At 72.9% G+C, this 54,785-nt stretch carries 56 protein-coding genes, 3 pseudogenes and 1 riboswitch (1 of these 60 running past the window's edge); of the genes and pseudogenes, 25 read left to right on the forward strand and 34 right to left on the reverse strand.

The window, feature by feature from the left end; genetic code table 11:
- The first annotated feature begins 317 nt into the window (after positions 1-317).
- Together ACFU3E_RS27535 and ACFU3E_RS27540 are read left to right on the forward strand one after the other, a co-directional pair.
- Positions 318-1,385: an AI-2E family transporter gene (locus ACFU3E_RS27535; protein WP_384163693.1), complete on the forward strand. Its 1,068-nt coding sequence runs from the start codon at positions 318-320 to the stop codon at positions 1,383-1,385.
- A 285-nt stretch (positions 1,386-1,670) separates the two neighbouring features.
- Positions 1,671-2,003, forward strand: a complete 333-nt coding sequence (locus ACFU3E_RS27540) for a hypothetical protein (RefSeq protein WP_384163696.1) — start codon at positions 1,671-1,673, stop codon at positions 2,001-2,003.
- A gap of 204 nt (positions 2,004-2,207) precedes the next feature.
- Here the strand turns inward: ACFU3E_RS27540 and ACFU3E_RS27545 are convergent, their stop codons facing one another.
- The gene (locus ACFU3E_RS27545; protein ID WP_384163699.1) at positions 2,208-3,695 is read right to left on the reverse strand and encodes a phosphatase PAP2 family protein; all 1,488 of its coding nucleotides are present in this window, start codon (positions 3,693-3,695) and stop codon (positions 2,208-2,210) included.
- 149 nt (positions 3,696-3,844) lie between these two features.
- On the opposite strand from ACFU3E_RS27545, the gene ACFU3E_RS27550 reads away from it, so the two are divergent.
- Positions 3,845-4,453, forward strand: a complete 609-nt coding sequence (locus ACFU3E_RS27550) for a hypothetical protein (protein WP_384163702.1) — start codon at positions 3,845-3,847, stop codon at positions 4,451-4,453.
- Between the two features lie 191 nt (positions 4,454-4,644).
- Here ACFU3E_RS27550 and ACFU3E_RS27555 read toward each other — a convergent pair whose 3' ends face one another.
- The 8 genes from ACFU3E_RS27555 to ACFU3E_RS27590 form a co-directional block, all read right to left on the reverse strand.
- Complete coding sequence (locus ACFU3E_RS27555; protein WP_384163705.1) at positions 4,645-7,641, reverse strand: AAA family ATPase; 2,997 nt, start codon at positions 7,639-7,641, stop codon at positions 4,645-4,647.
- Complete coding sequence (locus tag ACFU3E_RS27560; RefSeq protein ID WP_384163708.1) at positions 7,638-8,801, reverse strand: exonuclease SbcCD subunit D; 1,164 nt, start codon at positions 8,799-8,801, stop codon at positions 7,638-7,640. The genes ACFU3E_RS27555 and ACFU3E_RS27560 overlap by 4 nt, the downstream gene beginning before the upstream one ends.
- A 303-nt stretch (positions 8,802-9,104) precedes the next feature.
- Positions 9,105-9,731, reverse strand: a complete 627-nt coding sequence (locus ACFU3E_RS27565) for a YigZ family protein (protein ID WP_384163711.1) — start codon at positions 9,729-9,731, stop codon at positions 9,105-9,107.
- A 28-nt stretch (positions 9,732-9,759) separates the two neighbouring features.
- Complete coding sequence (locus ACFU3E_RS27570; protein WP_384163714.1) at positions 9,760-10,302, reverse strand: SixA phosphatase family protein; 543 nt, start codon at positions 10,300-10,302, stop codon at positions 9,760-9,762.
- The gene (locus tag ACFU3E_RS27575; RefSeq protein WP_384163717.1) at positions 10,299-11,015 is read right to left on the reverse strand and encodes a hypothetical protein; all 717 of its coding nucleotides are present in this window, start codon (positions 11,013-11,015) and stop codon (positions 10,299-10,301) included. The genes ACFU3E_RS27570 and ACFU3E_RS27575 overlap by 4 nt, the downstream gene beginning before the upstream one ends.
- A 104-nt stretch (positions 11,016-11,119) precedes the next feature.
- Positions 11,120-11,917 (reverse strand): ABC transporter ATP-binding protein, encoded by a 798-nt coding sequence (locus ACFU3E_RS27580; RefSeq protein ID WP_384163720.1) that lies wholly within the window; start codon positions 11,915-11,917, stop codon positions 11,120-11,122.
- A complete protein-coding gene (locus ACFU3E_RS27585; protein ID WP_384163723.1) occupies positions 11,914-12,966 on the reverse strand; it encodes a FecCD family ABC transporter permease in 1,053 nt (350 codons plus the stop codon). The genes ACFU3E_RS27580 and ACFU3E_RS27585 overlap by 4 nt, the downstream gene beginning before the upstream one ends.
- Positions 12,963-13,979: an ABC transporter substrate-binding protein gene (locus tag ACFU3E_RS27590; RefSeq protein WP_384163726.1), complete on the reverse strand. Its 1,017-nt coding sequence runs from the start codon at positions 13,977-13,979 to the stop codon at positions 12,963-12,965. Before ACFU3E_RS27590 ends, ACFU3E_RS27585 begins: the two co-directional genes overlap by 4 nt.
- A gap of 68 nt (positions 13,980-14,047) precedes the next feature.
- A riboswitch (cobalamin riboswitch) is annotated at positions 14,048-14,236 on the reverse strand.
- Positions 14,237-14,316: 80 nt separating this feature from the next.
- Here ACFU3E_RS27590 and ACFU3E_RS27595 point away from each other — a divergent pair.
- Both ACFU3E_RS27595 and ACFU3E_RS27600 read left to right on the forward strand, forming a co-directional pair.
- The gene (locus tag ACFU3E_RS27595) at positions 14,317-14,745 is read left to right on the forward strand and encodes a CoA-binding protein (RefSeq protein WP_384163729.1); all 429 of its coding nucleotides are present in this window, start codon (positions 14,317-14,319) and stop codon (positions 14,743-14,745) included.
- A gap of 136 nt (positions 14,746-14,881) precedes the next feature.
- On the forward strand, positions 14,882-16,105 hold the full coding sequence (locus tag ACFU3E_RS27600) for a 4-hydroxybenzoate 3-monooxygenase (RefSeq protein WP_384163732.1): 1,224 nt from the start codon (positions 14,882-14,884) through the stop codon (positions 16,103-16,105).
- Between the two features lie 11 nt (positions 16,106-16,116).
- Here the strand turns inward: ACFU3E_RS27600 and ACFU3E_RS27605 are convergent, their stop codons facing one another.
- Positions 16,117-16,476: an ArsR/SmtB family transcription factor gene (locus ACFU3E_RS27605; protein ID WP_384163735.1), complete on the reverse strand. Its 360-nt coding sequence runs from the start codon at positions 16,474-16,476 to the stop codon at positions 16,117-16,119.
- A gap of 9 nt (positions 16,477-16,485) precedes the next feature.
- On the opposite strand from ACFU3E_RS27605, the gene ACFU3E_RS27610 reads away from it, so the two are divergent.
- Positions 16,486-17,592 (forward strand): cation diffusion facilitator family transporter, encoded by a 1,107-nt coding sequence (locus ACFU3E_RS27610; protein ID WP_384163738.1) that lies wholly within the window; start codon positions 16,486-16,488, stop codon positions 17,590-17,592.
- Between the two features lies 1 nt (position 17,593).
- On the opposite strand, the gene ACFU3E_RS27615 is transcribed toward ACFU3E_RS27610, so the two are convergent.
- On the reverse strand, positions 17,594-18,151 hold the full coding sequence (locus ACFU3E_RS27615; RefSeq protein WP_384163741.1) for a YbaK/EbsC family protein: 558 nt from the start codon (positions 18,149-18,151) through the stop codon (positions 17,594-17,596).
- 43 nt (positions 18,152-18,194) lie between these two features.
- The gene (locus tag ACFU3E_RS27620; RefSeq protein WP_384163744.1) at positions 18,195-18,767 is read right to left on the reverse strand and encodes an XRE family transcriptional regulator; all 573 of its coding nucleotides are present in this window, start codon (positions 18,765-18,767) and stop codon (positions 18,195-18,197) included.
- Between the two features lie 97 nt (positions 18,768-18,864).
- Between ACFU3E_RS27620 and ACFU3E_RS27625 the strand changes: the two genes are divergently transcribed.
- Positions 18,865-19,722 carry an EamA family transporter gene (locus ACFU3E_RS27625; RefSeq protein WP_384163747.1) on the forward strand — a complete coding sequence of 286 codons (858 nt, stop codon included), beginning with the start codon at positions 18,865-18,867 and terminating at the stop codon, positions 19,720-19,722.
- Between the two features lie 134 nt (positions 19,723-19,856).
- On the opposite strand, the gene ACFU3E_RS27630 is transcribed toward ACFU3E_RS27625, so the two are convergent.
- A complete protein-coding gene (locus ACFU3E_RS27630) occupies positions 19,857-20,657 on the reverse strand; it encodes an acyltransferase (protein ID WP_384163750.1) in 801 nt (266 codons plus the stop codon).
- A 110-nt stretch (positions 20,658-20,767) separates the two neighbouring features.
- Here ACFU3E_RS27630 and ACFU3E_RS27635 point away from each other — a divergent pair, with 110 nt between their 5' ends.
- Entirely contained in the window at positions 20,768-21,295 is a 528-nt protein-coding gene (locus ACFU3E_RS27635; RefSeq protein ID WP_384163753.1) for a gamma carbonic anhydrase family protein, read from the forward strand.
- Positions 21,296-21,308: 13 nt separating this feature from the next.
- On the opposite strand, the gene ACFU3E_RS27640 is transcribed toward ACFU3E_RS27635, so the two are convergent.
- Both ACFU3E_RS27640 and ACFU3E_RS27645 read right to left on the reverse strand, forming a co-directional pair.
- Complete coding sequence (locus ACFU3E_RS27640; RefSeq protein ID WP_384163756.1) at positions 21,309-21,941, reverse strand: DedA family protein; 633 nt, start codon at positions 21,939-21,941, stop codon at positions 21,309-21,311.
- Positions 21,942-22,458: 517 nt separating this feature from the next.
- On the reverse strand, positions 22,459-24,330 hold the full coding sequence (locus ACFU3E_RS27645) for a ricin-type beta-trefoil lectin domain protein (RefSeq protein WP_384163759.1): 1,872 nt from the start codon (positions 24,328-24,330) through the stop codon (positions 22,459-22,461).
- 351 nt (positions 24,331-24,681) lie between these two features.
- Between ACFU3E_RS27645 and galU the strand changes: the two genes are divergently transcribed.
- A complete protein-coding gene (gene galU, locus ACFU3E_RS27650; protein WP_384163762.1) occupies positions 24,682-25,629 on the forward strand; it encodes a UTP--glucose-1-phosphate uridylyltransferase GalU in 948 nt (315 codons plus the stop codon).
- A 51-nt stretch (positions 25,630-25,680) separates the two neighbouring features.
- Here galU and ACFU3E_RS27655 read toward each other — a convergent pair whose 3' ends face one another.
- On the reverse strand, positions 25,681-26,118 hold the full coding sequence (locus tag ACFU3E_RS27655) for a DUF4442 domain-containing protein (protein ID WP_384163902.1): 438 nt from the start codon (positions 26,116-26,118) through the stop codon (positions 25,681-25,683).
- 174 nt (positions 26,119-26,292) lie between these two features.
- Here ACFU3E_RS27655 and ACFU3E_RS27660 point away from each other — a divergent pair, with 174 nt between their 5' ends.
- Together ACFU3E_RS27660 and ACFU3E_RS27665 are read left to right on the forward strand one after the other, a co-directional pair.
- Entirely contained in the window at positions 26,293-27,300 is a 1,008-nt protein-coding gene (locus ACFU3E_RS27660) for a hypothetical protein (RefSeq protein WP_384163765.1), read from the forward strand.
- Between the two features lie 55 nt (positions 27,301-27,355).
- A pseudogene (locus tag ACFU3E_RS27665) lies at positions 27,356-27,612 on the forward strand (MFS transporter); the annotation flags it as partial.
- Here ACFU3E_RS27665 and ACFU3E_RS27670 read toward each other — a convergent pair.
- The 3 genes from ACFU3E_RS27670 to ACFU3E_RS27680 all read right to left on the reverse strand — a co-directional run bounded on the left by ACFU3E_RS27670 (position 27,574) and on the right by ACFU3E_RS27680 (position 30,007).
- Positions 27,574-28,419, reverse strand: coding sequence for a spermidine synthase (locus tag ACFU3E_RS27670; protein ID WP_384163768.1), 846 nt, complete (start codon positions 28,417-28,419; stop codon positions 27,574-27,576). The pseudogene ACFU3E_RS27665 and the gene ACFU3E_RS27670 overlap by 39 nt on opposite strands.
- 114 nt (positions 28,420-28,533) lie before the next feature.
- The gene (gene tuf, locus ACFU3E_RS27675; RefSeq protein WP_384163771.1) at positions 28,534-29,703 is read right to left on the reverse strand and encodes an elongation factor Tu; all 1,170 of its coding nucleotides are present in this window, start codon (positions 29,701-29,703) and stop codon (positions 28,534-28,536) included.
- A 100-nt stretch (positions 29,704-29,803) separates the two neighbouring features.
- Positions 29,804-30,007: a hypothetical protein gene (locus ACFU3E_RS27680; protein WP_384163774.1), complete on the reverse strand. Its 204-nt coding sequence runs from the start codon at positions 30,005-30,007 to the stop codon at positions 29,804-29,806.
- 37 nt (positions 30,008-30,044) lie between these two features.
- Between ACFU3E_RS27680 and ACFU3E_RS27685 the strand changes: the two genes are divergently transcribed.
- The 4 genes and pseudogenes from ACFU3E_RS27685 (at position 30,045) to ACFU3E_RS27700 (ending at position 32,686) form a co-directional block, all read left to right on the forward strand.
- Complete coding sequence (locus tag ACFU3E_RS27685; RefSeq protein ID WP_384163777.1) at positions 30,045-30,836, forward strand: TVP38/TMEM64 family protein; 792 nt, start codon at positions 30,045-30,047, stop codon at positions 30,834-30,836.
- A gap of 201 nt (positions 30,837-31,037) precedes the next feature.
- Positions 31,038-31,374 (forward strand): annotated as a pseudogene (locus tag ACFU3E_RS27690) (winged helix-turn-helix transcriptional regulator); the annotation flags it as partial.
- Positions 31,375-31,533: 159 nt separating this feature from the next.
- Positions 31,534-32,409 carry an undecaprenyl-diphosphate phosphatase gene (locus ACFU3E_RS27695; protein WP_384163780.1) on the forward strand — a complete coding sequence of 292 codons (876 nt, stop codon included), beginning with the start codon at positions 31,534-31,536 and terminating at the stop codon, positions 32,407-32,409.
- A 97-nt stretch (positions 32,410-32,506) separates the two neighbouring features.
- A complete protein-coding gene (locus tag ACFU3E_RS27700; protein ID WP_384163783.1) occupies positions 32,507-32,686 on the forward strand; it encodes a hypothetical protein in 180 nt (59 codons plus the stop codon).
- Positions 32,687-32,744: 58 nt separating this feature from the next.
- Here ACFU3E_RS27700 and ACFU3E_RS27705 read toward each other — a convergent pair whose 3' ends face one another.
- Positions 32,745-33,347, reverse strand: coding sequence for a DUF4291 domain-containing protein (locus ACFU3E_RS27705; protein ID WP_384163786.1), 603 nt, complete (start codon positions 33,345-33,347; stop codon positions 32,745-32,747).
- A gap of 110 nt (positions 33,348-33,457) precedes the next feature.
- On the opposite strand from ACFU3E_RS27705, the gene ACFU3E_RS27710 reads away from it, so the two are divergent.
- Positions 33,458-33,928 carry a nuclear transport factor 2 family protein gene (locus ACFU3E_RS27710; protein WP_384163789.1) on the forward strand — a complete coding sequence of 157 codons (471 nt, stop codon included), beginning with the start codon at positions 33,458-33,460 and terminating at the stop codon, positions 33,926-33,928.
- A gap of 66 nt (positions 33,929-33,994) precedes the next feature.
- Entirely contained in the window at positions 33,995-35,560 is a 1,566-nt protein-coding gene (gene lnt, locus ACFU3E_RS27715; RefSeq protein ID WP_384163792.1) for an apolipoprotein N-acyltransferase, read from the forward strand.
- Here lnt and ACFU3E_RS27720 read toward each other — a convergent pair.
- Together ACFU3E_RS27720 and ACFU3E_RS27725 are read right to left on the reverse strand one after the other, a co-directional pair.
- Positions 35,484-36,389, reverse strand: coding sequence for a Gfo/Idh/MocA family protein (locus ACFU3E_RS27720; protein ID WP_384163795.1), 906 nt, complete (start codon positions 36,387-36,389; stop codon positions 35,484-35,486). The two genes, lnt and ACFU3E_RS27720, sit on opposite strands and share 77 nt — an antisense overlap.
- A 13-nt stretch (positions 36,390-36,402) precedes the next feature.
- The gene (locus ACFU3E_RS27725; RefSeq protein WP_384163798.1) at positions 36,403-37,587 is read right to left on the reverse strand and encodes an FAD-dependent monooxygenase; all 1,185 of its coding nucleotides are present in this window, start codon (positions 37,585-37,587) and stop codon (positions 36,403-36,405) included.
- A gap of 81 nt (positions 37,588-37,668) precedes the next feature.
- On the opposite strand from ACFU3E_RS27725, the gene ACFU3E_RS27730 reads away from it, so the two are divergent.
- The 3 genes from ACFU3E_RS27730 (at position 37,669) to ACFU3E_RS27740 (ending at position 39,443) form a co-directional block, all read left to right on the forward strand.
- On the forward strand, positions 37,669-38,259 hold the full coding sequence (locus tag ACFU3E_RS27730; RefSeq protein ID WP_384163801.1) for a TetR/AcrR family transcriptional regulator: 591 nt from the start codon (positions 37,669-37,671) through the stop codon (positions 38,257-38,259).
- A 43-nt stretch (positions 38,260-38,302) separates the two neighbouring features.
- The gene (locus ACFU3E_RS27735) at positions 38,303-38,815 is read left to right on the forward strand and encodes a DinB family protein (RefSeq protein ID WP_384163804.1); all 513 of its coding nucleotides are present in this window, start codon (positions 38,303-38,305) and stop codon (positions 38,813-38,815) included.
- 112 nt (positions 38,816-38,927) lie between these two features.
- Entirely contained in the window at positions 38,928-39,443 is a 516-nt protein-coding gene (locus ACFU3E_RS27740) for a hypothetical protein (RefSeq protein ID WP_384163807.1), read from the forward strand.
- Between the two features lie 9 nt (positions 39,444-39,452).
- Here ACFU3E_RS27740 and ACFU3E_RS27745 read toward each other — a convergent pair whose 3' ends face one another.
- The 7 genes from ACFU3E_RS27745 to ACFU3E_RS27775 all read right to left on the reverse strand — a co-directional run bounded on the left by ACFU3E_RS27745 (position 39,453) and on the right by ACFU3E_RS27775 (position 45,992).
- Positions 39,453-39,953 carry a hypothetical protein gene (locus ACFU3E_RS27745; RefSeq protein ID WP_384163810.1) on the reverse strand — a complete coding sequence of 167 codons (501 nt, stop codon included), beginning with the start codon at positions 39,951-39,953 and terminating at the stop codon, positions 39,453-39,455.
- Between the two features lie 122 nt (positions 39,954-40,075).
- Entirely contained in the window at positions 40,076-40,759 is a 684-nt protein-coding gene (locus ACFU3E_RS27750) for a uracil-DNA glycosylase (protein WP_384163813.1), read from the reverse strand.
- Positions 40,760-40,850: 91 nt separating this feature from the next.
- Positions 40,851-42,437 carry an ABC transporter substrate-binding protein gene (locus ACFU3E_RS27755; RefSeq protein WP_384163816.1) on the reverse strand — a complete coding sequence of 529 codons (1,587 nt, stop codon included), beginning with the start codon at positions 42,435-42,437 and terminating at the stop codon, positions 40,851-40,853.
- 198 nt (positions 42,438-42,635) lie between these two features.
- Positions 42,636-43,394: an SDR family oxidoreductase gene (locus tag ACFU3E_RS27760; protein ID WP_384163819.1), complete on the reverse strand. Its 759-nt coding sequence runs from the start codon at positions 43,392-43,394 to the stop codon at positions 42,636-42,638.
- Between the two features lie 12 nt (positions 43,395-43,406).
- The gene (gene fabG, locus ACFU3E_RS27765; RefSeq protein ID WP_248508564.1) at positions 43,407-44,168 is read right to left on the reverse strand and encodes a 3-oxoacyl-ACP reductase FabG; all 762 of its coding nucleotides are present in this window, start codon (positions 44,166-44,168) and stop codon (positions 43,407-43,409) included.
- Positions 44,169-44,826: 658 nt separating this feature from the next.
- On the reverse strand, positions 44,827-45,240 hold the full coding sequence (locus ACFU3E_RS27770) for a DUF3037 domain-containing protein (protein ID WP_384163822.1): 414 nt from the start codon (positions 45,238-45,240) through the stop codon (positions 44,827-44,829).
- Positions 45,237-45,992, reverse strand: a complete 756-nt coding sequence (locus ACFU3E_RS27775) for a HipA family kinase (protein WP_384163825.1) — start codon at positions 45,990-45,992, stop codon at positions 45,237-45,239. Before ACFU3E_RS27775 ends, ACFU3E_RS27770 begins: the two co-directional genes overlap by 4 nt.
- Before the next feature lie 196 nt (positions 45,993-46,188).
- On the opposite strand from ACFU3E_RS27775, the gene ACFU3E_RS27780 reads away from it, so the two are divergent.
- Complete coding sequence (locus tag ACFU3E_RS27780; protein WP_384163828.1) at positions 46,189-46,677, forward strand: Rieske (2Fe-2S) protein; 489 nt, start codon at positions 46,189-46,191, stop codon at positions 46,675-46,677.
- Here the strand turns inward: ACFU3E_RS27780 and ACFU3E_RS27785 are convergent.
- Entirely contained in the window at positions 46,664-47,314 is a 651-nt protein-coding gene (locus tag ACFU3E_RS27785) for an isochorismatase family cysteine hydrolase (RefSeq protein WP_384163831.1), read from the reverse strand. The two genes, ACFU3E_RS27780 and ACFU3E_RS27785, sit on opposite strands and share 14 nt — an antisense overlap.
- A gap of 134 nt (positions 47,315-47,448) precedes the next feature.
- Here ACFU3E_RS27785 and ACFU3E_RS27790 point away from each other — a divergent pair, with 134 nt between their 5' ends.
- Positions 47,449-47,922 carry a pyridoxamine 5'-phosphate oxidase family protein gene (locus tag ACFU3E_RS27790; RefSeq protein WP_384163834.1) on the forward strand — a complete coding sequence of 158 codons (474 nt, stop codon included), beginning with the start codon at positions 47,449-47,451 and terminating at the stop codon, positions 47,920-47,922.
- Between the two features lie 16 nt (positions 47,923-47,938).
- Here ACFU3E_RS27790 and ACFU3E_RS27795 read toward each other — a convergent pair whose 3' ends face one another.
- Positions 47,939-48,841, reverse strand: a complete 903-nt coding sequence (locus ACFU3E_RS27795; protein WP_384163837.1) for a LysR family transcriptional regulator — start codon at positions 48,839-48,841, stop codon at positions 47,939-47,941.
- Between the two features lie 75 nt (positions 48,842-48,916).
- Here ACFU3E_RS27795 and ACFU3E_RS27800 point away from each other — a divergent pair, with 75 nt between their 5' ends.
- Positions 48,917-49,870 (forward strand): DMT family transporter, encoded by a 954-nt coding sequence (locus ACFU3E_RS27800; RefSeq protein ID WP_384163840.1) that lies wholly within the window; start codon positions 48,917-48,919, stop codon positions 49,868-49,870.
- A gap of 224 nt (positions 49,871-50,094) precedes the next feature.
- Here ACFU3E_RS27800 and ACFU3E_RS27805 read toward each other — a convergent pair whose 3' ends face one another.
- Positions 50,095-51,426, reverse strand: a complete 1,332-nt coding sequence (locus ACFU3E_RS27805; protein ID WP_384163843.1) for an aminotransferase class I/II-fold pyridoxal phosphate-dependent enzyme — start codon at positions 51,424-51,426, stop codon at positions 50,095-50,097.
- Positions 51,427-51,461: 35 nt separating this feature from the next.
- Here ACFU3E_RS27805 and ACFU3E_RS27810 point away from each other — a divergent pair, with 35 nt between their 5' ends.
- Both ACFU3E_RS27810 and ACFU3E_RS27815 read left to right on the forward strand, forming a co-directional pair.
- A complete protein-coding gene (locus ACFU3E_RS27810; RefSeq protein WP_384163845.1) occupies positions 51,462-52,148 on the forward strand; it encodes a pyridoxamine 5'-phosphate oxidase family protein in 687 nt (228 codons plus the stop codon).
- Positions 52,148-52,780: pseudogene (locus ACFU3E_RS27815) on the forward strand (FMN-binding negative transcriptional regulator). Before ACFU3E_RS27810 ends, ACFU3E_RS27815 begins: the two are co-directional and overlap by 1 nt.
- A 16-nt stretch (positions 52,781-52,796) precedes the next feature.
- Here the strand turns inward: ACFU3E_RS27815 and ACFU3E_RS27820 are convergent.
- Both ACFU3E_RS27820 and ACFU3E_RS27825 read right to left on the reverse strand, forming a co-directional pair.
- Positions 52,797-53,747 (reverse strand): DMT family transporter, encoded by a 951-nt coding sequence (locus ACFU3E_RS27820; protein ID WP_384163848.1) that lies wholly within the window; start codon positions 53,745-53,747, stop codon positions 52,797-52,799.
- Between the two features lie 225 nt (positions 53,748-53,972).
- Positions 53,973-54,785, reverse strand: partial view of a DMT family transporter gene (locus ACFU3E_RS27825; RefSeq protein ID WP_384163905.1) — the 3' portion only. 192 nt of this gene lie beyond the right edge of the window; 813 of the gene's 1,005 nt are visible here — the last part of the coding sequence; its start codon lies beyond the right edge, outside the window; the stop codon is at positions 53,973-53,975.

Genomic DNA, 54,785 nt, shown 5'->3' on the forward strand with positions numbered 1-54,785 from the left:
TCTCCGAGTACAGCAGGGCACTGGGGTGGACGAGAAGCAGACGCATGATCACCTCAGTGGACGGCAAACGAGGACAGCGGCCGGGCGGCTGCTGTCAGAGAGGTTCCACACACGGTGGGCCGGAACCAGACGTCCGTCGAACGGCCCACGTTCGCCACCCGGCAGAGCGCCTCTCACCCGCGCTCACCACGCCCGGCTGCTCCACGAAGGGCCCCGCATCACAGAAACCTCGCAGTCATGAGGTGGCTTCGCACGGAGCACGTAGTCCGGGCGGGCCGTTCGCCGGGGACAGCGCAACCGCTGCGTACGCTGGGCCCGTGCAACTGCTTCCGGAGCCCGTCCGCCGGCTTGCCGCCTGGTGCGCGGTGATCCTGCTGCTCGCCGGAGTCTGTTACGTCGGGATTCAGGTGGCCGGGGCGATTCGGCCGGCCGTCGTTCCGGTACTGCTCGCCCTGCTCTGCACCGCGCTGCTCCTGCCCGTCCACCGGCGGCTCCTCAGGGCGAAGATCAACCGGTCCGTCGCCGCCGGGCTCACCTGCACCGCCGCTCTCGCCGTGGTCGGCGGCGCCGTGTACCTCGTCACGGTCACGCTGGTCGACACCTGGGACCAGATCGTCGCCTCGCTCCGCAGAGCGGTGCGGGACCTGGCCGATCAGTTCGGTGCGTCCGACACCTCGCTCGGCGATCTCACCGACGACGCAATGGACCTGCTGGGCAGGTTCGGCGGGACGGCCGCCTCCGGCGTGATCAGCGGGGTCGGCCTCGCCGTCCAGATCCTCGGCATGGCGGTGCTGGCGCTGCTGCTGGTCTTCTTCTTCCTGCGCGACTCCGACCGGGCCGTCGGCACACTGCGCTCACTCGTCCCGGGCGGCAGCACCGACACCGTCGAGGCGATGGCCCGGCGGGCTTTCGAAGGCGTCGAGGGATTCATGCGGGGAACCACCGTGGTGGCGCTCATCGACGCGGTCTTCATCACCATCGGCCTGCTGATCCTGCGTGTGCCGGGCGCCTTCGGGCTCGGCGCGATCGTCTTCATCGGCGCCTACGTCCCCTACATCGGCGCCTTCGTCTCGGGGACCGCGGCGGTGCTGGTCGCGCTCGCCGACCGAGGGCTCGCCATCGCGCTGTGGGTACTCGGAGTGGTGCTCCTGGTCCAGGTGCTGGAGGGGAACATCTTCCAGCCGATGGTCCAGAGCCGCACCGTGCGGATCCACCCCGCGGTCATCCTGGTGGCGCTCACCGCGGGCGCGGCCGTCGCCGGGATCGTCGGAGTGCTCCTCGCGGTACCGTTCACCTCCGCCGTCTTCGGAGTCGTCCACGAATGGCAGGCCCGGCACACACAGGGCGGAAGGCCGCACTCCATGGGTCCCTCCGCAAAGTCGTGACAGTCAGAGGTGGCGTCGTGCGCAGCGGCGGGGATTCGCCGCCCCTGTGCTGTTCGGCGCGACGGCCTCCGCCCTCGCCACCGGCGGCGGCAGCGCGGCGGTCCTGGAGCCCGCCACCCCCGCAGACCGGCCGCCGCCCGGGCAGAGGCAGGATTCGTCACAGCGACGGCGGGCTACTCGGAGGGGATGAACAAAGCAGGCCTCGCGCACAGGCAACCAGGCTCTGGAAATACGCGTTCCCACGCGACGGCCCGGGGGGTTCGGGATCAGTTGCTGAGTCTTCTGATGCTGCTCACGGGCGTGTGGCTGTTCGTCTGTATCTGGCTGCTGTCCTATCCGGACAGCTACCGTGTGCCCCACCTGATCGAGACGGGCGCAAGCATCGTGGTGATCCTCACGGCTGTGACCCGCCTGACCCGATCCCGAGGCCGGGTGTCCGACCTCCTGATCGCGGCGACCGGCGCCGTACTGATCATCGCGCCCTTCCTCGGCGGCTACGGTGACGACGGCGTGAGCACCGTGATCCGCGTCAACCAGACAGCCTCCGGCTCTGTACTCGTCCTCCTCGCGACGGCCAGCAGCCTTCTCCTGTCCCGATCACGGTCCTCACACCGGTAGCCGATCGGGCGCTCGTATCGAGGCGCTCATTGCACGGCTGCGGGATCCGCGCCACCGGCTGCGACGCAGTGCAGCCGGTCGTGGCTCCCGGCCGATCGCCTGCTGTCGCCCCAGGGCCGACAAGGGTCGCACAGCCGATCACGGGCCAGGCCACGCGTGGGCGAGCCCGTGTGTCCGTGACGCGAGCGGAGCGTCTCCGCTTCGTCACTCGTGCTCCACTTCGGGCGTCGCCGGGTGCAGGGTGGCCTGTTCTCTCGCTCGGTCCTCTGGTGCGGGGCGCGTGGTCCACCAGCAGGCCGCGGTCCAGGGCCCGGCCAGGAGCAGGGCGGCCAGCACGTCACTGGGGTAGTGGGCGCCGGCGTACAGTCGTTCGAAGGCCACCGCCGCCGTGATCAGCGCGGCCAGGGCCACACAGGTCAGCCGCCACCACAGACGGCCGGTGGCTCTGAAGACGATGATCGCCGTACAGGCCGTGAGCGTCAGGGTGGCGGTGACATGCCCGGAGGGAAAGCTCGCCGTGGGGGGCAGGTCGCCGGTCAGGTGGGGTACGTCGGGCCGGGTGCGGGCCACCAGCGCCACGGTGACGAGGAAGAGGGTGATCTGCCCCACCAAGCCCAGGCCCAGCAGTGCAAGGGGCCGCCAGCTGCGGGTGACGGCCACGCCGAGCGGCGCCACGATCGCCACCGCTGCGACGATGCCCGGCGCTCCGCCCAGGATTTGCAGCCCCTCGGCGACATGGTTCAGCCACGGTGTGCGCACTTCGACCAGGTCGCGCACCACCGCACGGTCCCAGCCCGGTGGGCCCGAGCCCGCTCCGGCATCCTCCACCAGTACTCCCAGGCCGTAGAGCGCGCCGGCGATCAGCAGCCAGGCCACCAGCAGTTCGGTTCCGGCCACCAGCGGACGCGGCAGAACATGGGCGTGCCGTTCGGGCACCGGCCGCAGTTCCCGGGCCGAACCGAGCACCGGCAGCACGGAGGGCACGCGGGAGCGCTCTACGGCGCCGCCCTCAGCCGCCTGCGGCAGCGGGTGACCCCACAGGCGCTCGCGCGGCCAGTGCCGGAACGCCGCGGCGGTCACCGCCAGCCAGACCGCGCCCAGCAGCCAGCCCGCGACGACGTCACTGAGGTAGTGCACTCCGAGAGCGATCCGGGTGAATCCCACCAGCACGACGAGCACGATCGCCACCGCAGTGGCGACCCGGCGCACCCTCCAGCTCATCACCGGCAGGAACACCAGCAGCAGCACGCCGTAGGACACCAGGGAGCTGAGGGCGTGCCCGCTGGGAAAGCTCAAGCCCGACGGCGTGCCCAGGGGCTCCTCGACGACCGGCCTGAGCCGGCCCACGAGCGCTTTGACCAGCGAGATCAGGATCCAGGCGCCCACCGCGGCCACCACCACATACAGTGCCGCGCGCACCTGACGGCGCAGCAGCAGCCACGCGACACCGACACTGGTCACCCAGGCCAGGGCGGGGCTGCCGCCCAGGTCGGTGACCACCCGCAGCGCCCTCACCAGCACCCCATGGCCGGCCACGGCACCGTTGAGACCGTCGGCCACCGCCTGATCGATCCGCCGCAGCGGCCCCCACTCACCGCGCACCAGGAACAGCAGCAGAACGAATCCCGTCGCGGCCGGCAACAGCAGGACCGCACCCACCGCGGGGCGCGCCACCGTCCGCTCACCACGCATGCGCCGTTCCTCCCGCCACGCCGGATCCTCCGAGTCCCCCGGCGGTTCCCGTCCTATCCTCGCGCTCCCCGCGGCCCGCCCTCATCGGCGTGAGCCCACCGGCCCGTGTCCGGATGACTGGCGGATGTTCCACGGGGTACTCGTCCCCGGTGGCCAACGCTCGTCCTCGGGGCCTACGGCTGACCGCCGACGCGATCCGGATCCTGGCGCTCGGCAGCGTCGTATACGTGCTCTTCACCGGGCACGACGGGGCCGTCGTCCTGACGCTGCTGTTCCTGGCCCTGCTCGTGCCCCGCCTCACCCGGCTTCCCGCCTTGCTGGACCTACTGCTGTGCGCCACGCTGACCTGGGCGACCTGGTCGTCGGTCTTCCATTGGTACCGGGTGACCGACTGGTACGACACCGCCGTGCACTCCGTGACGCCGGGCACTGTGGCAGCCGCCCTGCACCTGCTGCTCGCACGCCGGCGGCTGCTGCCGTCACCGGACGACCGGGCCCTGCGGCCCGCCTCCGTCCCCCTGATCACCACCACTCTGGGCGCCACGGTCGCCTGCCTGTGGGAGATGTACGAATGGCTGGCAACCGACGTTCTCGACGCACAGGTCCGGGTCGGGTACGAGGACACGATCGCCGACATGGCCGCAGGCGTTGCCGGATCCCTGGCAGCGGGCTTGATACTCGCCCGGTGGGCCGCCCGCCCTGCCCCCCGACCGAGTGGAAACAACGATCCCCCGCCGCCCGAGCAGCCATCGCCATGAGGAGAGCCGTCGCCGGCCCGGCACCGCGTGGAGGGTCCCGCCCCGGCATTCGGACGACATCGTGCGCGTGCGGCCTCCGGGGCCGCGGTGCCCTCGCGGTCAGCGGTTGACGGCGGTGTGGGAGCCGCCAGTCCGGCTGCCCTCTCGCCCGCTCCTGGCCCTCCGGCGGCGCCCTCCCTGGGCCGCTGACCTCAGCCGGCGCCGCGCTGCCGCAGTGTCGACCCGGAACGGCCCTTGACCACTTCGAGCTGGGCGTGGATACGCCGCCGCAGGTCGGGCACATGGCTGACGATGCCGACGCTGCGGTCGCGCTCGCGCAGGGAGTCGAGGACGTCGAGCACCTCGTCGAGGGTCTGGTCGTCGAGGCTGCCGAAGCCCTCGTCGATGAAGAGGGTGTCCAGTCGCACCCCGCCCGCCTCGTCCGTGACGACGTCGGCGAGGCCGAGGGCCAGGGCGAGCGAGGCGAAGAACGTCTCGCCGCCCGACAGAGTGGCCGTGTCGCGTTCGCGGCCGGTCCAGGCGTCGACGACGTGGAGACCGAGTCCGCTGCGGCCGCGCCCGGTGCGGTCGTCGGAGTGGACGAGGGTGTAGCGGCCGGACGACATGCGGCGCAGCCGGACGGTCGCGGCGGCGGCGACCTGCTCGAGCCGGGCCGCCAGCACGTACGACTCCAGGCGCATCCGGCGTTCGTTGTCCGCCGAGGTGCCCGCTGCGAGGCCGGCCATGCGGGCGACGCGGTCGTACTCCTCGCGCAGCGGTGCCAGCCTGCGCACGGAGGCGGTAGCCCGGGCGGACAGCCGGTCGAGTTCGGTACAGCGCCGGCCCGCCGCGTCGTGAGCGGAGGCGGCGTCGCGCAGCCGCCGGGCCGCCTCGTCGGCCGTCTGCTGCGCCGAGTCCGGGTCGGCCTGCGGCTCGCGGGCCGCCGCGGCCGTGTCGGCCTCGGCGAGGACGGCCCGTACGGCCGCCTCCTCCTGCTGCCAGGCGTCCAGGCGGTGTTGCAGTTCGCGGTGGGCGGCGTTGTCGAGGAGGGCGGCGGCCGCGGCCTGCGGGGTCTCGAAGCCGGCACGGAATGCGGCGTCGGCGAGCCGGGCGTCGGCGTCCTTGAGCCGCCGGGCGGTGTCCTCGGCGACGCGGGCGGTGTCGGCTGCGTCCGTGAGCAGCGCGGTCCGCCGCTCCAGCTGAGCGGCCCGCGCGGCGACACTGTCGAGAGTGCCCCGCGCCCGGTCCAGCTCCTCCTCCAGGGCGGCCCGTTCGCGGTCCAGCCGCTCCCGCCGACCGACCCGCGCGGCGCTCCGTACGGCGGTCTCCTGCCGGGCCGCCAGGCGCCGCTCGTGCTCGTGCCCGGCCTGCCGCAACCGCTCCTGCGCGGCGTGCAGCTCGGCTGCGGCACCGCGGGCCTGCGTGTACTGCTCCTCCAACTCGCCGACTTCGCGGGCGAGTTGCCCGGTGGGGGTGTCACCGGCCTCCGCGGTGGCGGCGGCCAGTGCTTCCCGTACGACGGCGAGGCGCCGTTCGTCCTCGGCGCGCTGCTCGTCGGCGCGCTGGTAAGCGGTGAGGGCGTGCTCCTCGGCCTCGCGGTCGACGTGCCCGGCGACCTTGCGGGCGGGGGCGGGGTGTTCGGTGGCGCCGCAGACGGCGCAGGGTGCGCCGTCGGTGAGGTTGGCGGCCAGTTCGGCGGCGATGCCGTTCAGACGCTGTTCCTTCAGGTCGAGCCAGTGCTGCTTGGCCCGGAGCGTCTCGTCCTGCGCGGTGCGGACCCGGTCGACCGCCCGGTCCGTGTCCTGGGCGAGCTGATCGCGCATGCGGGCCGCCCGGAGCCGCTGCTGCGCGGGCTCGCGCCGTTCGGCGAGCTGCTCGGCGAGGGCGGCGGCCTGCTGCGCGGAGTCGACCCGGGACTGGAGTGCGGTGCGGCTCTCCTCCCAGCCGTCGAGCCAGGCCTCCGCCTCCTGGAGGAGGTCCGCGTCCGCGCGCTCCTGGCGGTCCAGGCCCACGCGCTCGTCGAGGAGTTCGGCCAGCCGCACCTCGGCCCGGCGGGCCGAGTCGAGCCCGCCCAGTTCCTCCGCGGCACGGCGTGCGGCGGCGGCGAGGCCGGACGCACCCGCGTCGGCGAAGGTGTCCGGCAGCAGGGCACGCGCGCGGGCCTCCGCGGCGGCTGCCCGGCGGTGTTCGGCTTCGGAGGCTTCCCGCAGCTCCAGTGCGGGCGCGACCGCTTCGGCCTTGCGGCCCCGCTCCATGAGCGCCTGCGCCTCCCGGTACGCCTCGGCCCCCCGCTCCAGGCGCGCCGCCCGGTCCCGTGCCTGGGCGAACCGCCGCTGGAGCCGGTCCCGTTCGCGTACGTCATCGAGGGCGCGGACGGCGGCGGCCTGCGAGGACTCGGCGGCGGTGAGCGTGCACGCGGCGACGGTGAGCTGCTCGCGGGCGGTGCTGCGGGCGACGGCGGCCGCGCCCAGAACGGCCTCGGCGAGGCCCGGTTCGCCCGGGGCGAGTTCGGGCAGCTCCATGGCGTCGTCCGCGGCCTGCTGCATGCGGTGGGCGTCGGCGAGCAGCTCCGCATCTCCGTCCCGCACCTGGGTCTCGGTGGCACGGCGGCGCTCGGCGAGGCGCTTCTCGACGTCGGCGAAGCGGCGGGTGTCGAACAGGCGGCCGAGCAGCTTGCCGCGGGCCTCGGCGTCGGCGCGCAGGAACCGGGCGAAGTCGCCCTGCGGCAGCAGCACGACCTGGCAGAACTGCTCACGGCTCATGCCGAGCAGCTGGGTGATCTCCTCGCCGATCTCCTGGTGGGAGCGGCTGAGGTCCTTCCAGGCGCCGGTCGTCGCGTCGTACTCGCGGAGCCAGGTCTGGGCCTTGTCGAGTGTCGTGCCGGTGCCGCGCTTCTTGGGGCGCTCCCAGGGCGGCTGGCGGGTGATCTCCAGACGGCGCCCGGCGACGGTGAGGTCGAGGGTGACCTCGGTGCGGGTCGCGGGCGCGGCGTGGTCGCTGCGCAGGCCCGAGCCCTGTCCACCGCCCTGCCGGGCGCCCGGTACCGAGCCGTAGAGGGCGTAGCAGACGGCGTCGAGGACGGATGTCTTGCCCGCGCCGGTGGGGCCGTGCAGCAGGAACAGCCCGGCCGTCGACAGGTCGTCGAAGTCGACGGTCTGGGTGCCTCCGAAGGGCCCGAAGGCGGTGATGGCGAGCCGGTGGAGCCTCACCGGGCCACCTCCCGTACGGTCTCGTCGGCGCGCACCGCGTCGAACGCGTCGCGCAGCACGCCCTGTTCGTACGAGTCCGGCCCGGCGCCGCGCACATGGGTGACGAAGTCCTCGGCGATCTGCTGGTCGCTGCGGCCTGCGAGGCGCCGGGCGTAGGACACCTCGGATTCGTCCTCGTCGCGGTCGGGGTCGAAGACGAGGCTGAGCGTGTGCGGGAAGCGTGCGGTGAGCCGGGCCATCGGGTCGGCCGGGCGGACGGGGTCGGTCAGTGTCGCCTCGACCCATGCCTCCTCGTGCCGTGTCAGGTCCGGGTCGGCGAGCAGGTCCTCCAGTGTGCCCCGGATCCGGGCCAGGGCCCGGGGCACCGGGCAGTCGACACGCTCGGCGTCGAGGGAGCCGTCCGCGGCCAGGTCGACCAGCCACATGCTCTTGCGGTGGGAGGCCTCCGAGAAGGAGTAGGGCAGCGGGGAGCCGGAGTAGCGGACGCGGTCGGTGAGGGTCTGGCACCCGTGCAGATGCCCGAGCGCCACGTAGTCGACGCCGTCGAACACCCCGGCCGGTACCGCGGCGACGCCGCCGACGGTGATGTCCCGCTCGCTGTCGCTGGGTTCGCCGCCGGTGACGAAGGCGTGCGCGAGGACGACGGAGCGGGTGCCGGCGGGGCGGGCGGCGAGGTCGACGCGGACCCGGTCCATGGCGGCCGCGAGCACGGCCTCGTGTCCGGCCTTCTCCACCGCGAACTCGTCCTTGACCAGGGCCGGTTCGAGGTAGGGCAGCCCGTAGAAGGCGACCTCGCCGTCGGCGTCGGCCAGCACCACCGGGGTGCCGGCCGCCGCCGGTTCGGTCCGCAGATGGATGCCGGCCCGCCCGATCAGCCCGGCGCCGACGCCCAGCCGGCGGGCCGAGTCGTGGTTCCCGGAGATCATCACCGTCGGCACACCGAGGTCGGCGAGGCGGTGCAGGGCGTCGTCGAACAGCTCGACCGCGGCGAGCGGCGGCACCGCGCGGTCGTAGACGTCCCCCGACACGACCACCGCGTCCACGGCCCGCTCCCGCACGGTGGTGACGAGGTGGCCGATGAACTCGGCCTGGGCACCGAGCATGTTCACCCGGTGGAAGGCCCGGCCGAGATGCCAGTCGGAGGTGTGCAGCAGCCTCAAGACGCCGCTCCGACCTGCATGTCTCCCCCTGCTGTCCTTCTTCGGCCGCCGCGGTCCGGTCCGGCTCGCTGTCAGACCCACCACGCTAACGCGTATGGGCACCTGGTCCACCACGAACCTCGGATCGTCACGCCCGTCCGGCGGCAATTCAGGGGGAATGTCCGCAACCGTGCTGTGAAGCAGGTCATTCCGGCGCGATGTCGTACTCCCGCCGAGGGGGCGGACCTCGCCCCGGTCCCACATGCCGGCCCGGGCCACCGCCCGAGTCCCCGCCACAGCCCGGCGGTCGAGGCGGAGCCGCCGTCACGCGTCGCCGTACGCCTCCCCTCCCGGTTCGAATCCGGCCGTCCCGGCGGTGGCGTCGGCGAGCCAGGACCGGAAGGCGTCCACGTCGGCGTCCGGCAGGGCGATCTCCATCGTGACCGCCTCCCCGTACCGCACGTCCCGGACCTCGCGCCCCGTGGTGCGCAGGTCGTTCTCGAGCTTGCCGGCCCGCTGGTGGTCGACGGTGACCGTGGCCAGCCGGAACCTGCGGCGGGTGCGGGTGCCCAGGGTGTCCAGGGCCTCGCCGACCGCTCCGCCGTACGCGCGGATGAGCCCGCCGGCGCCGAGTTTGACCCCGCCGAAGTAACGGGTGACGACGGCGACGACGTACCGCATGTCGCGGCGCAGCAGCATCTGGAGCATGGGGACGCCGGCGGTGCCGCCGGGTTCGCCGTCGTCGCTCGCCTTCTGGACGGAGGCGTCGGCGCCGATGACGTAGGCCCAGCAGTTGTGGGAGGCGTCGGCGTGCTCCCTGCGGACCGCGGCGATGAAGTCCTGCGCCTCCTGCTCGGTGGCCGCCGGGGCGAGGGCGCACCGGAAGCGGGAGCGGTTGACCTCGGTCTCGTGCACGCCGGCGCCGGCGACCGTACGGTATTCGTCCTGCATCCGGCCAGCCTATGCGCGGGCCCGGGAGCTACTTCTTGGCGCCCCGGGGCACGGTCACGGAGGTGAGCAGCGCGGCGCCGGGGGCGAGGGCCCGCCAGGCCGTGCCGCGCCAGGCCAGGACGGCGATCGCCGAGGTCGGGAACTTCGTGCGGACCTGCTCCAGGGTGTCGTCGAGGCCGTCACCGGCCAGGGCCAGGATCAGTTCCTCCAGCCCGGGGTTGTGCCCGATCAGCAGCAGCGTCTCCACCTCGGCGGGCGCCTCGTGGACGACGGTCAGCAGTCCGGACGGCCCGGCGGCGTACAGCCGCCGGTCGTACCGGACCGGCGGGGGTGTGCCCCACTCGGCGGCGGCGAGGTCCCAGGTGCGGCGGGCGCGGACGGCGGTGGAGCACAGCGCGAGGTCCGGCAGGAGGTCGGCGTCGGCCAGGGCCCGCCCTGCCGCCGGGGCGTCCCGGCGGCCGCGCGGGGCGAGCGGGCGCTCGTGGTCGGCGACCTCCACGGGCCAGACGGACTTGGCGTGCCGCAGCACGATCAGGCGGCGCAGCGGGCCTGCTCCGGCGCGTTCGATCATGACGGGGATCCCAGGTCGCTGGTGAGGTCGAGGCCGAGGAGCCGGTCGGCGTAGGCGTACGTCTCGAACCGGGCGCCGTCGTCCAGGTCCGGCTCGGTCTCGACCTGACGCAGGACGTCCAGCACGCGGGGTACGTCCAGGTCGTCCTCCCAGGCGTCCCGCAGCCGTCCCCGCACGGCATCGGGAATGGGCCGCGAGGGCTGCCGTGCCCACCGGGCGACCGCACCGCGCCAGCGGGCGAGGGTGGCGTGGGCGTCGGCGAGTCCGGCCGCCTCCAGCCGGACGGGGGCGCTGTGGTGCCGGGTGATCAGGGAGAGGCGCAGGGCGGCGGGATCGGAGTGGTCCGGTGGCCCGGGTTCCACCCGCGCAACGGCGATCCGCACGCCGTCGGGCACCGCCCCGCCCTCGGCGGTGACATGGACGACCTGGGCCTCGCCGAGACCCGCGCTGACGTCGGGGCTGTCCTCGAAGGGGCGGATGCCGAGCGTCGCGGCGTCCGCGCGCAGCTCCGTCTGCCGGCGGCCGCCGGTCAAGAGCGCCCACACCGGTGTGCCGCCGAGCTCCAGGGTGCGGACGAGGAGGTCCCCGACGAGCAGCACCCGCAGGTTCGTCATGTCGGAGCCGGGCGCGTGCACCTCGACACGGGTCAGGCCCCGGCGGGCCGGGGCGGCGTCGACCGGCTCACGGGTTCGGGCGTCGATGATGCGCAGCACGAGGTGAGCGTAGGCGGGTGGGCGGGCACACGCAGGCAGGTTCGGTGTTTTCCGGCCACCGTGGCGGAATCACCCCACCAATGGCGTGCCCGCGGCCACTCCTCTCAGGCCAGCGTGCCCAGGAACCGCACATGGGGCCGGCCTTCGGGCCCTTCCCGGCTGACGGTGGCCCGCACTCCGTACACCTCGGCGATGAGTTCCGCCGTGAGGACCTCCCCCGGGGCACCTCCCGCCACGACCCGCCCCGAGGACAGGACGACGACCCGGTCGCAGTACATCGCCGCGAGGTTGAGGTCGTGCAGGGCGACGACGGTGGTGACCGGCAAGCCCGTGACCAGGGTGAGCAGGTCGAGCTGGTGGTGGATGTCGAGGTGGTTGGTGGGCTCGTCGAGGAGGAGTTCGCGGGGTTCCTGGGCGAGCGCGCGGGCGATCTGCACCCGTTGGCGTTCGCCGCCCGAGAGGGTGTGCCAGAGCTGGCCGGAACGGGCGTCGAGGCCCGTGCGCTCCAGGGCGGCATGCACCGCGCGCTCGTCGTCCGCGGAGGCGGGCATCCAGGCCCGGCGGTGCGGGACGCGGCCCAGCCGTACGACGTCCTCGACTGTCAACTCGACCTGGGTGTCCGACTGTTGCTCGACGACGGCGAGACGGCGCGCGACCGTGCGGCGGGGCAGGTCACCCAGCGGGGTGCCGTCGAGGGTGACGACTCCGGAGGCCGGGGCGAGCATCCCGGCCAGCAGCCGCAGCAGCGTGGACTTGCCGGAGCCGTTGGGGCCGAGGACGCCGACCGTGGAGCCGGTCTCCGGGGCGAGGGCGACGCCGTCCAGGACGAGACGCCCGCCGGCCCGGCGACTGACCCGGTCCGCCCGCAGACCCGCCCCCGCCGCTGCCTCCGCGCCCTTCATCGCGCCCTCCGCGTCCGGTACAGCACCACCACGAACGCCGGCACCCCGATCAGCGAGGTCACGACCCCGACCGGGACCTCCTGCGGATCGAGGACCGTTCGGGCCAGGGTGTCCACCCACACCAGGAACACCGCCCCCGCGAGGGCGGTGACCGGCAGCAGCCGCGCGTGCCCGGGGCCGGTCAGGGCCCGGGCGGCGTGCGGCAGGACCAGCCCGACGAAGCCGATCGCCCCGGCCGAGCTGACCAGCGCGGCCGTGAGCAGGGCCGTGACGCACAGCAGCACCAGGCGGGTGCGGGCGACGGACACCCCGAGCCCGGCCGCCGCCTCCTGCCCGAAGGCGAAGGCGTCGAGGGTACGGGCGTAGGACAGGCAGACCACCAGCGCGACGGCCAGCACGGCCAGGCACAGCCACACGTCGGTCCAGCCGGCGCCGCCGAGCGAGCCGAGGAGCCAGAACAGCACCCCGCGGGTCGTCTCGGCGTCGGCGGAGGTCATCACGACGAAGGAGGTGAGCGCCGAGAAGAGCTGCATGGCGGCGACGCCCGCGAGGACGACCCGGTCGGTGGTGCCGCCGAGGGTGTGGCTGAGCAGCAGCACCAGCGCGAACGACAGCAGGGCACCGAGGAACGCGCCCGCGGACACCGAGAGGGCACCGCCGCCCACGCCGAGCACGACCACGAGGACGGCTCCGGTGGAGGCGCCCGAGGACACCCCGAGCACGAAGGGGTCGGCGAGCGGGTTGCGCAGCAGCGACTGCATCACCGCCCCGCACACGGCCAGTCCGGCCCCGCACACGGCAGCGAGCAGGGTGCGCGGCAGCCGCAGCTGCCACACGATCCCGTCCCGGATCGGTGTCAGCTCCGAGCTGCCGAGACCGAGATGAGCGACCACGACGGACCACACGTCGCCGACGCGGATGTCGGCCGGACCGATGGTGATGGCCACGGCGAGGGACGCGAGGAGCGCGGCGGTCCCGGCCGTGCCCAGGGCGAGTCCGGCCCTGCGGCGAGGCCTGGCCCCGGCACCCGGCACGCCTTGGGCGGTCACTTCACCAGCCCGGACCGGCGCAGCCCGGCGGCCACCTGCTCCACGCCCTCGACGGTGCGGATGGTCGGGTTCATGGCCTGCCCGCTGAGCAGCACGTACCGCTTGTGACGGACCGCGTCCATGTTCCTGGTGACGGGGTTGGACTCCAGGAAGGCGATCTTCTTCGCGGCCGACTCGGCGGTCTGCGACCTGCGGGTGAGGTCGCCGATGACGAGGACGTCGGGGTCACGGTCGGCGACCGTCTCCCAGTTGACCTGCGGCCACTCCTCGTGTGTGTCGTCGAAGACGTTCTTCGCGCCGAGGGCCCGGGTGATGATGCCGGGAGCTCCGCAACAGCCCGCCAGGTACGGCGACTCGGAGTTCGCGAACCAGTAGAGGAGGGTGACGTCGGAGGCGTCGATGCCGGCCGTGGCCTTCTCCATGCGCTGCCGGAGGGAGGCCACGAGCTTGTCGCCCCGTTCCTGCACCCCGAACACGGTCGCGAGGTCCCGGACTTCGCCGTAGACGGTGTCGATGCCCAGGGCCTTGTCGCGTGCGCCGTCGCCGCCGCCCGAGTTGTCCTTGCCGGCGCAGTCGGACGGTGAGACGTAGGTGGGGACGCCGAGCTTCCCGAACTGCTCGCGGGTGGCGACGCCGCCCTTGCCGAGGGTGGAGACGAAGGACGCGGCGACGAAGTCGGGCTCGGTGTCCAGGACGCGCTCGAAGGACGGGGTGTTGTCGGCGATGCGAGGGACCTTCGCGTCGGCCTTCTCCAGCCCCTTCATCACGGGGTCGGTCCAGGTGGCCGTGCCCGCGAGGCGGTCGGCCAGGCCGAGGGAGAGCAGGATCTCGGTGGTGCCCTGGTTGAGGGACACGGCATGCTGCGGCGCTGCGGCGACGCGGACCTCGTGGCCGCAGTTGGTGAGCGTGACGGCGGGCTTGGCGTCGGTGGACCCGGCGCCGCCGCAGCCGGTCAGGAGCAGGGAGCCGGCCGCGAGCAGGACGGCGGCACGGGCGGGTCGGGCGAGGGGCACGGGAACCAGTCCTCAGTCGTCGAGGGCTCGATCGCGGAGCCCGGTCGTACGGTGCTCCCCCGCCGCGTGCGGCCGCGGGGGCCGCCAGCAGGTCTTCGGACTCGGGTTCACCCGGTGCGGGACGCCTTCCCGGACGACCTGTGTCGTCCAGTGGCCGAGGCCCCGCCCGTCCCCCTCACCGCTGCGCGTCAGTTCCGGATTCGCACCGGATTCCCTGACCCACGTACATGGGTTCGACTGGCCTCGGCAAGCTATCACGGAGGCGCCCGGGAATCACGGCGCACCGGGTTTCGTTGCCGGGAGAGCAGTTCGTCCGCGACGTGCGAGGAGGCCGCCGGTGTACGGCGACGAGGCAACGGTCCGCAGGATCCTCACCGAGCTCGGCGACACCTGGGCCGTGGTGGGCCTGTCGTCGAACCGGCAGCGGGCGGCGTACGGCGTCGCCGCCGTGCTCCAGCGCTTCGGCAAGCGCGTCGTGCCGGTGCATCCGAAGGCGGAGGCGGTGCACGGGGAGCAGGGGTACGCGAGCCTGGCGGACATCCCCTTCGACGTGGACGTCGTCGACGTGTTCGTGAACAGCGACCTCGCCGGGGCGGTCGCGGACGAGGCGGTCGCCAGGGGCGCGAAGGCCGTCTGGTTCCAGCTCGGGGTCATCGACGACGCGGCGTACGACCGGACCCGCGCGGCGGGCCTGGAGATGGTGATGGACCGCTGCCCGGCGTTCGAGATCCCACGACTGTCCCCTCACCGAGTACAGGATTCCTGAAGCGTTTCCCAGGAAGCATCCGCGCCCGGTCAAGGCCGCACGACGCGTCTTCTTCCGCCGGCTGACCGATTCCCGACCTGAGTCCTCTTGCTCGCTCGGAGGTGCCCGTCCACCGACCGGCCTCCATACTGTGCGCATGACCCACGCCGCTCCGCCCGGGAACTCCGGCGCCCCGCAACACTTCCCGGTCGTCGTCGTGGGCGCCGGTCCCGCAGGTCTGACCGTCGGCAACATCCTGCGGGCCGCGTCCGTGGACTGCCTGGTGCTGGAGACCGAGACCCGGGAGATCATCGAACAGCGGCCCCGGGCCGGGGTCATCGAGGAGTGGGCCGTACGGGGCTTGGAGAAGCGGGGTCTCGCCCGTGGTCTGCTGGACCGCGCGGAGCTGCACACCGCCTGCGAGTTCCGCTTCGACGGGGAGCGCTACCGGTTCCCGTACGGCGAGCTGACGGGCAGCCACCACTTCGTCTACCCGCAGCCGTTGCTGGTGACGGACCTGGTGCGCGAGTACGCCGACGTCCGGGGCGGCCAGGTCCGCTTCGGCGTCCGGGACGTGCGGGTCGACGACCTCGACAGCGACCGTCCGTCGGTGTCGTACACCTGCCCGGAGACCGGTGAACGCCAGGTTGTGCACGGCGACTTCGTCGCGGGCTGCGACGGGGCACGCGGAGTGACCCGGGCCTCGCTGCCACCCGGGCGGGTCCGGATCGCGCGGCACGACTACGGCATCGGCTGGCTGGCCCTGCTCGCCGAGGCGCCGCCGTCCGCCGACTGCGTGCTGTTCGGCTGCCACGCGCGCGGCTTCGCCGGCCAGATGCCCCGCAGCCCTGAGGTGACCCGCTACTACCTCCAGTGCCCGCCGGGCGACGACCCGGAGAACTGGCCGCACGAGCGTGTCTGGGCGGAGCTCCAGGAGCGGCTCGGGGCTGCCGGTGTGCCCCCGCTGACCGAGGGTCGGCTGATCGAGAAGCGCGTGCTGGACATGCACGACTACGTGGTCGAGCCGATGGCGCACGGCCGGCTCTACCTCGCCGGCGACGCGGCCCACCTGGTCGCCCCCATCGCCGCCAAGGGCATGAACCTCGCCCTGCACGACGCCTTCCTGCTCGGCGACGCCCTGGTCGCCCGGCTGACCACCGGTGACGGCAGCGGCCTCGGCGGCTATGCGGAGGCGTGCCTGCGGCGCGTGTGGGACTACCAGGAGTTCTCGCAGTGGCTGTCCGAGGTGTACCACGGCACGGCGGCGGGCGAGCCCTTCCGCGCGGGCACCACGCTCGCCCGGCTGCGCCGCCTGTTCACCTCGCCCGTGGCGGCCGCCGCCTTCGCCGAGCAGTACCTCGGGACGGCGGCGCGTTACTGAGCGAGCCGTCCTCAGTCGTGCGGGGGGCGGTCGCTGAGCCGGTGGTCGGCCACGTTCAGTGCCTCGGCGACGAGGCGGCGCAGATGGCCGTCGCGAAGTGAGTAGATCACCCGGCGGCCTTCCTTGCGCGTGTCCACCAGGCCCGCGAGACGCAGACGCGCCAGGTGCTGGCTGACGGCCGGCCTGGCCGCCCCGCACGCAGCCGTGAGCGTCGTGACGTCGGCCTCTGAGCCGGTCAGCGCGTGCAGCAGGGCGAGCCGGGTCCGGTCCCCCAGCAGGGCGAGGAGTTCCGCGGCGAGTGCGAACTGTTCCTCGCCGGGGCTGCGCGGATGCGCATCATGCGCAGATGACAGGTGCATGCGTGCGCTCATACGCACATAATGGCGCCACGGCACGGGTACGTCCACTCCCGTGCGCACCGGAAGGGGATTCACGTGAGCGACCGGCACGAGCACTCCCACCCTCATGACGACACCCACGGGCACGACCGGGGGCACCGGCACGGCCTGCGCCATCGGATGGGCCACCTCCTCGCCCCGCACTCCCACGAGACGGCCGACAAGGTCGACTCCGCCCTGGAGTCCTCCGCCCGCGGCATGCGGGCGCTCTGGGTCTCGCTCGCCGTCCTCGGCGTGACGGCGCTGGCCCAGGCGGTCGTGGTGGCCGCGTCCGGGTCGGTGGCACTGCTCGGCGACACGGTCCACAACACGGCGGACGCGCTGACCGCCGTCCCGCTGGGGATCGCCTTCATGCTGGGCAGGCGCGCGGCCACACGCCGCTTCACCTACGGTTTCGGGCGGGCCGAGGACCTGGCGGGCCTGGTGATCGTGCTGACGATCGCCGCGTCCGCGGCCTTCGCGGGCTGGACGGCCGTGGACCGGCTGCTGGATCCGCGCCCCGTCGCGCACGTCCCGGCGGTCGCCGTGGCCGCCCTCGTCGGCTTCGCCGGCAACGAGTGGGTGGCCCGCTACCGCATCCGCGTCGGCCGCTCGATCGGCTCGGCCGCGCTGGTCGCCGACGGACTGCACGCCCGCACCGACGGCTTCACCTCCCTGGCCGTGCTGCTGGGCGCCGGAGGCTCGGCCCTGGGGTGGCAGCTGGCCGACCCGATCGTCGGGCTGGCGATCACCGCGGCGATCGTGCTGGTGCTGCGGGACGCGGCGCGGGAGGTGTTCCGCCGGGTGATGGACGCCGTCGACCCGGCTCTGGTGGACCGGGCCGAGCGGGCCCTGACCGAGGTTCCCGGGGTGCGCGGGGTGGGTGAGCTGCGGCTGCGCTGGATCGGCCACCGGCTGCGCGCCGAGGTGGCGGTCGTGGTGGACGGCGAGGTGACGGTGCGCGAGGCCCACCGCGTCGCCGTGGACGCCGAGCACGCGCTGCTGCACGCGGTACCGCGGCTGACCGCGGCCCTGGTACACGCCGACCCGGAGCCGGCCCCGGGCGAGAGCGACCCCCATCTGCCACTGGCCCACCACATCGCGGCGTGAGTCAGGAGACCCCAAGCCCTTCCAGCACCACGGCACCCGGCAGTTCCGCGAACGCCTTGCCCGGGACCAGCAGCTTCCCGCGCCGCCGGCCACTGCCGACGAGCGCGTACGGCAGGTCGACGACGGCCGCGTCCACCAGGACGGGCCAGCCGCCCGGCAGCCCCAGCGGGGTGATGCCGCCGTACTCCATGCCGGTCTCGCCGGTCGCCGTGTCCATCGAGGCGAAGGAGGCCTTGCGGGCGCCGAGTCGGCGGCGCACGACGCCGTTCACGTCGACCCGGGTGGTGGACAGCACGACGCACGCCGCGAGCGTGGACTCGCCGCCCCGCTTGCCCACGACGACCACGCAGTTCGCGGACCGCTCCAGCAGGTCCTGCCCGTAGTGCTCCACGAAGGTGGCGGTGTCGGCCCACTCCGGGTCCGTGTCGACGTAGATGATCTGGTCGGCGGGGACGCTGCCCGGCCAGTGGCGTACGGCGTCGGCGACCGGGCCGGTGAGTTCGTCGAGGCAGGCGGGGGCCGGACGGGCGTTGTCGAAGTGTCCGATGGGTGCGCGCATGTCCGCACGCTAACAACAGCCGGCCGGCGGTGGACCGGGCGTCTCAGGTCACGGGCGGCACCGAGACGGCCATGACCATCTCCATGGGCGCGTCCCCGGTGTTGCCGTAGGTGTGCGGGACGTTGGCCTCGAAGTGGACGCTGGCGCCCGCGGGCACGCGGTGCTCGACGCCGTCGACGGTGAGGGTCAGTTCGCCCGCCGTGACGTGGAGCAGTTCGGTCGTGCCGGCGGGGTGCGGGTCCGACGGGCTGCTCTCGCCGGGCATGAGCCGCCAGTCCCACATCTCCAGCGGGCCGGGCGCCTCGGTGCCCGCGAGCAGCCGGTTGTAACTGCCGGCGTCGGTGTGCCAGAGCCGTACGGCCTGCTCGGCGGGGACGACGCGGACATTCGGGCCCTGCTCGTAGTCGAGCAGGGTGGTGATGCTGACGCCGAGCGCGTCGCCGATCTTGACGACGGTGCCGAGGCTGGGGTTGGTGCGGGCCTGCTCGATCTGGATGAGCATGCCGCGGCTGACACCCGCCCGGGCGGCGAGCACGTCCAGGGTGAAGCCGCGTACCGCGCGCCAGTGCTTGACGCTCCGCGCCAGGGACTGGGTCAGCAGGTCGAGGTCCGACACGTTCCATCCAATATTCTGTACGACACAGTACAATGCATTGCACTATGGTGTGGTCTACCTGATCGTTCACTGAACTGTACTGCGAGGTATCCGCCCCATGACAGCGCTCTTCGCCCTGGCCACCAGCCTGTTGTGGGGTCTGGCCGACTTCGGCGGCGGTCTGCTGACCCGGCGCACGCCCGCGCTCACGGTGGTCGTGGTCTCGCAGTCGATCGCGGTGGCGGTGCTCGGCGCGGTCGTGGTGGCGACCGGCGGCTGGAGCGAGGCGGGACCGCAGCTGTGGTTCGCCGTGGCGGCCGGGCTGGTCGGTCCGGTGGCGATGCTCGCCTTCTACAAGGCCCTGGCGCTCGGCCCGATGGGCGTGGTCTCGCCGCTGGGGTCGATCGGCGTGGCCGTGCCGGTCGGCGTGGGCCTGGTCCTGGGCGAGCGCCCCGGCCTGCTGCAGTTCATCGGCATCCTGGTCGCCGTCGCGGGCATCTGTCTCGCGGGCGGCCCCCAGTTCCGCGGCGCCCCGGTCCAGCGCCAGGCCATCGTCCTGACGCTCCTCGCGGCGTTCGGCTTCGGCGCGGTGATGGCCCTGATCGCCGAGGCGTCGACGACCCTGACCGGTCTGTTCCTCGCCCTGTTCGTCCAGCGGGTGACGAACGTCGCCGCGGGCGGGCTCGCCCTGTTCGTATCAATGCGACGCGGTGCGCCCGCCCTTCCGGCGGACGGCTTCCCCTGGCACTCCCTGCCCGCCCTCGCCTTCGTCGGCCTCGCGGACGTGGCCGCGAACGGCACGTACTCGATCGCCGCGCAGCACGGCCCGGTGACGGTCGCCGCCGTGCTGGCCTCCCTGTACCCGGTGGTGACGGCCGTGGCGGCACGGGGCGTCCTCCGCGAACGGCTGCGGGCAGTGCAGGCCGCGGGAGCAGGACTGGCCCTGGTGGGGACGGTGCTGCTGGCATCGGGCTGAGCCGGGCTCACCGCCCGCGGCAGCGGCACGACGTGCTCGGCTGCCGGACGGCCAGGTCGCCGATGGCTCAGGGCCCGGGGCGTGGCGCTCGCTCCGCCCGGTGCGTCCGGGCACCCGAGGGTTCCCTGCGGACGTCAGGACGATCCCGGCTCCAGCTCCGCGAGTCCGGTCGCCGCCTCCTCGTCCAGCTCGGCCAGCCGGGCCGCCGTCTCCTCGTCCAGGTCCGACAGCGCGCGCAGCTGCTCGGGGGTGACGCCCTCCGGTATCGGCACCGGCGCCGGGGTGCGCAGCGGCGGCTGCCAGCCGTCGGCGGGCGTCCAGCGCCGTACGACGCGGGCGGGTGCGCCCGCGACCACGGCGTGGTCGGGCACCGTGCCCCGCACGACCGCGCCCGCGGCCACCACCACGTTCCGCCCGATCCGGGCGCCCGGCAGGATCACCGCTCCCGTGCCGATCCAGCAGCCGGGCCCGATCTCCACCGGCTCCATCCGCGGCCACTGCTTGCCGATCGGCTCGTGCGGATCGTCGTAGGAGTGGTTCGTGGACGTGACGTAGACGTAGGGCCCGACGTAGCAGTCGCTGCCGATCGTGACCGTCGTGTCGGCGATGACATGGCTGCCGCGGCCCAGGACGACGCCGTCGCCGAGGCGCAGGATCGGGTCCGGGCCGAGGTCGAGGTCGGGCATCAGGCCCGCGGTGAGGGTGACCTGCTCGCCGATGATGCAGTGGGAACCGAGGTGGATCCAGGGCTCGCCGAACACCGTGCCGAGCGGGAACGCGAGCCTGGTACCTGTTCCCATCGCGCCGAAGCGGTACCGGCCGGGGTGTTCGGCGGTGACGGAGCCCGTGCGCTGCAGCCAGGCCCAGCCTGCGTGGACGGCGCGCTGTGTGAGGCCCCGCCGCCAGGATGAGAACGTGTTCTTGCGCTTCGGCACCCGCTCACGGTACTCAGCGGCCGTTCGCCCCGTGGCGTCGGATACCTGTGATCTTCGCCCCACCGGGTGGCGTACGGTGTGCGCGTTGTCTACGAGGCTGGGAGGCGGACATGGGTCAGCGGGCGATGGTCACGGGGATCGGCGGGAGGGAGCCGGAGATCGACGAGACGGCGTTCGTGGCGCCGACGGCGTCCGTGATCGGGGGCGTGACGCTGAGGGCGGGGGCGAGCGTCTGGTACGGCGCCGTGGTGCGCGGTGACGTCGAGGCGATCTCCGTCGGGGCGAGCAGCAACGTCCAGGACAACTGCACGCTCCACGCCGACCCCGGATTCCCCGTGAGCGTCGGCGAGCGGGTGAGCATCGGGCACAACGCGGTGGTGCACGGGGCGACGGTCGAGGACGACTGCCTGATCGGGATGGGGGCGACGGTTCTGAACGGCGCGGTGATCGGGGCCGGATCACTCGTGGCCGCGCAGGCGCTGGTGCCGCAGGGGATGGTCGTGCCGCCCGGGTCGCTGGTGGCGGGCGTTCCCGCGAAGGTCCGGCGGGAGCTGTCGGAGGAGGAGCGGCAGGGGGTCACCCTCAACGGCACCATGTACGCCGAGCTGGCCAAGGCGCACCGCGAGGTGCACGCGTAGCGGGAAGGCCGTGCTACTCCGCGGCGGCCACGAGCTGGGCCTGCTGCGCCTTCTTCGCCTTGCGCTTGAGCACCAGCATGGACGTGAGGCCCACCAGGACCGCCGCCACCAGGCCGAGCCACGAGAAGCGCTTCAGCCAGGACTCCGCGACGATGCCGACGTAGTAGATGACCGCCGTCGTGCCGCCCGCCCAGAGGATGCCGCCGAAGACGTTGGCGACGAGGAACTTCCAGTACGGCATGCGGAGCACGCCGGCGAGGGGGCCCGCGAAGATGCGGAGGAGGGCGACGAAGCGGCCGAAGAAGACGGCCCACATGCCCCACTTCTCGAAGGAGCGCTCGGCGGTGGCGATGTGGCCCTCGCTGAAGTGCTTGGGGAACTTGTTGCCCAGCCAGGCCAGCAGGGGCCGCCCGCCCCTGCGGCCGATCGCGTAGCCGATCGAGTCGCCGATGATCGCGCCGGCCGTGGCGCTGGCGCCGAGGACGACGGGGTCGATGTCGCCGTGCTGGGACGCGAGCAGCGCCGAGGAGACCAGGATGATCTCGCCCGGCAGCGGAATGCCCAGACTCTCCAGGCCGATGACCAGCCCCACCAGTGCGTAGACGGCGACCGCGGGTACGGTTTCGAGCCACTCCTGGACGTGCAACGCCGGTTCCTTTCCCTGAGCTTCCCTGCGTGCCCCGGGAAGCCTACCGGCTCTTGAGACGCCCCCCGCGGCTCAGGCGTTCCAGCTCCACACCGCAGTCTCGGGCAGGTCGGTGCCGTGCTCACGGGTCCAGGCGTGGTGGCGGGTGCGGGCGTCGGCCATCCGCTGGCGGACGGCCGTGGCGCGGACCGCGGGACCGGGGACGCGGTCAGCCGCAAGGGGTGACGCGCCGCTCCGGTCCGGCCCGCAGGGTGATCCCTTGTCGAGGGTGAGCCGGGCGAGCAGCGGCCCGACGCGGGGTGCGGGCCCGCTTGCGCGGGGGCACGCGTCGGGACCGCGGCGACGGCGTTCGCCCCTCCGAGCAGACGCAGCGCGGACCGCCGGGGGATGCGAAGCACGTGCCGGGCGTGCAACGCACGGTGCGCGAGGCCCGGCTTGACGCCCCGTCGGACACCGTGGGCGGGGCGGGTGAACCGCTGCCCGTGGGGTCGCCGGGGTGGGCGACCCCGTACCCGTTCTACGGCAGGGCGGCGGAGTGGAGTGCCGTCACGGCGTCGGCCACGGCTCCGGTCGCGCGGCCGGGGACGCCGGGGCCGGGCTGTAGGGCGGCCCCGATGGACCCGGGCTCGGTGGACCCGGGCTCGGTGGACCCGGGCTCGGTGGACCCGGGCTCGGCTTCCTCGCAGCACGCCACCTGCGCGAACCGCGTCTCGTACCGCTCCTGCGGCAGCTCCTCGGACTCGGTGCCCGGCGGCTCGGAGGGAGCGTCGTCGTACGGGTGCTGCCCGCGCTCCTTGCGGCTCTCCCGCGGAGTGTCCTCGGCCCGCTTCTCCCCGGACTCCCCCGAACCTCCGGGAGCGGCGGCCGGTTCCAGTGCCCAGCGTTGCGCCTGGGATCCGTCGCGGCCGGTCACGACCACGTCCCGGCCCTCGCCGGCGGCGAGGGCCAGCCCCTTGCCGCCGCGCGGCAGGAGTTCGCCGCGCACGGTCAGGTCGTAGCGGACGACTCCGGCGTGCACGAGGCAGCCGGCCAGGACGACCGAGCCCCTGTCCGGGTCGGAGCCGAGGCACAGGGTGGGGTCGGCGGCGCTCCGCAGGACGCCGTCGTCCTGGTACGACCACCGCTGGGCGCCGCCGGCGGAGCAGGTGGACAGCACGATGCGGGCGTCCGCCCGGGTCCGGCCGCCCAGGACGTCGAGGCACAGTCCGCCGTCGAGGTTGCGCAGCCGCCCCCGGGCCACTTCGGCGGAGGTGCCGGCGGAGGCGGCCGACGGGGAAACGGCGGGCGAGGACGACGCTGAGCCCGGTTGCACGGGCGAGGTTCCCACACCGTCCGGGCCGACCCCGTGGCCACTGACCGCGCCCCACGTGGCCTGCGGGCCGGCGGTGCCGCCCTCCTCCGTCCAGCCCCGGGCGGCGAGCAGGGTCGCGAGCAGCATCAGGGAGGTCACACCGACGGCCGCGGCCAGCGCCTTGGTGTGCCGTCTCGGCGCCCCGGGCCGGCCGGTAGCAGGCTCGGCACGGGACCGGAGGCGGTGGCGTCCTCCGGCGGGCAGGACGCCCAGGCCCCCGTCGCGGCCCGGTCGTGACGCGAGGTAGCGGCGAGCGCCCCAGCCGAGCACCGTCTCGACGAGCAGGTCCTCCAGACCGCCCTCGAAGTGGCTGAGTTGTTCGGCGGTGTGACGGCAGTATCGGCATGCCATGAGATGCCGCTGAACATCCGGCAGCAGGGCCCCGCCGCGGCGCATGGGAACGTCCAGCAGACGGTTGTAGTAGCGGCATTCCCGTGTCGGTGCGAGTTCCCGGTGTGCCCGTACGCACCCCGACCGGAATTGCTCGCGTGCCTGCTCCAGGGCGGCCGACGCGGTGGCGGCGTCCACCCCCAGCAGACCGGCCGGTACGGATATGGGTTCGGCCTCGACCTCCGTGTGCCAGAGCAGGCATTGCGAAGCCCCCGGAAGGCTCCGGAATGCGCGCTCCGTGAGGCGCCGCCTTTCGGGTGTACTGGAGCGGGCGGCACGCAGGCCGCGGGCGCCGACGGTTTTGCGGAGTTCCGGCAGTACTCCGGAAATTCCGTCGTCGGCGGCCCACTCCCCGACCGTCTCCCGGACGGCCGTGAGCAGCCGCGGACGCAGAGCACCGCCACCCGGCCGGGCCAGTTCCCTGCGGAAGGCGGCGGCCGCCGCCATCGACGCGGAATCCTCCGAGGACGCCAGGCAGATCACGGCGTATTCGTAGACCGCGCGCCAGTGCCGTGCCAGCAACAGCGCGACGGCGTGCGGTCCTTCAGCGGGTTCGCCGACCCGGGCGAGGAGATTGCGGTCGGACGCCGCGGGCCCCGCTCCGGGGCGTGGCGGGTACGGCGGGCGTGGGGGGTAGGGGGATTGCACGGAACCATTTCCTTCCAGCCGCAGAACGGCATGCGAATTGCGCGTCCGTCGGAAAGCAGGTGCGTGATTGGTGCATACCTATGCCGCGTCAGCTGCGGGCTTGGCTGTGAGGCGGCTCACTTTCGCACACATGACTCACAGGTAACAAGGAGTTCGGATGACCCAAGTTCACGACGCGGGGAATACGGATAAGTTACCGGCGGTATCCGCACCGGCTTTCGAAAGCACAGCCACCGCGGGCCGCAAGTTGTGTGCACTCAAAGGCGGTTGGTCCACGAAATCTCCAACTCCACAGCGCACTCCCATGCTGCTCTCGGCGGGCTCTCATCTCCGCGCGCCAGCATGGGCTGCATGCTCACCCCCCACCGTTCCGCCCCGGCCGCCCCCGCCCGCACCGTCCGCAAGGCGGTCGTCCCGGCCGCCGGTCTCGGCACCCGCTTCCTGCCCGCGACGAAGGCGACGCCCAAGGAGATGCTGCCGGTCGTCGACAAGCCGGCCATCCAGTACGTCGTCGAGGAGGCGGCGACGGCGGGACTCGACGACGTCCTGATGGTCACCGGCCGGCACAAGCGGGCCATCGAGGACCACTTCGACCACGCCTTCGAGCTGGAGCAGGCCCTCGCGGCCAAGGGCGACACCGTGCGGCTGGACGCGGTGCGCGACCCGGCGCGGCTGGCGAGCATCCACCACATCCGTCAGGGCGACCCGCTGGGCCTCGGCCACGCCGTGCTGTGCGCGCGCCGGCATGTCGGCGACCAGCCCTTCGCGGTCCTCCTCGGCGACGACCTGATCGACCCCCGCGAGACCCTGCTGAGCCGGATGCTCGACATCCGCGACCGCCGGCTCGGCAGCGTGGTCGCCCTGACGGAGGTCCCGCCGGAGCAGATCCACCTCTACGGCTGCGCCGCCGTCGAGCCGACCGGCGAGGAGGACGTCGTCCGCGTCACGGGCCTGGTCGAGAAGCCGGCCCGGCAGCACGCGCCCAGTCGCTACGCCGTCATCGGGCGCTATGTCCTCGACCCGGACGTCTTCTCCGTGCTGGAGCGCACCCCGCCGGGCCGGGGCGGCGAGATCCAGCTGACCGACGCCCTGCAGGAGCTGGCCGCGGGCGGCACCGTGCACGGAGTCGTCTTCAAGGGCCTGCGCTACGACACCGGCGACAAGGGCGACTATCTGCGCACTGTGGTCAGGCTGGCCTGCGAACGGCCCGACCTGGGGCCGGAGTTCGTGGCGTGGCTCCGGGGGTTCCTGGGGGAGCTGGACGGCGCGCGCCCCGGGCACCGGGACGTGGCGGCCTGACCTGCGAAAGCCCCGGCACCCGGCCGGGACCCCGCACACGCCACAGCTTGCTCAGCCGTTGGGCCGCAGGGTCCACACCACGGTCATCTCGCCGGTCACGGCACCGTCGGCCCGCTGGATGGCGATGGTCACCGGGAACTCGGGGCGCTCACCGGCGTCCAGCTGGGCGACGACCTCGGAGGCCGGGCGGCCGAGGGTGGCCGTGGCGGTGACGGCGCCCATCGCCAGCTTCTTGTACGAGATCTCGGCGCTGACGGCGAGCGGCACGGCGCGCGAGAGCTGGTCCCCGAACGCGGCCAGGACGATCGCCCCGCTCGCGGACTCGCCCAGCGTGAACATCGCGCCGGCGTGCGGGCCGCCCACGTGGTTGTGGTACTCGCCCTGGTCCGGCAGCGACACCACCGCCCGCTCCGGCGAGGTCTCGAGGAACTCGAGGTTCAGGGTCCGGGCCATGGGTACCGTGGCGGCGAGCATCTCGCCGATCGACATCTGGTCTGCGCTCATGACCGCATGTTACTCACGAGTAGAGACGGGTGACCAGGCCGTGTGACGACCGCCGCACCGGTCCTCACGACATCCGCACCGGCCTGTCCCCGGGTTGCTACGTCTCCGTCCACGGGCAGTGACCGAATCGTGTCCGGAGCGCGGCTAGGGTGGCTGCCCATGTGGCCAGGACAGCAGCCGCCCGGGGGCGAGCAGAACCCGCAAGCGAACAACCCGTACCAGCAGCCGGGGTACCAGCAGCCGAATCCGTACCAGCAGCCGGGGTACCAGCAGCAGCCCAACCCCTATGGGCAGCAGCCGCAGTGGGGTACCCCCGCGCCGGCCGGTGCGCCACAGCCCCCGCAGGGCGGTGGCGGCGGCAGCCGGACGAAGCTGGTCGCGATCATCGCCGCCACGGCGGTGGTCGTGGCGGCCGGTGTCACCGGCTTCCTGGTGCTGGGCGGCGACAAGGACGACACGGCGGACGGCGGCGGCAAGAACGGCACGACGTCGTCGAGCCCGTCGGCCGAGGAGCCGAGCGCCCCCGCCTCGGGCGACAACCCCCGCGGCGGCGAGGCCGCGCAGCCCACGGTCAAGGGCTGGAAGGTCGTCATCAACCCCAAGTGGGGCACGGCCTTCGACGTCCCGGCGGACTGGGAGGTGGCCTCCCCGACCTCGTCCGTCTTCTTCGAGGACGAGAAGTCCGACGACGGCAAGCCGCTGATCCTCATGTCGGCACCGGCGTTCTACAAGTCCGAGTGGTGCACGAGCGACGACAACAAGGACGGCCGGACCGAGACCGAGGCGCTGGCCGGCGCGGGCACCAAGGGCGCCGACGGCGCCAAGGACACGGACGAGGTCGCGGTCAACCAGGTGGCCTGGTGGGTGTACGGCGGCTACACGCAGCCGGACAAGAAGAGCGTCAAGGCCGACGACAAGGCCAAGCCCTACACCACAGCCTCGGGCGTGAAGGGCAGCGTCGCCTGGGCGCACTCGGAGAACACGCCCGACAAGGGCAAGTGCGCGAGCGACGGCAAGGCGGTCACGTTCGGCTTCAAGAACTCCGCCGGCGACTTCGTCGCGTGGAGCTTCTTCGGGGCGAAGGGCGTGAAGGGCGAGGTGCCCGAGAAGACCGTCTTGAAGATCCTCAGCACGGTCCGGCTGCACGGCGAGCCGACCGGCGGCTGACTGACCCGGAGTCTGAGAGGGCCCGCCCCTGCAACGGGGGTGGGCCCTCTACGGCTCCCGCGTCTCGGCGTACGACCGGTTCGGCTCCGTCGCGCTGGCTCCCCTCGCCACGGCCGGGGCCGGCCCGGCGGAGGCGGCCTTCGGCCGTTCGGCGGCCCCTTGGGGCTGCGCCGGCCTGGTCGTCCCGGTCACGGCGGCCGTGCGGTGCGTACCGGACGTACGCCATCTGCGTCGCTGGGCCGCAGAGGTGGCGAAGGGCGGTGCGAGCGCGCGTCAGCCGATACCGAACGCCCCGTCGGGGGGCTCGGGTGAGGGCACGGCGTCCACGTCCCGCACCGCCCGCGCACTCCCGGTGAACTCCCGCAGGGCGGCGCCGTGCTCGACCCTGGCCGGAAAGGCGTCGGCGGCGGTGAGCCGGGCCAGGGCCGCCACGTCGATCGTCCGATTCCCGGCGACGAGCACGGCGTTCCCGAACCGCCGCCCCCGCAGCACACCCGGCTCGGCGATCAGCACGAGCTCGTCGAAGGCGGTGGCCAGGGTGGCGAGTTGCGACCGCAGGAAGGCGAAGGGCGCGGCGTCGGGGAGATTGGCGAGGTAGACGCCGCTCCCCCGCAGGACCCGCGCGGCCTCACGGACGTAGGCGACCGACGTGAGGTGTGCCGGGACCCGCGACCCGCTGAAGACGTCCGCGAGGACGACGTCCGCCGAGGCCGCGGGAGCGTTCTCCAGCCAGACCCGTGCGTCCGCCGCGTGCAGGGCGATGTTCGCACCGGCCGGCAGCGGCAGATGCCCGGCCACCAGCTCCAGCAGCCCCGGGTCGGCCTCGACGACGTCCTGCCGTGACCCCGGCCGGGTCACGGCCACGTACCGGGGCAACGTGAGCGCCCCACCCCCGAGATGCACCACGTCCAGCGCCCGTCCCGGCTCGGCCACGACATCCAGCACACGGCCGAGCCGCCGCGTGTACTCGAACTCCAGATGCGCGGGCTCGTCGAGATCGACGTAGGACTGCGGCGCCCCGTCCACGGTCAGCAACCAGGCCCGTTCCCGGTCGACGTCGGGCATCAGCTTGGCGGTGCCGTGACCGGTGGTCCGGGTCACGGGAATGGGATCCTTCACCCTCCCATTATCGTGAGATGGGGCCACGCACCTCAGGGGCGCGGGGCTGTGGCGAGGTGCGGCTCCGCCGCGTGGGCGCGACCAGCCGCAACGCTCCCGCGGCTCCCCACAACCTCAGCCCACCACGGTCACGGTCCCCGCCCCCACAGTCCGCCCGCCCTCCCGAATGGCGAACCCGAGCCCCGGCTCCAACGGCACGTCCCGCCCCAGCTCCACGGTCATGGCGACCGTGTCACCGGGCCGGGCCACCGCCACCTCGCCGAGGTCGACCACCCCGACCACGTCGGCGGTCCGGATGTAGAACTGCGGCCGGTACCCGGAGGAGACCGGTGTCGTCCGCCCTCCCTCCCGGGCCGACAGGACGTACACCTGCGCCGAGAAGCGCCGCCGCGGTTTCACGCTCCCCGGCGCGGCGACGACATGCCCCCGCCGGACGGCGTCCCGCGGCACCCCCCGCAGCAGCAACGCCACGTTGTCCCCCGCCTGGGCCTCCTCCATCGGCTTCCCGAAGGTCTCCAGCCCCGTGACCACCGTCTCGACGGAAGCCCCGAGCACCTCGACCCGGTCACCGACGCGCACCACACCCCGCTCGACCGCCCCGGTCACCACGGTCCCCCGCCCGGTGATGGTCAGCACGTTCTCCACCGACAGCAGGAACGGCGCGTCCAGATACCGCTCCGGCATCGGCACATACGTGTCCACCGCGTCGAGCAGCGCCTCGATCGACGCCGTCCAGCGCGGGTCGCCCTCCAGCGCCCTCAAGCCCGAGACGCGTACGACGGGTACGGAGTCACCGCCGTAGCCGTGCGCGGTGAGCAGGTCCCGGACCTCCAGCTCTACCAGGTCGGTCAGTTCCTCGTCCCCCGCGTCGGCCTTGTTGAGGGCGACCACGATGTGGTCGACACCCACCTGCCGGGCGAGCAACACGTGTTCGGCGGTCTGCGGCATGATCCCGTCGAGCGCGGAGACGACGAGGATCGCCCCGTCGAGCTGGGCGGCGCCGGTGACCATGTTCTTGACGTAGTCGGCATGGCCCGGCATGTCGACGTGCGCGTAGTGCCGGGTGTCGGTCTCGTACTCGACGTGCGCGATGTTGATGGTGATACCGCGGGCCGCCTCCTCGGGAGCCCGGTCGATCCGGTCGAACGGCACGTAGGCGCCGCTGCCCCGGTCGGCGAGGACCTTGGTGATGGCGGCGGTCAGCGTGGTCTTGCCGTGGTCGACATGACCCATCGTGCCGATGTTGAGATGCGGTTTCGTACGGACGTAGGCCGTCTTGGACATGGCTGGACCTCGAAGCTTGTGATCAGCGGAGAAGGAAGTGGGACCCCGAGGACCTGCCCGACCCTCCCCTTGCGGGGTCCGCCGGACGAACCGGAGAGGGTCAGCTTCGGGCGCCGTCCGTCACGGCAGGGAGATCGACGACGGCAGCCTTCTGGGCATCCGTGACCACGGATGCTGAGAGGGCGAAGGCGTGCCGGAACATGTCGCCGATCATTGCCGACGCTTTACCGCACGTCGAATGGTTTTCGGTTGCCTGGGCACGGGATTGCGCACCGCTGCCTGTGACGCCGGTGAGACGAACCATACGGCGATCACACACATATGTCGGTTAGTGTCACCGGATGCTCGATGCCACCACCCGCTCTGGGGGCACCGCCACGGCCTCTCCCCTGGCCGCCACCGCGGAGCTCGCCGTCGCCGTTCCCCCGGCAGCGACCGCCTCGCCCGCCGTACCGACCCGTTTCGCCGCTCGCTGCACGAGAGTTCTTCTTTCCCCGTGGTCGCGGCTGTCCCTGCTCGTCGTACTGCTCGCCGCGGGCGCGTGCGGGGTGCTGCTGTTCGAGCCGCAGCGGCTCCTGACGGAAGGCTGGCCGCCGCAGCTCGGCGGTGCCGCGGCAGCGGCGGTGTTCGCGGTGGCGTACGGCGTGTGCACCGTGGCGTTCGTGCCGAGGCCGCTGCTGAACCTCGCCGCGGGCGCGCTGTTCGGTTCGCAGCTCGGCCTCGGCGTGGCTCTGGCGGGCACGGTGCTCGGTGCCGGGATCGCCTTCTGCCTGGGCCGGGCGCTGGGCCAGGACGCGCTGCGGCCGCTGCTGCGGGGGCGCTGGCTGAAGGCCGCGGACGGTCAGCTCAGCCGGCACGGCTTCCGTTCGATGCTGGCGGTGCGGCTGTTCCCGGGTGTGCCGTTCTGGGCCGCGAACTACTGTGCCTCCGTCTCCCGTATGGGGCTGCTGCCGTTCCTGCTGGCCACGGGCCTCGGCTCGATCCCGAACACCGCCGCCTACGTCGTCGCGGGCGCCCGCGCCTCCGCCCCCACCTCTCCCGCCTTCCTGATCGCCCTGGCGTGCATCGCCCTGCCCGCCTTGGCGGGCGTGGTGGTGGCCTGGCGCAAGCGGCACCGGCTGCGCCACCTCTGACGCGCCGTCACGCCCGCCCGGTTCGCACTCGTTCCAGCACCATGCCGTCGGCGAGTCCGCCCGCCTCGCACCCGGTCTGCAGCGCGTACCGGGCGCCCCGTTCCCGCTTCGCGTGCACCAGCCTCGTCGTCAGCCGGGTGCCGCTCGCGCCATGGGGGCCCCTGCTCGAGCGAAGCCGAGAGCCTGGGTGAGGGTACCGGCGTCGGCGCCCCGCGCGACGTCCTGGCCACTCGGCTGCGCCGGCTCGTCGACGCCGGGATCCTGTCCAGGCACCTCCACAGCGAGCGCCCGCAGCGCTGCGAGTACCGGCCGACGCAGGCCGGACTAAACGGGAGCCGGGGCTGATGGCCCTCATGGCGTGGGGCGACCGCCACCTCCGGCCGGACGGCGCCCGCCCGATGGACCCGGAGCATTCCCGCGGCCAGGCGCTCGACCCGGCCGTCACCCGCCGGGTGTACGGCGACGCCGCGTGTCACGAGGACCTCACGGCCCGCCCCAGGCGCCCGGCTGCACGGTCACCGGACCCACCGCGGCCTGATCGCCGCTGGTCGCAAGCGGCTTCCAAACCCCTGTGTCCGGGCGGCCTTCCGGGGACGCTACGCTTCCCCCTCGGCACACATGATCCCCCGTTCATCGCAACGGCGGCCCGGTGCGCCCGTCGTCCGTTCCACGATCGGCACTTGGACTCCGCTACCTCATGTCTTGGTTCGAATCACTCATCCTCGGACTCGTCCAGGGGCTGACCGAGTTCCTCCCCGTCTCCTCCAGCGCCCACCTGCGGCTGACGGCGGCCTTCTCGGGCTGGAAGGACCCGGGCGCGGCCTTCACGGCGATCACGCAGATCGGCACCGAGGCAGCCGTGCTGATCTACTTCCGCAAGGACATCGGGCGGATCCTCTCGGCGTGGACGCGCTCGCTCACCGACAAGTCGCTGCGCAGCGATCCCGACGCCCGGATGGGCTGGCTGGTCATCGTCGGCTCGATCCCGATCGGTGTGCTCGGCGTGACGCTGAAGGACCAGATCGAGGGACCGTTCCGCGATCTGCGGATCACCGCGACGATGCTGATCGGCATGGGCATCGTCCTGGGCATCGCCGACCGGCTCGCGGCCCGCGACGAGAGCGGCGGCAAGCACCGCGCGCCCAAGCAGCGCAAGGCCCTCGAGGACCTGGGCGTCCGGGACGGCCTGATCTACGGCGTCTGCCAGGCCATGGCGCTCGTCCCGGGCGTCTCCCGCTCCGGCGCCACCATCAGCGGCGGCCTGTTCATGGGCTACAAGCGCGAGGCCGCGGCCCGCTACTCCTTCCTGCTCGCCATCCCCGCCGTACTCGCCTCGGGCGTGTTCGAGCTGAAGGACGCCACGGAGGGCGGTCACGTCTCGTGGGGTCCGACGATCTTCGCGACGGTCATCGCCTTCGGTGTCGGATACGCCGTGATCGCATGGTTCATGAAGTTCATCTCGACCAAGAGCTTCATGCCGTTCGTCTACTACCGCATCGTGCTCGGCATCGTCATCATCGTCCTGGTCAGCGTGGGTGCCCTGAGCCCGCACGCGGCGGAGTCGGCGGGCTGATCCGGAGCCGTGTGACCCAGGTCTCGTGACCAACCGCATAGGGATCGGGTAGCCGTCCGGTAGCGGGCTGTCAGTGGCTGCCCCTAGGCTTGTCCGCATGTCCCCCGATTTCCTGACCCCTGGTTCCGTGCGGCCCGCCGCCGAGGTCAACGAGGAGATCCGTGCGCTGTGGCAGCGCACGGGCGGCACCCTGTCGGCCGAGGAGCGCGCGGAGTACGAGCTCCTCGTCGTCGAATGGGCGGCGGCGATCCGCGGCGGCGTCGTCAGGGCTGCCTGAGCCACTCCCGCGGCCACCTCCCGCAGCACCCTCTCCGACCCATGCGCCCCGCCCCTCACTAGCCGCGCAGCCGCGCCAGCACCTCGTCGTCGAGTGCGACGGGCCGCTCCTCGGGCAGCAGCTCCGCAGCCGATTCCGGTTTCCCCGCCCGCACCAGCCCGTGGATCTGCGCGGCGAGCGGCGTGACGTCCTCGATCCCCGCGATCCACTCGTCCGCGTACCGCGCGGCGGCCTCCCCCGCGAGCCCCAGCTGAAGCGACCGGTACGGCAGCGGGCCGAGGTGCAGGTCCCGTTCCGGATCCCACTGCACCCGCGCGGGCGCCTGCCTCAACTGCCTTTTCCAGTCGGCCCGGTCGCCGTGCAGGGCGGGGACGTGGTGGGAGAGGCAGGCGTTGCGCAGCGCCCAGAGGAAGCCCGCGCGGTCGATCTCGATCGCCAGGACCGTCTCCTGGCCCTCCTTGGTGCCCCAGCCGCAGCGGTACATCATCCACAGGAACGACGGCTTGATCCATGTCATGCGCTCCCGCTTCCAGGCGGCCGGGAAGCGCCCGTGGCGGGCGGCGGGGCCGCCGATCTCCGGGCGGTAGGCCTGGTAGACGGTGATCGTGGACTCGGTGTGGCGGGCGCGCACCTGGAATCTCGGTTCGTTCCGACCGTTCACGTTCTGATCGTTCACGTAGGACAGGCTGGGCCCCCCGTCCCCCGGAGGCCACCGAATATCACTCACGCACGGCTCTTGGCCCGGCCCTCGCCATGCCCAACACTGAGCCGATGACGCAGCGCGTGGAGCTCGCCACCGTGAGGGACCGGCTGGCCGTCGACGGGTTGATCACCGACTACGCGGTGGCGGTCGACGACGGTGACTGGGAGGCCTACCGGGGGCTGTTCGCCCCTCGGGGACGGGCGGACTACCGCTCGGCCGGCGGCATCGAGGGAGAAGCCGGGGCGGTCGCCGCCTGGCTCGCGGAGAGCCTGCGGCAGTTCCCGGTGCGGCAGCATCTGATCGTCAACCGGCGGGTGCGCTTCGGGATCTGGGAGCAGGACTCCGGTGACACGGCCGAGGTCCAGGCCGACTACGTCAACCCCATGGCCACCGCGGGGCCCACGCCCGACTTCGTGTGCGGCGGCCGGTACGCCTTCGCAACGCTGCGCACGCGCGACGGCTGGCGGCTGAGCGAGGTGGTCGTATCGGAGAAGTGGCGGCGCCTTCCCTGGCCGCGGACGGCACCTGTGGTCAACTGACCCGGCGCCCTGTCCTAGATCGTCCGCGGGGCGCACACTGGAGGCACCGCGGGGTAGGAGGCGCCTATGAAGACGCTCGGCCACTGGCTCACCTCCACCTGGCGCCGCTCGGCCGCCGCGGCCGTCGCGGGCTCCCTGCCCGTCCTCGCCTTCCCGGCCTCGTCCCTGTGGTGGTGCGCCTGCGTCGCCCTGGTCCCCTGGCTCCTGCTGCTGCGCACCGCGCCGACCGGGAGGCGGGCCGCGTACGACGGCTGGTGCGGCGGCTTCGGCTTCATGCTGGCCATGCACCACTGGCTGCTGCCGAGCCTGCACGTGTTCACGTTCCTCCTCGCCATACTCCTCGGCGCCCTGTGGGGCCCGTGGGGCTGGCTGGTGCGCCGTCTCCTCGGCGGCGTCACCTCCCGGGGGCGGGTCGCGGTGGCGCTCGTGGTGCTGCCGTCGGGCTGGCTGGCCGTCGAACTGGTCCGCTCCTGGCAGGGGCTCGGCGGGCCCTGGGGCATGCTCGGCAGCAGTCAGTGGCAGGCGGAACCCGCGCTGCGGCTCGCCTCGGTCGGCGGTGTGTGGCTGCTCAGCTACCTGCTCGTGGCCGTCAACGTCGCCGTCGCCGTCCTCGTCGCGGTCCGCCGGGCACGGGTGCCCGCCGTGGCCGGTCTGGTCGCCACGGCCGCCGCCACCTCCGCCGCCTGGGCGTTCTCGCCCCGTCCCGCCGTCGACGGCCAGGTCAGGGTCGCCGTCGTGCAGCCGGGCGTCGTCGACGGCGCGGACAGCCGCTTCGCCCGCGAGGAACAGCTCACGCGTCGCCTCGCCGGCCAGGGCGTCGATCTGATCGTCTGGGGCGAGAGCAGCGTCGGTTTCGACCTCGGGGACCGCCCCGACCTCGCCCGTCGGCTCGCGGACCTCTCCCGCACCACGGGCGCCGACATCCTGGTCAACGTGGACGCCCGGCGCTCCGACCAGCCCGGCATCTACAAGAGCTCGGTCCTGGTCGGGCCCGACGGCCTGACCGGCGAGCGCTACGACAAGATGCGGCTCGTGCCCTTCGGCGAGTACATCCCGGCCCGCTCCCTGCTCGGCTGGGCCACCTCCGTGGGGAAGGCCGCGGGCGAGGACCGCAGGCGCGGCTCGCAGCCGATCGTGATGAACATCGGGGACGGTCTGCGCGTCGGTCCGCTGGTGTGCTTCGAGACCGCCTTCCCCGACATGACCCGCCACCTCACCCGGGAAGGCGTCGACGTGCTGATCGGCCAGTCGTCGACCTCCACGTTCCAGCACAGCTGGGCGCCCGGGCAGCACGCCTCCCTCGCCGCACTGCGCGCCGCCGAGACCGGCCGCCCGATGGTGCACGCGACGCTGACGGGCGTCTCCGCCGTCTACGGCCCGAGCGGGCAGCGCATCGGATCGTGGCTCGGTACCGACGCCTCCGCCACGCAGACCTACGAGATCCCCCTCGCCCACGGCACCACGCCCTACGTCCGCCACGGCGACTGGACGGTGCACGCGGCGATGCTGATCCTCGCCCTGTGGGCCACCGGAGAGGGCGTACGGACCCTGCGGCTCAGGCGGTCCGCTCCTGAACCGCGCGTACCACCCGCTCGCACAACTCATGGGTCTCCAACGCGTCCCGGGCGCTGAGCACCCTGCCCGCCCGGACCGCGTCGAGGAACGCGAGCACCGCCTGCTCGATTCCGCGCTGCCGGGCCACCGGCACCCAGTCCCCGCGCCGCCGCACGGTCGGCTGACCTTTGTGGTCGACGACCTCGGCGAGGTTGACGACCTGCCGTTTGGTGTCCTGTCCGGACACCTCAAGGATCTCCTCGGCCGAACCGCTGAGCCGGTTCATCACACCGAGCGCGGTGAAGCCGTCCCCGGCGAGCTGGAGCACCAGGTGGTGCAGCAGCCCGTCCTGCACGCGGGCGCGCACGGTCACGTCGTCGACCTCGCCGGGCACCAGGAACCGCAGGGTGTCGACGACGTGGATGAAGTCGTCGAGGATCATCGAGCGGGGGTCCTCCGGCAGCCCGATGCGGTTCTTCTGCATCAGGATCAGCTCGCGTGGATGGTCCGCGCACTGGGTGTAGCCGGGGGCGTGGCGCCGGTTGAAGCCGACCGCGAGGCTCACGTCCCGCTCCTCGGCGAGCGCCACCAGCCGCGCGGAGTCGTCGAGTTCGTAGGCGAGCGGCTTGTCGACGTACGTCGGTACGCCCGCCTCCAGCAGCCGCGCCACGATCTCCGGGTGCACGAGCGTGGGCGCGTGCACGAAGGCCGCGTCGAGGTCCGCCGCGAGCAGGGAGTCGAGGGCCGTGTGCCGCCGCTCCGGCGGGACGTGGAGGCCCTCGCCGACCCGGTCGAGCGTCGCGGGCGTACGGGTCTGCAGGTGCAGTTCGACCCCGGGCTGGAAGGCGAGGACCGGAAGGTAGGCCTTCTGCGCGATGTCGCCGAGTCCGATGCAGCCGACCTTCACGGGTTGATCTCCTCTAACGGTTGCCTGCCGGGGTCTGCTCGGAGCATACGGTGTCCCCTTGCGGCGGCCGCCAGTCGGCGATGCCGTCGAACCCTCGGAGGAACAGGGCGGGTCCGGCCTTCGACAGCGTGGCCATGGCGGTGTTGCGTACGGCGATCCCGGCGCGGCTGCGCATGAGATTGAGGTGGGCGACCTGCACGGCCCGGCGTGCGACGGCGGTCGTGCGGGGCAGCCGGGCGGCGGTGTATGCGGGCAGGTCGTCGCAGTGGTGCGCGAGGACGATCGCGTCCTCGATGGCCTGGTTGCCGCCCTGGCCGAGGGTCGGGGGCATGGCGTGCGCGGCGTCGCCGAGCAGGGCGGCCCGGCCGTGGTGGTGGGCGGGCAGGGGTGTGGTGATGTGGTGGACGTCGTGGCGCAGGACGTCCTCGGGCCGGGCGGCGGCGAGCACGGCGGGGATCGGGTCGTGCCAGTCGCCGAAGCGGCTCAGCAGCTCGGCCCGCTCGTCGGGCGCGTGGCCGCCGGCGGGCGTGACCGCGGCGGCGTAGGCGTAGACGCGCCCGTCCTTGAGTGGGTGCGTGCCCCAGATGCGGCCCCTGCCCCAGGTCTCGTGCGAGGCGAACTCGGCGCCGGGGACGGGGATCACGACCCGCCAGGTGGTGAACCCGGAGTACACGGCCCCGGGGTGGCCGGGGAAGAGCGCGTGGCGTACGGCGGACCGGATGCCGTCCGCCCCCACCACCAGGTCGGCCTCCAGCACTCCGTCGGTCGTCCTGACACGGGCGGGCCGGTCGGCGTCACCGCTGTCGGCGAGGGTCGCGGCGGCGCCCGTGCGGATGGTGCCCGGTGGGAGCCGGGAGGCCAGGCTCGCGATGAGGGTGGCGCGGTGCAGGAGCACGAGCGGGCCGCCGAAGCGCTCGGCGGCGGCGTCGGCTGAGGTTCGCGAGAGCCACCGCCCGGAGGGGGTGCGCAGCCCGCCGTCCCCGGACCAGGCCGCGAGGTCGCGGATCTCGTCGCCGAGGCCGATGACGTCCAGCGCGCGCAGGGAGTTGGGTGCGAGGGAGATCGCCGCGCCGACCGGCTCCAGCGAGGGGGCCCGCTCCAGCACGGTGACCCGCAGTCCGCGCCGGTGCAGGGCGACCGCCGCGGTCAGGCCTCCGATTCCGCCGCCGATCACGACGGCATGCCCGGACTGTGCCATGGCTCCTCCTCGCCTGCGACTACACCTGTAGTGACACCGTCACGTTACTACACCTGTAGTCGAGCGGGTAGCGTGAGGCCCATGTCCGAACGCACCGCCGGCCCCTCCCGCTCCGATCTCGTGGCCGACACCGCCCTCGCCCTGCTGGCCGAGCGCGGCATGCGCGGCCTCACACACCGGGCGGTCGACGAGGCCGCCGCACTCCCCCAGGGCTCCACGTCGAACCTCGCGCGGACCCGGCAGGCCCTGCTGGAGCTGGCGGTGCGGCGCCTGGCCGACCGCGAGGCCCGGGTGCTGGCCCTGCACGAGATGCCGGACCCCCGGGCCGGGGCCGGTCCCCTGGCGGCCGCGCTGGCCCTGGCGGCCCACCGGGCCCTGACGAACAACCGCGCGCTCACACTCGCCCGCTACGAACTGGCCCTGGAGGCGACGCGCCGCCCGGAGCTGCGGGTCTACTTCGACGCCACGGGCGCCCGCTTCCGGGACCAGCTCACCGCCCTGGTCACCGGCATGGGCTCGACGGACCCGGCCCGGCACACCCTGTCGCTGATCGCCTGGGCGGACGGGCTGATGTTCAGCTGTGTGGCGGGGTCGTTCGGCGCCGACGTACCGAGCCTGGACGACGTGCGGACCGGGCTGCGGGAACTGCTGGAGGGGATGCTCGGGGGCTGAGAATCTTGTGGTGCGGCACGGGCGGCTCGGAAAGGATGCGTCCATGACGAACGAGCGCAGCATGCCCGCCACCACGGCCGACGAACGCACCATGCTGCAGGGCTGGCTGGACTTCCACCGGCAGACCCTCGCCTGGAAGTGCGAGGGCCTGAGCGACGAGCAGCTCAGGTCCGCGGCCGTCGAGCCCTCCACGCTGTCCCTGATGGGGCTGGTGCGGCATATGGCGGACGTCGAGCGGAACTGGTTCCGCCGGGTACTGACGGGCGAGGACGTGAAGCCGGTCCACTGGAGCGACGAGGACCTCGACGGCGAGTTCCACCTCACCGAGGCGGACACCTGGGAGGAGGCGTACGCCACCTGGCAGGCCGAGATCGAGACGGCCCGGCGCAACGCTGCCCGCTTCGGCCTGGACGACATCACCGAGGGCAGGCACCGGCGCACCGGCGAGCGGTTCAACCTGCGGTGGCTCTACACCCACATGATCGAGGAGTACGCCCGGCACAACGGCCACGCCGACCTGATCCGCGAGCGCATCGACGGCGCGACCGGCGACTGACGTCACCCCCGTCACTCCGGCGCCCTCCGTACGGGGCGCGAGATCACCCGTGCGGGGCATCCTCCGCCTGTCCGCGGTCCCACCGCGGGCCGGACGCACCAGAGTTGCGCGGGTGCATCGAACGACCACCACAGCGACGCTCCTGCTGACCGTGGCGGTGTCGGCCCTCTCCGGCTGTACGACCGTCCCGCATCCCCCCGCGCCGGGGCCCTCGGCGGTTCCGTCCCGGCCGTCGGCGCCGCAGCCGGAGGGCGAGGCGGAGACACAGATCGTGCAGGCGCCGGCCCGTGAGGCCCTGCAACTCATCGAGGAGGCGCGCCGCCGCGCGGAGCCGGCCACGTCGTCCCGCCCGGCCGCGCCCCCCGCGGTCGCGTCGGACCACGGGACGACGCGGCCCGGCCACCGCGACGTCCGCCCGCGCCCCGCCCGTCCGGAACACCCCGAGCCCGCCCCGCACAGCCCCCAGCGGTCGCACACCGGCCTTCCGGACGTCTCGGAGTCGGTACGGCAGGACGTCCACGAGAGCGTCCCGAACAGCTCCGACGTGTGTGCGCTGGGCAGGCGCTACGGGGGATGGCGGGCGGACAGCCCGGAGGCGACGATCTGCCGCGACACGTACGGGCGGTGAGACGCCGGGTCAGGGCCGCTGCCGCGGCGGCCGCCATGTCCCCGGGCCGCCCTCTCCCAGCCGGGATTCCAGACGTGCGACGGCCGCCCACACGCCGTCGCCGTAGCTGTCGTCGGCGAGGGCGGTGGCGGCTTCCCGGGCCCACCGCAGGTGGGTGCGGGCGGCGTCGCGGCGACCGAGTCTGACGTAGTCGTCCGCCAGGTTCAGGTGCAGGGAGGGGTAGATCGCGGTCACCGCGGTCACCGCGAGGGCCTCCTCCCTGGCCTCGTCGGCCGCGGTCAACGCGCGCAGGTCCCAGGCCAGTTCGTCCGCCGGGTCGTCCTGGGTGTCGGCCAGGTAGTGGGCGAGGGTGCAGCGGTGCAGCGGGTCGCCGTGCTCGCCGATCTCCGCCCACAGGCCGAGGAACCGGTGCCGGGCCTCCTCCCGGTCCCCCGCGTGGTGCAGCATGACGACCTGCCCGATCCGTGTCAGCACGGCATCCGGCGCCGCCTGCTCCTGTCGCTCCGCCACGACGCCTCCGCGCACTCGCCGGCTGTTCCCGCCGACGCTAACCGCAGGCGGGGGCGATCCGGCTCAGGCGGCTCCGGACACCGCCGGGCCCGGCCCGTCACGGACGTACGGCCGGCCACGCCTCAGCCCAGGTTCGGAATCGCCCAGTCGATCGGCGTGTGCCCCTGTGCCGCCACCGCCTCGTTGATCTGTGTGAAGGGGCGCGAGCCGAAGAACTTCTTCGCCGACAGCGGCGAGGGATGGGCACCCTTGACCACGGCATGCCGGGACTCGTCGATCAGCGGAAGCTTCTTCTGCGCGTAGTTGCCCCACAGCACGAAGACCGCCGGGTCGGGGCGCTCGGCCACCGCCCGGATCACGGCGTCGGTGAACTTCTCCCAGCCGCGGCCCTTGTGCGAGTTGGCCTCACCGCCACGGACCGTGAGCACCGCGTTGAGCAGCAGCACGCCCTGCTCGGCCCACGGCATGAGATAGCCGTTGTCGGGGATCGGCGTACCCAGCTCCTGGTGCATCTCCTTGTAGATGTTGCGCAGGGACGGCGGAATCCGCACACCCGGCCGGACCGAGAAGCACAGCCCGTGCCCCTGCCCCTCGCCGTGGTAGGGGTCCTGACCGAGGACCAGGACCTTGACCTCCTCGTACGGCGTGGCGTCCAGCGCGGCGAAGACCTCCTCGCGCGGCGGGTAGACGGGGCCCTTCGCCCGCTCCTCCTCGACGAACTCCGTCAGCTCCTTGAACCAGGGCTGCTGCAGCTCGTCGCCCAGAACTCCGCGCCAGGACTCGGGCAGCATGGCGATGTCGGTCACGTCAACGTCCTCACGATGTGCGGTCACTTCCAGGCCACAGAACCTACCGGCGACCACTGACAACGTGCCCGGGGAACCCGGTGCCGCGCGCCTACCAGGCGGTCTTGCGGTGCAGCTCCCACAACATCATGATCGTGGACGGGTCCATGGCCCGCTCCGCGCCCGAGATGTCCCGGCTGGCCGCCACGTACTGCCTGCCCTGCCACAGCGGCAGCAGCCGCGCGTCGTCCACGAGGATCCGCTGGGCCTCCTCGAACTCCTTCTCCACGTTCGCGCGGTCGCTCTCCCGGCGCGAGCGGGGCAGCAGATCGCCGGTGATCTCGGGGGCCGGGTAGGGCGTACCGAGGGCGTTCTGGTCGCCGACGAACGGCGCGATGAAGTTCTCGGCGTCCGGGAAGTCGGGGAACCAGCCGCGCCCGAACACCGGGTACTCGCCCTTCTGGTAGCCCTCGACGTACGTCTTCCAGGGGCGGCTCTTCAGGCTGATCGTGAACAGGCCGGAGTCCTCGAGCTGGCGCTCCAGCTCCTTGAACTCCTCGGCGGTCTCGGAGCCGTAGCGGTCACTCGTGTACCAGAAGGTGAGCGGGACGCGCTGGTTGATGCCCGCTTCGGTGAGGATCTTGCGGGCCTTGGCGACGTCGGGGTTGCCGTAGTCGTCGAAGAAGCCGGTGGTGTGGCCCGTGAGGCCCTTGGGGACCATGGAGTACAGCGGGTCGACGGTGTCCTTGTAGACCTTGTGGGCGATCGCCGCCCGGTCGACGATCTGCGCGATCGCCTGGCGCACGGCCTTCTTGCTGGCCCAGGAGTCCTTCGGGTTGAACACCAGGTAGTTGATGTCGGTGCCGGTGCCCTCGACGAGCTGGATGTCCTCGTCCTTGGAGGACTTGCTCTGGAGATCGACGACGTCCCCGGCGGCCAGACCGCGGTAGGTCACATCGATCTTCTTGTCCCGCAAGGCCTTCACCATGGTGGCGGAGTCCTGGAAGTAGCGGACGGTCACCGCGTCGTTCCGGCGCTCCGCGTAGCCCTTGTAGGCACCGTTGCGGACGAGGACGGCCTCCTTGCCCTCGGCGTACGAGTCGAGGGTGTACGGCCCGGACCCGACCACGTCGCCGTCCTCGCGCAGGCTGTCCTCCGGGTAGTCCTCCGGGGGCACGATCGACATGGCGGGGGTGGCGAGCACGAACGGGAAGGTGGCGTCGGGCTTGTTGAGGTGGAAGATCACCTCACGCTCGTTCGACGCCTGGACCCGCTCCAGACTGCCCAGCAGACCGGCGGGACCACCGTTGACGTTGATCTTGCGGATCCGGTCGAACGAGTGCTTCACGGCCTGGGCGTCGAGCGCGTCGCCGTTGGAGAACTTCAGGCCCTCGCGCAGCTCGCAGCGGTAGACCTGGTGGGAGGAGTCGCTGAATCCGCACTGCTCGGCGGCGTCCGGCTGGGGCTCGCTCGCGCCGGTCGGATAGCTCAGGAGCGTCTGGTAGATGTTGCGGAACAGCTCCCATGAGCTGTCCCACGCCGCGGCAGGGTCGAGCGTGCTGGGGGAACTGGTGGTGCCCACGACGATCGGTCCCTCGTCCTCCGGTGTGTCGGAAGACAGCACGCCGCACCCGGCGAGCAGGGACGATATGGACGCGATGGCCGCCACCTGCCACAGGTACCGGTTCCGCTTGAACACGCGCACGCTCCTCGATCTGCCATACCAAGGGTCGGCAGACCATACCGCAGTGCCGCGCCCCCTGCCCCTCCCGGGACGTGACCTCTTGATCGATAAACCTTTGACGACGTTGTCATCGCCCTTTGCGGTGCTTTTACGCCGACACGGGCGCCGTTCTTGTCAACGGACGCCCGTGCCGATCCGCACGCGCGGTCCGCGTCAGCCGGTTCCGGCGTTGAGGAAGATGCCGCCGTCCACGACGAGCGTCTGGCCGGTGACCCAGTCGGACTGCCCGGAGGTGAGGAACGCGGCCGCGCCCCCGATGTCGGAGGGCACGCCGAGCCGGCCGAGCGGGTAGGCCGCGGCGGCCTCCTCCTCGCGGCCCTCGTAGAGCGCCTGGGCGAACTTGGTCTTCACGACGGCGGGGGCGATCGCGTTGACCCTGACCTTGGGCGCGAACTCGTGCGCGAGCTGCACGGTCAGGTTGATCATCGCCGCCTTGCTGACGCCGTAGGCGCCGATGAACGGCGAGGGCGAGAGGCCCGCGACGGAGGCGATGTTGACGATCGCGCCGCCGTTGTCCTTCTGCCATGCGTGCCAGGTCCGCTGGGCGAAGCCGAGCGCCGAGACGACATTGGTCTCGAAGACCTTGCGGGCGACGTTCAGGTCGAGGTCGGCGATCGGCCCGAACACCGGGTTCGTGCCCGCGTTGTTGATCAGGTAGTCGACGCGGCCGAAGGCCTCCATCGTGCGCTCGACGGCGACGGCCTGGTGGGCCTCGTCGTGCGCCTTGCCCGCCACGTAGACCGCGCGGTCGGCGCCGAGTTGCTCAACGGCCTCCTTGAGGGCGTCCTCGTTGCGGCCGGTGATGCACACGCGGTCGCCACGCGCGACCAGGGCCTCGGCGACGCCGTAGCCGATGCCGCGGCTGGCCCCCGTGACGAGGGCGACTTTGCCGGAGAGTTCCACGGAAGTCATGTTCTTCGTCCCTTAGTCGAGCGGTCCGCCGGCCACGTACAGCACCTGGCCCGAGACGAATCCGGCAGCCTCGCCGGTGAAGAAGGCGATGGCGTTGGCGATGTCCTCCGGCTCACCGACCCGGGCCACCGGGATCTGCGTGGCGGCGGCGGCCTTGAAGTCCTCGAAGCCCATGCCCACGCGGTCGGCCGTGGCCTTGGTCATCTCGGTGGCGATGAAGCCGGGGGCGACGGAGTTGGCGGTGACGCCGAACTTGCCGAGCTCCTTGGCGAGGGTCTTGGTGAAGCCCTGCAGGCCCGCCTTGGCGGCCGAGTAGTTCACCTGGCCTCGGTTGCCGAGCGCGGACGACGACGACAGGTTGACGATCCGGCCGAAGCCCGCGTCCACCATGTGCTTCTGGCAGGCCTTGGACATCAGGAAGGCGCCGCGCAGATGCACGTTCATGACGGTGTCCCAGTCGGAGACGCTCATCTTGAACAGCAGGTTGTCGCGCAGCACGCCCGCGTTGTTGACCAGGATCGTCGGCGCGCCGAGCTCCTCGGCGATCCGGGCGACGGCAGCCTCGACCTGTGCCTCGTCCGAGACGTCGCACCCGATCGCGACGGCCTTGCCGCCCGCGGCGGTGATCTTCTCGACGGTGTCCTTGCAGGCCGCCTCGTCGAGGTCGAGCACGGCGACCGCGCGACCCTCGGCGGCCAGTCGTACGGCGGTGGCGGCACCGATGCCGCGCGCGGCACCGGTCACGACGGCAACCCGCTGCTCAGTGGTGGACATGACTGCTACTCCTCAGGTGAGCGACCGCTTAGTACCTTCAGTGGGTGTGACGCTAGAAGCCCTGGCACGCGGTGTCAACGGCCCGGGGCGGCATGTGATCCATTACCCGGGACCACCTGCCCGGCAGCGTCCCCCAGGGACACCCGACCGGCGTACGGCCGCGCGCCGCAGCACGGCTCGGCGCCCGGCGTCGGAGCGCGAGCCACCCGTGGCCGGAGGGGAGGCGCCCGGTGCGCCGTCGCATCGGTGCCACAGGCGCGCTGTTCGCGATCGCCGCGCTCGTGCCGCCGGCCGACTCCGCTCATGCCCTGCAGGACCTGGACTGCCGCGAACTTCTCCTTCCAGGAGGACGCACAGGCCGTCTTCGACGCGCATCCGGGCGGTCCCCACAGACTCGACGAGGATCGGGGCCCGGACGGCGGCATCGCGTGTGAGGCCCTGGCCCACCGCGGCTCGTCTCCCCCACCACCTCCGCCAGGCACCACTACTCCCACCGCCGCCCCTTCCCGAGGCGTGCGGGGCGGACTCGGGAGCGCGGTGTCCCCGGGCCGGGCGACCGGGAGGCGGGGTTCGGCCCGACCTTCGCGGCGGGTGCCGCCCTCGCGGCCGGCTACGTGGTGAGGCGTCGTCGGCACTGATCGCTGGGGCGGGGCAGACGTCACCTCACCAGCAGGTCCAGCAACCGCTCGGTCTCCGCTGCCGGGTCCGTGGTCAGGCCGGTGTGCACGGGGCCGGGCTGGACGATGGTGGAGCGGGGGGCGACGAGCCAGCGGAAGCGGCGGCCCGGGTCGTCGGAGGCCGCCTGGCCGGCCGCGGGGCCGCCCGCGCACAGGCCTTCCACGGCCCGCAGGGCGGCTCGGACACCGGCCACATCGGCCCGGGGGTCGAGGGCCAGCAGGCGGGTCTCGTCGAGGTGGGTGCGGACGCCGACGTAGGACGCGGCGCGGCAGTAGACGAGGACCCCGGCGTTGACGCACTCGCCGCGTTCGACGCGCGGGACGACGCGCAGGACGGCGTACTCGTAGACGTGGCGGCCCCGGGGCCCGCCCCTGATGATGTGCCGGTCGTTCACTTGAGCCCCTGGATACGGTCGTGGATGACGGCGGCCCGTGCGAGCAGCGGGCGCGCGTAGGCCCGCCTCAGGTCGTCCGGCGCGGCGAAGCCGGGTTCGTCCGTGAGCCAGGCGTCCGGAATCTGGGCGGTGACGTCCGCGAGGAGTTCCTCGGTGACCAGGGGCGCCAACGCGGCGGCGGCAGCGGCGACCTCGGGGGCGAAGGACGCCAGTGCGTGGTCGGAGGCGTCGTACGGGCGGGCCGCGGAGGCCTCCGCGCCCTGCCAGTTGTGGTGCCAGATCATCGTCGCCCCGTGGTCGACGAGCCACAACTCGCCCCGCCACCTCAGCAGGTTGGGGTTGCGCCAGGACCGGTCGACGTTGTTGATCAGTGCGTCGAACCAGACCACCCGGCCGGCCTCCTCGGGGCTCACCTCGAACGCCAGCGGGTCGAAGCCGAGCGCGCCGGAGAGGAAGTCCATGCCGAGGTTGGTGCCGCCGCTGGAGCGGAGCAGGCTCTGCACCTGCTCGTCCGGTTCGCCCAGCCCCAGCTCCGCGTCGAGCTCGACGGTGACCAGGCGCGGCGTCCGCAGCCCCAGCCGGCGGGCGAGTTCCCCGCAGACCACCTCGGCGACGAGTGTCTTACGGCCCTGTCCCGCGCCGGTGAACTTCAGGACGTAGGTGCCGAGGTCGTCGGCCTCGACCAGGCCCGGCAGCGAACCACCCTCGCGCAGGGGCGCGATGAAACGGGTCGCGATCACTTCCTTGAGCATCGCCCCAGGTTACCGACGTACGCGGCGGCCGCGGCGACGGCCTCGCGGCGGCGGGCGGGAATCCGACAGCGAACCGACAGCTCCGCTTTACCCGTGCCATTCCGCGAACGGGTCAGGATTTCGACATGGTCTGAACAGCCGGTCCGCGAGGGCCGTACCTCTCGGCAGATCACGAATCCCCGGAAGGAACGTCAGCATGACCAGCGAATCAGTTCAGCCGATGTCGGGACCGAGCCGCCGCACCGTCGTGGCGGCGGCTGGCGCGGCGGGACTCACCGTGGCGCTGACGGCGTGCGGGTCGGAGGACAAGGCGTCCGACCCGTCCACCGAACAGGGCGCCGGCGGCGGCGGCGCGACGAACGAAGGGGGCGGCTCGTCCGCCGGAGCGGGGGCCGGCGGTGCGGCGCTGGCGAAGACCACCGACATCCCCGAGGGCAGCGGCAAGATCTTCAAGGACGAGAAGGTCGTGGTCTCGCAGCCGGCCGCGGGCGACTACAAGGCCTTCTCGACGATCTGCACCCACCAGAACTGTCCGATGGTGGACCTCAAGGACGACATCATCTCCTGCACCTGCCACGGCAGTCAGTTCTCGGTCCTCGACGGCAGCGTGAAGAAGGGCCCCGCGGTCAAGCCTCTGGAGGCGAAACAGGTGACCGTGAACGGCGACTCCATCACGCTCGCCTGACTCCACGCGGACGCTCCAGGCACGCCAGCACCTCGTCCGTGGCCGCGACCGTGGCGACCAGGGAGAGGGTGTGGCGGATCATCGCGGGGGTGTAGTCGGAAGGCACTCCCGCGATGGCGTCCGCCGGGACGACGACGGTGTAGCCGCGGTTCACGGCGTCGAACACGGCGTTGGGTACGGCCACGTTGGCCGATACCCCGGTGACGATCAGGGTGCGGCAGCCGAGGTTGCGCAGCAGCGGGTCGACGTCGGTGCCCTGCAGGGGCGACAGGCCGTGCAGACGCCGTACGACGAGGTCCTCCTCGGCGACCTCGATCGGGGCGGCCACCCGCACCGCCGGTGTGCCGGTCAGCTGCTGGACCGGCAGGCGTGCGGCGGCGCGGAAGAGGCGGGCGTTGCTTCCGGCGCCGCGGCCGTCGGGACGGCGCTCGGCGACGGCGTGGACGACCTGGACGCCGCCGTCGTGGGCGGCCGCCACCAGACGGGCGACGTTGGCGAGGGCACCGCCGGCACGTGCCTCTTCGGCGAGTGCGGGCAGTGCGCTCTCCTCCCCGACGACGCCCTCCTGGCACTCGACGGTGAGCAGCACGGTGGTGCGCGGTTCGAGGAGCTCGCTGAGCACTTCGTACGAGGGCACGTCTCCCCCTGTCACCGGCGGCCGGGCGGGTGAGCGTAGCCACCATTGCGCACGGACGGAAGAGCACCCATCCTTTTCTGACGTGATGTCAGAGGATCTCTCCTCTGGCACGACGTGGGAGAAAGAGGGGGCGCATGACCGTTACTCAGCAGCAGCGCAGAGGCCGGAAGATCATGATGACGCCGGGTGAACTGGACGACTTCCTGACCACCCAGCGCACCTGCCGGGTCGCCACCGTGTCGGCCGACGGCGCCCCGCACGTGAGCACGCTGTGGTTCGCCTGGGACGGCGCCTCGATGTGGCTGTACTCGGTCGTGCGCAGCAAGCGGTGGGCCGACCTGCGGCGCGACCCCCGGGTGGCGATCGTGGTCGACACCGGCGAGGAGTACGACGAGCTGCGGGGCGCCGAGCTGTCCGGCACGGTCGAGTTCGTGGGCGAGATCCCGCGCACGGGCGAGCTGCGCGCCGAACTCGACGTGCCGGAGACGCTGTTCGCGCGGAAGAACTTCGGTCTGGAGGAGATGCCGCACGACGGCCGGCACGCGTGGGTCCGTCTGACGCCGGAGAAGATCGTCTCCTGGGACTTCCGCAAACTGGCCGGGCAGTAGCACTCCCCGGCAACGTTCAGGCGACGCTCTCCCCCGCCGCCCGCAGGGCCTCCACCGCGGCCCGGATCGACGGGCGGCGGTCGGCGTCCGCGCGCCAGACGACGTACACGTGCCGCCGGACCCGCTGCCTGAGGGGGACGGTCACGACCCCGGCGGGCACGGGACGGCGGCCCAGCACCGGGGCGATGCACACCCCGAGGCCCGCGGCGACCAGCGCGAGCTGCGTGTGGTTCTCGGCGGCGCGATGGCCGACGATCGGCTCGACGCCCTTGGAACGCAGCGTGAACATCAGCCACTCGTGACAGAACTCCCCTTCGCCCCAGGTGATCCACTCGTCGTCGGCGAACTCGGCGAGATCCACCTCCTCACGCCCGGCGAGCGGATGGTCCACCGGCAGGGCGACCTCGGCCGGGTCGTCCAGGATCGACGCCTTGACCAGGCCGTCGGGCAGCGCCATCGGCTTGTTGTACCAGTCGAGCACCACGGCGAGGTCGAGGTCGCCGCGCACGACTCCGGCGATGCCCTGCTCCGGTTCGAGCTCGCAGGAGCGCAGCCGGAGCGCGGGGTGCTGCTCGCGCAGTGCGGACAGCGCGAGCGGGAACAGCCCCCGTGCGGCCGTCGGGAACGCCGACACTCTGAGCTCACCGACGACCTGCCCGCGCTGCGCCTCCAGATCGGACTGGGCGAGTTCCACCTGGGAGAGGATGCGCGCGGCGTGCTCGGCGAGCAGCCGGCCCGCGTCGGTGAGCCGTACGCCCCGGCCGTTCTTGGCGAGGAGCCGCTGGCCGACCTCCCTCTCCAGCTTGGACAGCTGCTGCGAGACGGCGGACGTCGTGATGTGCAGCCCCTCGGCCGCGCCGCTGACCGAGCCGTGCCGGGAGAGGGCGTCGAGGGTGCGCAGGCGCTCCAGGTTCAACATGTAAGCAATGCTACGCGGTACCGGGTGCGAAATCTCGATTGTGCTACGAGGTTCTGCTGCCGCATCGTGGCTGCCATGAGCACCGTGACCACCTCGCCAGGCCGGGTCGCCACCGCCCCGTCCGCCCCGCCCCGCCGCCGCCTCGACTGGCGCCTCCGCTTCGTCGCCCTGTCCCTGATCTGGGGCTTCAGCTTCCTCCTCATCAAGGTGGGCACCGAGGGGTACGCACCGTTCCAGGTGACGCTCGGCCGACTGGTGTTCGGCACGGCGGTGCTGGCCGCCGCGATGGCGATGCGACGCGAGCGGCTGCCGCGCGGGGCGCGGGTCTGGGGGCATCTGACGGTCGCCGCGTTCCTGCTCAACGCCCTGCCGTTCTCGCTGTTCGCGTACGCCGAGCTGACCATCCCGTCCACGCTGGCGGGCATCTGCAACGCGACCTCACCACTGTGGGGCATGGCGCTGTCGCTGGTCGCGCTGTCGGAGGACCGCCCGACCCGGGTGCGGGTCGCGGGGCTGGGGCTGGGCTTCCTCGGAGTGCTCACGGTGCTGGGCGCCTGGCAGGGCTTCCACGGCGTGGACGCCACCGGTACGGCACTGGCCTTGCTCGCCTCCCTCAGCTACCCGATCGGCTGGATCTACGTCCGGCGCACCCTGGCCGGCACCCGCGACTCGCACCTGTCGATGACCGGCGCGCAGTTGCTGCTCGCGACGGTCCAGCTGGCCGTCGTCACCCCGCTGTCCACGACCCTGCCCACCCGCGTCTCCGTCGTGCCGCTGCTGGCGATCGCGGCCCTGGGCGCACTGGGCACGGGCCTGGCGGTGCTCCTGCAGTACGGCCTGGTCGCCGAGGTCGGCCCGACGACCGCCCAGATGGTCACATACTTCATCCCGGTCATCGCCACGGCCGCGGGCGTCACCCTCCTCGGCGAGACGCTCGCCTGGTCGACGCCGGTCGGGGCGGTGATCGTGCTGACGGGGGCGGCACTCACACAGCTGCGCCCGAAGCCCCGGCCGGTGTCTCAGCCGTAGCTCCGCACGGGGTTGCGGCAGACGGGCCCGCACGTGATTCCGGCACCGGGGCCATGCCTCAGCCATGACTCGGCGCCGGCCGGAGGACACCGGCTCTCAGCCACAGCTCCGCGCGGTTCCGGCACCGGGGCCATGCCTCAGCCATGACTCCGCACGCAGCCCGAGGACCGAAGCCACACCTCAGCCGTGGTCCGCGCGCGGGGCCGGAGGACCCAAGCCGGGTCTCAGTCGTAGCTCCGCGCGGGGGCGGGCCCGAGGGCCGACGCGATCGCGTCGGCCAGCGTCTCGACCTCGCCCGCGGCGAGCGTCGAGACGGTGACCCGGATGCCGGGCGGCGCGGTCAGCCGGAAGCGGGCCCCGGGGGCCACCGCCCAGCCGGCGTGCAGCAGCCGGGCGACGGCGCCGGTCTCGTCCGGCACGGGCACCCACACGTTCATGCCGCTGCGCCCGCACGCCGCGACACCGCGCCGTTCGAGCGCCCCGACCAGCGCGTCACGCCGCCGCCCGTACGACGCCGCCACCTCGGCCGTGTCCACCGCGCCGTCGGCCCACAGCCGCACCAGGGCCCGCTGCGTCAGCCGGCTCACCCAGCCAGGCCCGAGCCGGTGCCGCCCCCGGACCCGGTCGACGGTGACGGCGTCCCCGGTGAGCAGGGCGAGACGCAGATCGGGGCCGTAGGCCTTGGCGGCCGAGCGCACGAACGCCCAGTGCCGTGTGACACCGGCCAGGGGGTGCAGGGGCACGTCGACGATGCCGTGACCGTGGTCGTCCTCGACCAGCAGGACCTCCGGGTGCTCCCGGAGCACGCCTCGCAGGGCCCTCGCACGCCGGGCGCTCACCGCGGCGCCGGTCGGGTTCTGCGCCCGGTCCGTGACGATCAGGGCCCGGACCCCGGCCTCCAGCGCCCGGCGCACATCCTCCGCGCGGGGCCCCTCGTCGTCGACACCCACGGGGACGGTCCGCAGCCCGAGCGCCGGCACAAGATCGAGGGTGCGGCCCCAGCCGGGGTCCTCGACGGCGACGGTGTCACCGGGCTTGAGGTGGGCCGCCAGCACCCGCTCGACGCCGTCGAGAGCCCCGGAGACCACGGCGAGCGGCCCGTCCGGCACCCCGTCGGCATCGAGTCCGGCCCGCGCGATCCTGGCCAGCTCCGGCTCCACGGGCAGGTCTCCGTAGAGGACGGGCGCCTGGTCGCCCTCGGCGGCCGCCGCCGCGAAGGCGTCCGCGAGCGGCGGCAACAGCGCCGGGTCCGGATTGCCCTGCGCGACGTCCCGCACGCCCTCGGGGACATCCACCCTGAAGTGGTCCCGCCCGGTCGTCGCCGGGGCGGGCCGCACCCGGCTGCCGCGGCGGCCCGCGGTCTCGATGACCCCGCGCTCGCGCAGGGTCCGGTACGCGGCCGCGACCGTGTTGGGGTTCACCCCCAGCCGCTCCGCCAACTCCCTCATCGGGGGAAGCAGTTGCCCCGGCCGCAGCTCACCGGCCCCTACCGCACGCTCGACGCTCGCGGAAATGTCCGCTGCGCGACGCCCACTGATCGGATACTCTCCTAGCACAAAGCCAATTATGCACTAGCACAATGGAGGACGCCATGCAGGGGACCACGCAGACGCCGTCGCAGCCCGGCACCAGCTACACCCCGAGCGACCGCACCGTCCCCACCCGCTCCCCGGACCGCGCCTCGTACGACAGGGACCTGGTGCACGCGATACTCGACGAGGCCTACGTCTGCCATCTCGGGTTCGTCCGCGACGGGGCGCCGGTCGTCCTGCCCACGCTGTACGCCCGGGTCGGCGAACGGCTGTACGTGCACGGCTCCACGGGCTCGCGTCCGCTGCGTGCGGCCGGCCAGGCCGACCCGGGCCTCCCGGTCTGCCTGACGGTCACGCACGTCGACGGTCTGGTCCTGGCCCGCTCCGCCTTCCACCACTCGATCAACTACCGCTCCGTGGTGGTACACGGCGTCGCCCACGACGTGACGGACCCCGAGGAGAAGCGGCAGGCCCTGGACGCGCTGGTCGACCACGTCGTGCCCGGCCGCTCCGCCGACTCGCGCCCCGCCGACAAGAAGGAGCTGGCCGCCACCGCGCTGATCCGCCTGGACCTGGACGAGGTCTCCGCGAAGCTGCGCACCGGCGGGGTGAACGACGAACCGGAGGACCTCGCCCTCCCCCACTGGGCCGGGGTCGTCCCGGTGCAGCGCACCTACGGCACGCCGGCCCCCGACCCCGGACTGGCCCCCGGCACCGGACTGCCCGGCTACCTCGGGGCCCTGTGATGCTGATCCACCCCTGGGACGCGCCCCGCTGCGGCACCGAATGGCAACGGTGGCTGGCCGGTCACGACTTCGGCCAGGTCGCCGTCAACGGCCTGCCCGGCGACCCGCCCCACGTCCAGCCCCTGCACTTCGCCTACGACGCAGGACGCCGCGAGGTCGTCACCCACCTCGCCCGTCCGAATCCACTCTGGCCCGCGCTGAAGGCCCACCCGGACGTCCTGCTGAGCGTCGTCGACGACTACGTGTAGGTGCCCGGCCCCTGGCAGGCCGCACCGGACGTCCCGCCCGAGCACGGCGTCCCGACGAGCTTCTACGCGGCCGTCCAGCTCCGCTGCCGCGCCCATGCCGTGGACGACCCGGCGGAGAAGGCCGCGCTCCTCAACCGCCAGGTCGACCACTTCCAGCCGCAGGGCGGCTCCGCACGGGCAGCGGCGGGTGAGGCCCCGTACGGCAGGATGCTCGCCGGCATCCGCGGCCTGCGCCTCGAAGTGACGGACGTAAGCGCGAAGTTCAAGTACGCGAACCACAAGCCGGACGAAGTCCGGGACCGGATTGCCGCGGGTCTCGCGGCCCGCGGCAATCCGGGCGACTCGAGGGCTCGCGACCATCTCACGCGCAGGCGGGAGGCGTAGACCGCGAGGCCCCGCCTCACACGGCCGTCACCGGATCCTGGCGCGTCCGGGCACCTCGCGCCTCCCCCACCGCGAGGCCCGTCACCGAGCCGAGCATCAGCAGGGTCCCGGTCAGTGTCGCCGCCGTGAGGCGCTCGCCTAGCAGGACGACGGCGAGCACCGCCGCGCTCACCGGTTCGAGCAGCATGATCACCGAGACGGTGGCGGACCGCACGACGGCCGCGCCCGCGAAGTAGAGGCCGTAGGCGAGCGCGGTGGGGACTGCGGCGACGTAGACCAGCAGGAGCAGGAGCCGGCCGGGCTCCTCGGTGTGCGGCAGCACTCCCTCCGCCAGGGCGAACGGAAACAGGCACAGGCTCGTGACGGCGAACGCCCCGGCGGTCGTGCGAGTGGCATCGCCCTCGCCGTCGCGGCCCCACCGGCGGGTGAGCAGCGTCATCACGCAGTACGCGGCCGCGGACAGCAGCGCCAGCAGCACACCCGCTCGGCGTACGGTCGTAGCCCCGCCTCCGAGGACGAGGACCCCGAGCCCGGCGAGGGCACCCACCACGGCGACGGCGCCGCCTCGGCCCAGACGCTCGCCCAGGGTCAGCCGGGCGCCGAGCGCGATGAGCACGGGCCCCGCGCCCAGGGTGACGACGGTGGCCACCGCGAGGCCGGTGGCGGAGACGGCCGCGAAGTACGCGGTCTGGAAGACGGCGAGCCCGAGCCCGGTGACCCCGGCCCGTAGCACCCGGCGGCCGAGCGGTCCCCGCACGGGGGTTCCGGCACGCGGCCGCAACAGGAGGACCGCGAGCAGCAGCACGAGACCGGCGGCGCAGCGCCAGAAGGACAGGGCGACGGGCCCCATGTCACTGGCCAGGTAGACCAGCGAGGCGGCCGCGCCCGCGGTGCCCCAGGCGACACCGGCGACGATCAGATAGAGGAGGCCTCGCCCGATGGGCAGGCCGGAGGCAGTGTTCGACACGTGTTCTCTCCGCAGTCGCGCACGACGCGCCGCACGCGACAAGCGGCGGGCGGTGCGCGGAAGTTCGGAAGGGTCCCCGATCGGTCGGGATCAGGAGTCCACGGACTTCGTCTGCGGGCAGCACCGTTCTGCGCGGCGGCGAGTCGCCGGGCGCGGTATCCGGAGGGCCCGCCTCAGGCGGCCGGAGGCGGAAGAACGAGTGCGTTCGAAGGCATGATCGACACCTTAGGCGCTGGTGCCGCGCCCGGACAATTCCCTTTCCGGCCCGCCGCTCGCCACCGGCTGCGCGGAACCCTTCGCCGGCGTCGAGGACTGCGCGATGAACGCGCCCGCCAGCACGATCGCCCCACCGGCGATCTGCGGCACCGAGAGGTGCTCGCCGAGCAGGACCCAGGCCAGGACGGTGGCGATGACCGCCTCGAGGCAGGCCACGACCCCCGCGACCTGAGGGGAGAGGCGCCGCACGGAGACCACCCCGGTGACGTAGGCGGCGACCGTGGCCACGAGGACGATCCACGCCAGCAGTACGACGGCGGCGACGGGCCTGCCGTCCATGCCGGCGGTGCCCTGGAGCACCGACCAGTCCATGGTCCAGGGCCGGGCGACGACGGTCAGCACGGCCGCGCCGACAAGCAGGCCGTAGGCGATGACACCGAGCGGGTCGGGCGCCTCGTCCCCGGCGTCGCCGCCCTGGTCGGACAGCACGAAGTAGCCGACCTGGCAGCAGGCCGCGCCGAGCGCGAGCAGCAGCCCGAGGGCGTCGAAGCCGAGGCCCGACCACACCTCGACGACACAGGCGAGTCCGCCGACCGCGAGCACGACACCGACCGCGGCGGCACGCGTCACGGGCCGCTTCTGCACGAACCGCACCCAGCCCAGCACCAGCGCGGGCGCCAGGTACTCGATGAGCAGCGCCACCCCGACGGGGATCCGGGAGAGCGCCGCGAAGTAGCAGGCCTGGACACCGGCGACGGCCAGCAGCCCGAACCCGGCGAGCAGTCCGGGCCGCCGTCGCAGCAGCGCGCGGTGGCGCACTGC

This window comes from Streptomyces sp. NPDC057424, assembly GCF_042803315.1.
GTDB lineage: Bacteria > Actinomycetota > Actinomycetes > Streptomycetales > Streptomycetaceae > Streptomyces.

Coding starts and splice junctions, on each gene's coding strand:
- ACFU3E_RS27610 (WP_384163738.1), top strand. CDS start 16,486: ATGGCGCCACGGCACGGGTACGTCCACTCCCGTGCGCACCGGAAGGGG.
- ACFU3E_RS27545 (WP_384163699.1), bottom strand. CDS start 3,695: ATGCGTGGTGAGCGGACGGTGGCGCGCCCCGCGGTGGGTGCGGTCCTG.
- ACFU3E_RS27680 (WP_384163774.1), bottom strand. CDS start 30,007: ATGGTTCGTCTCACCGGCGTCACAGGCAGCGGTGCGCAATCCCGTGCC.
- ACFU3E_RS27810 (WP_384163845.1), top strand. CDS start 51,462: ATGCAGGGGACCACGCAGACGCCGTCGCAGCCCGGCACCAGCTACACC.
- galU (WP_384163762.1), top strand. CDS start 24,682: ATGCTCACCCCCCACCGTTCCGCCCCGGCCGCCCCCGCCCGCACCGTC.
- ACFU3E_RS27615 (WP_384163741.1), bottom strand. CDS start 18,151: ATGCGCGCACCCATCGGACACTTCGACAACGCCCGTCCGGCCCCCGCC.
- ACFU3E_RS27735 (WP_384163804.1), top strand. CDS start 38,303: ATGACGAACGAGCGCAGCATGCCCGCCACCACGGCCGACGAACGCACC.
- ACFU3E_RS27775 (WP_384163825.1), bottom strand. CDS start 45,992: ATGCTCAAGGAAGTGATCGCGACCCGTTTCATCGCGCCCCTGCGCGAG.
- ACFU3E_RS27760 (WP_384163819.1), bottom strand. CDS start 43,394: ATGACTTCCGTGGAACTCTCCGGCAAAGTCGCCCTCGTCACGGGGGCC.
- tuf (WP_384163771.1), bottom strand. CDS start 29,703: ATGTCCAAGACGGCCTACGTCCGTACGAAACCGCATCTCAACATCGGC.
- ACFU3E_RS27570 (WP_384163714.1), bottom strand. CDS start 10,302: ATGATCGAACGCGCCGGAGCAGGCCCGCTGCGCCGCCTGATCGTGCTG.
- ACFU3E_RS27700 (WP_384163783.1), top strand. CDS start 32,507: ATGTCCCCCGATTTCCTGACCCCTGGTTCCGTGCGGCCCGCCGCCGAG.
- ACFU3E_RS27685 (WP_384163777.1), top strand. CDS start 30,045: ATGCTCGATGCCACCACCCGCTCTGGGGGCACCGCCACGGCCTCTCCC.
- ACFU3E_RS27725 (WP_384163798.1), bottom strand. CDS start 37,587: ATGGCACAGTCCGGGCATGCCGTCGTGATCGGCGGCGGAATCGGAGGC.
- ACFU3E_RS27660 (WP_384163765.1), top strand. CDS start 26,293: ATGTGGCCAGGACAGCAGCCGCCCGGGGGCGAGCAGAACCCGCAAGCG.
- fabG (WP_248508564.1), bottom strand. CDS start 44,168: ATGTCCACCACTGAGCAGCGGGTTGCCGTCGTGACCGGTGCCGCGCGC.
- ACFU3E_RS27655 (WP_384163902.1), bottom strand. CDS start 26,118: ATGTCGATCGGCGAGATGCTCGCCGCCACGGTACCCATGGCCCGGACC.
- ACFU3E_RS27565 (WP_384163711.1), bottom strand. CDS start 9,731: ATGCAGGACGAATACCGTACGGTCGCCGGCGCCGGCGTGCACGAGACC.
- ACFU3E_RS27710 (WP_384163789.1), top strand. CDS start 33,458: ATGACGCAGCGCGTGGAGCTCGCCACCGTGAGGGACCGGCTGGCCGTC.
- lnt (WP_384163792.1), top strand. CDS start 33,995: ATGAAGACGCTCGGCCACTGGCTCACCTCCACCTGGCGCCGCTCGGCC.
- ACFU3E_RS27780 (WP_384163828.1), top strand. CDS start 46,189: ATGACCAGCGAATCAGTTCAGCCGATGTCGGGACCGAGCCGCCGCACC.
- ACFU3E_RS27695 (WP_384163780.1), top strand. CDS start 31,534: ATGTCTTGGTTCGAATCACTCATCCTCGGACTCGTCCAGGGGCTGACC.
- ACFU3E_RS27730 (WP_384163801.1), top strand. CDS start 37,669: ATGTCCGAACGCACCGCCGGCCCCTCCCGCTCCGATCTCGTGGCCGAC.
- ACFU3E_RS27600 (WP_384163732.1), top strand. CDS start 14,882: ATGACCCACGCCGCTCCGCCCGGGAACTCCGGCGCCCCGCAACACTTC.
- ACFU3E_RS27635 (WP_384163753.1), top strand. CDS start 20,768: ATGGGTCAGCGGGCGATGGTCACGGGGATCGGCGGGAGGGAGCCGGAG.
- ACFU3E_RS27540 (WP_384163696.1), top strand. CDS start 1,671: ATGCTGCTCACGGGCGTGTGGCTGTTCGTCTGTATCTGGCTGCTGTCC.
- ACFU3E_RS27625 (WP_384163747.1), top strand. CDS start 18,865: ATGACAGCGCTCTTCGCCCTGGCCACCAGCCTGTTGTGGGGTCTGGCC.
- ACFU3E_RS27800 (WP_384163840.1), top strand. CDS start 48,917: ATGAGCACCGTGACCACCTCGCCAGGCCGGGTCGCCACCGCCCCGTCC.
- ACFU3E_RS27605 (WP_384163735.1), bottom strand. CDS start 16,476: ATGAGCGCACGCATGCACCTGTCATCTGCGCATGATGCGCATCCGCGC.
- ACFU3E_RS27790 (WP_384163834.1), top strand. CDS start 47,449: ATGACCGTTACTCAGCAGCAGCGCAGAGGCCGGAAGATCATGATGACG.
- ACFU3E_RS27580 (WP_384163720.1), bottom strand. CDS start 11,917: ATGAAGGGCGCGGAGGCAGCGGCGGGGGCGGGTCTGCGGGCGGACCGG.
- ACFU3E_RS27795 (WP_384163837.1), bottom strand. CDS start 48,841: ATGTTGAACCTGGAGCGCCTGCGCACCCTCGACGCCCTCTCCCGGCAC.